Source organism: Sphingomonas oligophenolica, from assembly GCF_039522915.1.
Lineage (GTDB): Bacteria > Pseudomonadota > Alphaproteobacteria > Sphingomonadales > Sphingomonadaceae > Sphingomonas > Sphingomonas oligophenolica.
This window is the reverse complement of record NZ_BAAAEH010000020.1, coordinates 1-50393: the sequence shown is the minus strand read 5'-3', so window position 1 is coordinate 50393 and position 50393 is coordinate 1. Positions and strand designations below refer to the sequence as shown.

Sequence of the window (50393 nt, the reverse complement as noted above, 5' to 3'; positions counted from 1 at the left end):
CATCACCCGCACCGGCAGCAGAAGTTTGCTGCGCGATGATCGCGGTGTTGCCAGTCGAGGTGACATCGCCTGCGTTCACCGTGACGGCGCCGCCGGTCGATAGCGCGAAGATGCCGTTGCCGCTGGTCGCGGTGACCGGGCCGACCGTGGTCACGCTGGTCGAGCCCGACCCGAAGTTCTCCGCGTCGACGCCGAACCGTGCGTCGATCGAGCCGTTGGCGGTCACATCGATATTGCCGGTACCCGCGGCATTGAGAATTGCCGCCACCATGCCGGCATTGCCCGCCTGGATATTGCCGTTGGCGACCTCGGTCACATTGCCGGTCAGCGACTGGCTCTGGACGTCGATCGCATCCTTGCCCGCGGTCAGCGCGGTCACCGCGCCGGTGGTCACGCTGATGCCGGTGCCGAGCGCCGTATCGCGCACCACGATGCCCTCGCCGCCAGCCGAACTGCTCGCGCCCGATATGTTGACCGTGGTCGTGCCCGAACCGTTGTTGAGGATGTTGGCCGCATCGCCGGTGCCGCCGACGAACCCGCCGGTGCCGGTGACGCTGATGTTGCCGGCGCCGCCGGTTCCGCCGACCAGGCTCAGGCCGCGCGTCGCGCCCGTCACCGTCTGGTCGACCACAACGGTCACGGCGTCGTTGCCGGTCGCCTTGATGCCCTCGGCGGCGGTGCCGGTCACCGTGCCATGCGCGGTGACGTTCACTGCCCCGCTACCGAAGTTGTGCGCGTCGATGCCGGTCGTGCCCGAGACATTGCCTGTTGTCACGTCGACATTGCCCGCGCCAGCGACCTTGGTCTGCTGGGCGATGATCGCGGTGTTGCCGGTCGAGGTGACATCGCCTGCGTTCACCGTGACGGCGCCGCCGGTCGATAGCGCAAAGATGCCGTTGCCGCTGGTCGCGGTGACCGGGCCGACCGTGGTCACGCTGGTCGAGCCCGACCCGAAGTTCTCCGCGTCGACGCCGAACCGTGCGTCGATCGAGCCGTTGGCGGTCACATCGATATTGCCGGTGGCAGCCGCCGGGAAGATCGCCGCCACCATGCCGGCGTTACCGGCCTGGACATTACCGTTGGCGACCTCGGTCACATTGCCGGTCAGCGACTGGCTCTGCGCGTCGATCCCGTTCTTGCCCGCGGTCAGCGCGGTCACCGCGCCGGTCGTGACGCTGATACCGTTGCCAATAGCAGTATTGCGAACGATAAAACCGTTGCCGCCGGCGGAACTGCTCGCGCCCGAGATGTTGACGTGGATGCCGCCAGTGCCGTTGTTGAGGATGTTCGCTGCGTCGCCGCTGCCGCCGACGAACCCGCCCGTGCCGGTCACGAATATTTCGCCACCGCCGCCGGTCCCCCCGACCAGCGACAGGCCATTGGTCGCGCCGGTCACCGTGTTGCCTACCGACACGAACACGCCGGCGTTGCCGGTCGCCTTGATGCCTTCGGCGGCCGTGCCAGTGACGGTTCCGTTGGCGATGATGCCGACGTCGCCCGTGCCGAAGTTGTGCGCGTCGATGCCGGTCGTGCCGGAGACATTGCCCGCGATCACGCTGACCGTGCCACTGCCGGCAACCTTGGTCTGCTGGGCGATGATCGCGGTGTTGCCGGTCGAGGTGACATCGCCTGCGTTCACCGTGACGGCGCCGCCGGTCGATAGCGCAAAGATGCCGTTGCCGCTGGTCGCGGTGACCGGACCCACCGTGGTCACGCTGGTCGAGCCGGTGCCGAAGTTCTCGGCATCCACGCCGAACCGCGCATCGATCGACCCGTTGGCGGTCACATCGATATTGCCGGTGGCAGCCGCCGGGAAGATCGCCGCCACCATGCCGGCGTTACCGGCCTGGACATTGCCGTTGGCGACTTCGGTCACATTGCCGGTCAGCGACTGGCTCTGCGCGTCGATCGCGTTCTGGCCCGCGGTCAGCGCGGTCACCGTACCCGTGGTGACGCTGATGCCGGTGCTGGTCGCCACGTCGCGTACAGTGATGCCCGAGCCGGTCGCGGCCGAGACGTTGCCGCTGACGTTGATGTTGACTGAACCGACGCCGCCGGTCTGCACCGCATCGAACGCGTTGCCGCTACCGTTGTTGATGATGCTCCCACCCGTGTAGGTGATCGGGCCGCCGGCCGCCATGACCGACAGGGCGGCGGTGCCGCCGGCGGTCGGCGTGTTACCGGCATCGACGCTGATCGTGCCGCCATTGGTAACGGAGACGCCGCCGGTGCCGGCGTTGGAAATCGCAAGACCATTGCCGCTGACCGTGGTTCCCGGATCAACGGTGACGATGACCGGTGTCGGCAACAAGCCCTGATAATTGCGATCATTGGGAGCGTTGGCGGGGAATGTCGTGTTGGTGGTCACGGTATTGTCGCACTGCACAGTGACGCCGCCGACAATGCAATTCGCCCAGGCTTGTCCCGGCGCCAGCAGGGTCACCCCAGCGGCGGCGGCCGCGATACCGATGGAGGATCGCAGCGCAAGGCGACTCGCCTGCGAGCGCAGGTTCCTCCGGAGCGACGATTTCGTGGAAGCCTGTCCGAGGACCGAAGCCGAGACGCCAGCGGAATTCCGAATGCACACCATAAACTGCCCCTTTAATTGCGGCGAAGTTGGTGCGACCCGGAGCTAAGCGATGCTCTTTATTTTTCTGGCCCTATCTGAGCAACTTCGGCATTTGTCAACCGATTCCAGCTCCCAGCGGATCAATGCGAGTCCATGCTGACGGCGCAAAAAAATGCCCTGCCGCTTGTCTCGATCAGGGCGCGTACGGTACCCGGTTTCGTGGGGCTGCAGCCCTTGAAAAGGCGTTGGGCGGTCTCAGTTGAGCAGGCCATCCGACAGTCGCGGCGGCTACATTCCTGGCTCGTCGGCGAGGATAATTTCAGCACAAGAATCGTGGCTGTCGTCATCCTCGCTTTCTTCGAGTCGATGAACCGTCGCCGCCCCGCAGCTCTCGCGGCGCAGCCGAGTCGGCCTCCTCAAGGTCGCTTAAACGGGGGCGCGGTATCCGCCCCCAGTGCGAGCCGATCACTCGGGCGGCATCCTCGCTGCCTCACCGGTCAGATAGGCCTGGATCGCGACGATCTCCGAGTCGGTCAGGACGTGGAGGTCGCCGCGCGCCACATTCTTCATCAGCCCGAGATCACGGCCGCTCATGCCGACTCCGGTGCGGAGCAGGGTGCGAAAGGCGACCGGATCATAGGCCGCCGCGATCGGCGCTAGCGCCGGCGCGACCTGCTTGCCGTCCTCGGTCGGCTGCGGCTCGTACAGCTTGTGGCAGGCGGCGCAGGAGACGTTGACGAAGTAGCGGCCGACATCCGCCGGACGGGTCGCAGGCGAGACGGTCACGGGGTCGGCGCTCGGCGGAAGCTTGCCGGCGAGGATCAGCGCACGCCCCACCGGCCCGTAGCTGGTCGTTGCGACCACATCGTCCTGCCGTGGTTTCAGGCTCCTGATCCAGGCGATGATCCGCGCCCTGTCTTCATCGGCGAGGAAGCGATGTGCCCTGGTCGGCATGACGAACAGCGTGTTGCCGGCCTTGTTGACGCCGTGCTGGATCGTGCGGTCTAGCTCGGCGTCCGAGTCGCGCGCGGCCACCCGGGCGAGCGCGGGCGGCGCGAGCCGGCCGAGCATCGGATCGTCGACGAGCACATGGCCGCCACCATCGGCGCCGTGGCATCCCCGGCAGCCGGTGATCCGGGCGAGCCGCCCGCCTTCCTCGATCGCGGCTGCGTCATGCGGCACCTTGATCGTCGCGAGCGGCACGTCATGGCCCTGGCGCAATGCCCATTCCGACGCACCGTACAGCACCGCCGGCACGAACAGCACGATGCCGGCCAGCCCGATCGCGACCCGTCCCAATATTCGCATGAACAACTCCCGTATCCTGAAAATGGATCGGGCCCCGTACAGGAACGACAGCGAAACGAGATTGCCGCGCGACTAATTTGCGACGGAGGCGCTACGCTCCTTCGGCGAGATATAATCGGCAACATGCGCGACCGGTAGTTCGGCGCCATCGCGCATCGCGGCGAGAAGCGCGGTGAAATCGGTCTTGCAGCGAAATCCGAGCACCCGCTCCGCAAGGCCGGCGTCATAGACCCGGTCTATCGATTGCGGCAGGTGCCAGCCCCGTCTGGCGTAGAGCGCCGCGGCATCCGGGAAATAGCGTGCGATCACCCCGGGCGCGTCTATCTTGAGCGCCGCTACGTCGCCGGGCACGAACGGTGTCGGCGCCGAGATAATGAAGGTGCCGAAGCCGATCTCCGGCGCCCGCTCGAGCGCGACGAGATGCGCCTCCGCCGCGTCCTCCACCGTCAGCCGGCGGTGGAGCAGCTCGTTCGCCTTCATATTCTCGCCCGACAGGATGAGATGGGTATCGTCATCCTCGGGAAAGAAGCGCGATGTGCGCAGGATCATGATCGGAAGGCCGTGCTCGGCATGGATCAGCCGGCAGACCTGTTCCGCGGCGAGCTTGGTCACGCCATAGATGTTGCGCGGCTCGAGCGATGCCAGCGTCTCGTCGATCCACACCGCAGCATCGCCGCGCCCTTCGCGGATCGCGGTCGAGATCATCAGTGAGGTGGTCGAGGTGAAGACGAACCGGCTCGCCCCCGCCGCGACCGCTGCCTCGAGCAGGTTGAGCGTGCCGCTCAGATTGACGTCGACAAAGGCCTGGTTCGGGTAGCGGACGATATCGGGCTTGTGCAGCGCGCCGCCATGGATCACTGCCTCGATCCCGCGCTCGGCGAAGACGAGATCGATCAGCGCCCGGTCGGCGACCGTGCCGATCATGTCGGTGTGAGCGCCCGGCGCGACGTCGAGCCCGGTCACCCGGTGCCCCGCCGCGCGCAGCCGCGGCGCGAGGAAGCGGCCGAGCCAGCCGCTCGATCCGGTCAGCAGGATGCGCATCGTTCGATTCCCGGCATGGTGAGGGCGGACAGAACGCCCGTCCGTCTAGCGAGCCGCGGGATTAGGGGAAAGTCTCATCCAGCGCCGCCCAGCATTTCGGGCTGACCACGCCGCCAGCCGTCAGGCCATGGGCCTGCTGGATGGCCCGGACCCTTGCCTCGGTATCCGGCCCGCGCGATCCCGGCAAAGTCAGTCACGTCACGGACGATATTGGCCTCGATCACTTTCAGCCGGGCCGCTTTCAGCAACTCGGGCAGCCATGTCAGAGCATAGGCCATCTTCCCCTCCATCGCCTCGCGGCCTTTTGCCGCCACGAGCAAGGACTAAAGCGAGGAAAATGGCGAGGCCGTTTTTGGAATTATATTCGAATCGGCGCAATCCTGCGTGTCCCGGGCTTCAGCGCCGGCGCTCGGGCAGCGTCGCGATCCAGGCCTCGAGCGCGGCCGTATCGCGCAGGTCGCCGGGGAAAGGATGAACCGGATCGAGCGGCACATTCGAGCCGCGCTTGCGGCCGCGATAGACCTTCATCGGGACTGATAGGCGCGCCGCGCCGCTCGGCAGCACATCCTCCCTCACGTCCATGTAGAGCGTGTCGGCGCTTGTCTCCTGACCGATCTGGATCGCGCCGAGTGCGCGCCACAGATCGGCCGCATCGAGGCAGGCCGAGCCGCAACCGGCATCAGTGATGAAATAGACCGGGCCGCGCGGCGGCACCGGCGGGTCGCCTGGAACGACGGGTTCCTCGTCTTCGGCGTCGCGCCACAAGGCCTCGCCTTTGGCATGGGCTGCGGTCATGCCGGTGATGGTGCGGTCGAACCAGGTCAGTGCCTCGGGCGGGAGGATCGCCTTGCGCTGCTCGCGCGTCGTGGCGAGCGAGGTGATATTGGCCTCGGATGCACGCCACTCGACCGAATCCGAATCGATGCCGAGCTTCGCGAAGCGCTGCTCGCCCCACAGCACCGCGGCGATCTGGCGCGACCAGTCTGACGATCCACCATTGTTACCGCGCAGATCGAGCACGATGGCAGGCGCAGCGACCAGTGCGGCGCGATCCGCTTTCATCGCCGCGATCAGCCCCGGCAGCTTGCGGCCGCCCTCCGAGGCCGGATCGCCGTTGAAGTCGGCAAGCCCGAACCAGCGCGTGCCGTCGGCGAGCGTCCGGGCCTCGATCGGCGGGCGCGTCGCCTGACTCGCGGCTGCTAGTCGGGGCCAGAGCGCTTCGGATGCAATCGGCCGCCAGTTCAGCGACACAGTCCGCTGCTTGCCCGAGACTTCGAACACGCAGGTCGTCGGGCGCGTGATGAAGGGGTTGCCGCGATCGACGAACACCTCGCCGCCGCGCCAGACATGGCGCGATCTGAGGAACCAGCGCCCCTCGAAGGCGCCGACATTGTCCGCCGCCAGCCGGTCCGCGTGTCTGCCGTCGCACGAAACGAGACGCGCGCCGAGCGGAAGCGGCGCATCATCGGCGCGCGATACCACGCGCTGCGTGTCGGCCATGTCGAATCCGGTCAGGAAGCCGGGCCACTTCGTGTCGAACTTCGGCGCATCGCCGGTGGTGCCGAATCCCATATGGCCGTCCTCGAAGCCGGCGACATAGGCCTTCATCGCATACCAGTAGCCGGCGAAATCATGCACTGCGCCCGCACGTTTCAGCGCCAGCGCGAGGCCTGCGTCGTTGCGCTTCGCGAAATCCGGGTCGAGCCGGTTGTGCGGGCCGGGATGATTGGCCGCGGCATCGTCGTGAAGCGCCTGCGCATCCTGTTTGAGCGCCGCGGACCAGTCGCGGTCGATCGGGGCGGCGGTGAGGGCGAGCGTGAGGGCGAACAAAGAGATCATGCTCTCCTCCTATCGCATTGCGTGTTAGTAAGGCGATACAGTGCCCGGAATAGCAGGTTTTTTGTTAAGCCACCCACATCCGTCGTGCCGCACCGGCCTAGGGCGCGTTCGGCTTCAGCGCTGCATTCAGGAAAGCGACGCTGTCGGCAAGCACCGGCCCCTTGCGGCGAAACGGTTTGGACAGCGCCTTCACGACATCCTCATGGGACAGCGCGGGATAGACGGTCAGCGTCACCGGCGCGCCGAGCTCCTTGAGTTTCGCCGCAAGATTGATCGCGTTCTTCGGCCGCACCTCGGTGTCGCCGGTCGAGGTGACCAGCAGCATCGGCGGCGCATCGGCACGCGCGAAAGTGATCGGCTGGGTCGCGGCAGGATCGGCGCCTTGCATCGCATCGATCGCGCGGGCCGAGGTATAGGGGTAGAAATCATAGGGGCCGCTCAACCCCACCGCTGCCTTGATGATCTTCGGGTCGACACCTTCGGCCTTCAGCCAGTGCGTATCGAGCGTGAGCATCGCGGCGATATGGGCGCCCGCTGAATGGCCGGCGACCGCGATCCGATGTGGGTCACCGCCGAATTCCGCCACATGGTCACGAGTCCATTTCACTGCCTCGGCGCCGTCCTGCACAAAGGCGGGGAATCGGATGCTCGGCACCTTGCGATAATCGGGCACGACGACAACGAAACCGTGCCGGGCAAAAGCGCGCGCCACAAAGGCATAGGATCGCCGGTCGCCCTTCGCCCAGCCGCCGCCATACCAGAAGATCAGCACAGGTCGCTTGATCGTCGCAGCACCGGCCGGCCGCCACAGGTCGAGCGTCTCGCCGTGCGTGCCGAAAGGGATGGCGCTGCCCGGCCGGCTCGCGCCCACACCCCCGCCGATGGCGCCGTCGAGCAGGCTCAGCAATCCGGGCGGGGAGATGAAAACCAGCATCAATCCGAGGACAAGGATGACAGCGAGCGCAGCCGCGGCGATCGCACGCCGCATCAAGCCTCGTACCGTGCCGTCGTCTTCGCCGCGATCTCATCGGCGGTCACGCCTGGCGCCATCTCGATCAGTCGGAAGGGCGACTGGTGATCGGGCCGCTGGAATACGGCGAGATCGGTGATGATCATGTCGACGACGTTCTTGCCGGTCAGCGGCAGGGTACAGGCAGGGATGAATTTGGCGTCGCCGTTCTTGCTCGTGTGCTCCATCACGACGATGATTTTCTTGACCCCGGCGACCAGGTCCATTGCCCCGCCCATGCCCTTGATCATCTTGCCGGGGATCATCCAGTTCGCGATGTCGCCATTCTCCGCGACCTCCATCGCGCCGAGCACGGTCAGGTCGATATGCCCGCCGCGGATCATCGCGAAGCTCTGGTCCGAACCGAAATAAGCGCTTTGCGGCAGTTCGCTGATCGTCTGCTTGCCGGCGTTGATCAGGTCGGGATCCTCTTCGCCGGCGAAGGGGAAGGGGCCGATGCCGAGCATGCCGTTCTCGGATTGGAGCGTCACCTCCACCCCCGGCGGGATATGGTTCGCGACAAGTGTCGGAATCCCGATGCCGAGATTGACGTAGAAGCCGTCCTGCAGCTCGCGCGCGGCGCGCACCGCCATGTCGTCGCGGGTCCAGGCCATGTGTTATTTCTCCGTGGGCGCGGGCGGTGTCCAGCGCTTGTCTGCAGGAAAGATGTCGTCCAAGCCGCCCTTCAGGCCGCTGCCGTAAACCGGATTGGGTAGTACGAACCAGCCCATGCCCCATTTCGCCGCGATCGGTGCGGCGAGGGTGGCTTGGCGGCGCTCGGTTGGCGATTTGATGGTGTTGAACAGGTCGCTGAAATCGCCGAGCTGATCGCCACCCATCGCGACCACGCAATATTTCGCGGCGATCGTCTGGCGACGGCCATCCTTCTTCGATCCCATCGAATCGTCGCCTGCGAGGAACAGGGTCTCGCCATGCACAGCCGGGCCAAGTCCCGCGCCCTCGATTGCCGCCCGGGTGGCGTCGGCGTTGCCGGCGGAGCGGTTGGTGTTGAACACCACCGTCACGCCCAGCTTGCGGATCGCGTTCAGCGCGTCGGCCGCGCCGGGGGTCGCGACAACCTTGCCCGCGCTCGCCTTCTCCCAGGCCTGCCAGCGCGCCTCGTCATAGGGTTGCGGATTGGCTGCCTCATTATACTCGAAGCCGAGATTGAGCAGCACCGTCTCGTCGACGTCGAACACGGCGGCCTTTGGCCTGGTGCCGCAGGAGACCCATTTCGGCGCGGCCAGCGTCGCATCGGGCGCGAGCACGACGGAGTCGGCCATCGCGCTGCCGGTCTGCGAGCCGACATAGAGGGCGAGCATGTGCCAGGCCTGCGCCGAGATCGCCGCCGCTTCCCCCGAGCCGTAAAGATATTGCATGCCGGGTGGAACGGTGGGGGCAGGGGGCGGAACGGCTGCGACGGGCGACGGAGCGTGCGTCGTGGCGCAGGCGGAGAGAGTAGCTGCGAGCGCGAGCGCCAAAGCGATTCCCCTCCCGCTTGCGGGAGGGGTTAGGGGTGGGCTCCCGGTTTCCTCAGGCGGTCCGTCAGCGGAGAGCGCGAGCCCACCCCCGACCCCTCCCGCAAGCAGGAGGGGGGAAGAAGTAGTGTCCCTCACACTGCAGCCCGCTCACGTACGGTACGGAACTCGATCTTCTTGTCGTAGGGCGCCCCCAGGATCATCCGATTCACATAAATGCCGGGCAGATGGATGCAGTCCGGATCGAGGCTGCCCACCGGCACGATCTCCTCAACCTCGGCGACGCAGACCTTGCCCGCGGTCGCCATCGGCTGGTTGAAGTTGCGCGCGGTCTTGCGGAAGACGAGGTTGCCGCTGGTATCGGCCTTCCAGCCCTTGATGATCGCGAGGTCGGCGCGGATGCCGCGCTCCAGGATATAGTCCTGGCCGTCGAAATTCTTCACTTCCTTGCCCTCGGCAACCAGGGTGCCGACGCCGGTCTTGGTGTAGAAGCCCGGAATGCCGGCGCCGCCCGCGCGGCAGCGTTCGGCCAGCGTGCCCTGGGGGCAGAATTCGACCTCGAGTTCGCCGCTCAGATATTGCCGCTCGAACTCCTTGTTCTCGCCGACATAGGAACTGATCATCTTCTTGACCTGGCGGGTGCGCAGCAGCTTGCCGAGGCCTTCGCCGTCGATCCCGGCATTGTTGCTGGCGATGGTGAGGTCCCTGGTGCCCGCATCGCGGATCGCGTCGATCAGCCGTTCGGGGATGCCGCACAGCCCGAACCCGCCGGCGCAGATCGTCATGCCGTCGAACAGGACGCCGTCGAGCGCCGCTGCTGCATCGGGATAGAGCTTCTTCATGGTCGCGACCTCCGGAACATCCTCTTGGCGCGCTTAAGCCACCGGCGTGCCCGTCGGTCAATCACGCGGGTCTGCATGCAAGCGTGCGTCAAACGCACGCATGGCTGCTAAAGCTGCGTGCCGGCGAGCTTGCCGATCAACGCGGTCGCCCCCATCGCCAGCGCCCCCCAGAAGACGACCCGGAACGCCCCGCGCCACACGCCCGCGCCGCCGGCCTGCGCGCCGATCGCGCCCAGCACCGCCAGCAGGACGAGCGACGCGACGGTCACCGCCTCGACCAGCCGCGCACCGGTGAAGACAAGCGCCATCAGCACCGGCAGGATGGCGCCGACGGCGAAGCTTGCCGCGGAGCTGAGCGCCGCCTGCACCGGCCGCGCGACCATGACCTCGTTGATGCCGAGTTCGTCACGCATATGAGCGCCCAGCGCATCGTGCGCCATCAGCTGATCGGCGACCTGAAGCGCCAGCGCCGGATCGAGCCCGCGGGTGCGATAGATCGCGGCGAGTTCGCGCCGCTCGGACTCAGGGTCTTCCTCGAGCTCGCGCTGTTCGCGGCCACGATCGGCATTCTCGGTGTCCGACTGGGAACTGACCGAGACATATTCGCCCGCCGCCATCGACATCGCGCCCGCCACCAGCCCGGCAATGCCGGTCAGCAGAATCTGCGCCTGACTCGAATTCGCGGCCGCCACGCCGACGATCAGGCTTGCGGTCGAGACGATGCCGTCATTGGCGCCAAGCACCGACGCGCGCATCCAGCCGATGCGCTGGACGAGATGTCTTTCGTGGTGACGGATCATCGCATTCCCCCGATTCGAGGCCCTAGTGATTCAGCGCCAGGCCGGGCCGCGGCCATGGCATGCTCGCGAGCTGTCCGGTAGCGGAAAGCGTGATATATGCGGTCCGCAAATCGTCCCCACCCCAGCAGATATTGGTCGTGAACGGATCGGGCGTCGCCACGAACTCGACCAGTTCCCCCGCCGGCGACACCACGGTGATGCCGCTCTGCCCGATCGTCGCGACACAGATATTGCCGTCGGCGTCGACACCGAGCGAATCGAAATAGCTGTAGCCGCCTGGCGAATAGAGGAAGCGGCCGCCGCCGCCCGATAGCCCGGCGACCTTGGCGACTTCGCCAGGTCCTTCCAGATCGAACGCCCATAATTTGCAGGTATAGGTTTCGGCCACATAGAGCGTGTTGCCATCGGGCGAGAGGCCGATGCCATTGGGATTTTCCAGGGGAAAGATCACCTCGCGGCATTCCGAACCATCGGCCTTCGCGTAGAACACCCCGGTCACGTCGCGCTCCCGCTCGCGGGTCTTGCCATGGTCAGTGAACCAGAAACCGCCATGCGTATCGAAGACAATGTCGTTCGGGCCTCTCAGCGGCGCGTTGGCGGCTTCCGTGTAGAGAGTCTCGACCTTGCCCGTCGCGATGTCGATCCGCTCGATGCGGCCGGTCGTGTAATCGGATGCCGTGCCGTGCGGGATCAGCAGCCCGCCATGCTCGATCCAGCCGAAGCCGCCATTGTTGCAGCAATAGAGCTTGCCGTCGGGGCCGATCGCCAGCCCGTTCGGCCCACCGCCGGGCTCGGCGATGGTCTCCTTCGTGCCGTCGGATGTCACCCGTGTGACCCTGCCCGCGGCGATCTCGACCAGGATGACGCTGCCATCGGGCATCGCGACCGGCCCTTCGGGAAAGCGCAATCCGGTGGCGATGATGGTCAACTCGTTCATGGCGCTCTCCTTCGTTTGCGCCAGCTTGCCGACGCGCCCCGGCGCTGTCGAGCGCCACCGGCATTCATCGGCCGTTCAGGCTATTGACTACAGATGTAATCATGACGATTACGACCGTAGTCACGACGGGGAAGAGATGATGGCCGAACGAATCAGCGATGCCGAACATGCCGTCATGGAGGTGCTCTGGGATGAAGCGCCGCTGAGCGCCCAGGACGTGGCTGAGCGAATCCCGCCCGAGCGCGACTGGTCGGCCAATACGGTCAAGACCCTGCTCGGCCGGTTGCTCGCCAAGAACATCATCGGGCATGAGGAGGACGGCCGCCGTTATCTCTACCGTCCGCTGGTTGCGCGCGGCGATTATGTCGAAGGCGAATCGCGCCGGCTGATGGATCGGTTGTTCGGTGGCAAGCTCACGCCCCTGGTCGCGCACCTCGCCGAGCGCGACGCGCTGACCAACGAGGACATCGCCGAGATCGAGGCGTTGTTGAAAGGCCTCAAGTCATGAACGCGGCCGGCCTTATTCCGTGGGCGATCGAGGCGCTGATCGCCTCCACCGTCCTGATGGTGGCGGTGCTGTGCCTGCGCGGGCTGGTCCGCCGCAGCTTCGGCCCCGATATCGCTTATGCGCTCTGGGCGCTGCCCGCGCTCCGGCTGCTGTTGCCGCCGCTTCCCCAGTCCTGGCGCGAGATCGCAGTCGCGCCAGTGGTCCGCGCGAGCGAACAGATCACGGTTTACGTGATCGAGCCGCTCGGCGGGGATGCCGCCGCGCCTGCTGCCCAACATCCCTCGCTTGGCCCAATCCTGGTCTCGCTATGGGTGGTGGGGGCGGCGGCATTTATCGCCTGGCACACGCTCGCTCATGCCCGTTTCTGCCGGCGCATGCTCGCCCAGACGGCGCGCGAGGCTCGCATCGAAGGCGGCGTCCGGCTGATCGAAACCGAGGCCGCTTCCGGCCCGCTCGCCTTCGGCATCTGGCGGCGTTACGTCGCCTTCCCGCGCGATTTTTCCGAGCGCTACGATGCCGATGAGCGCAATCTCGCCCTTGCCCATGAGCTTGGCCACCATGCGCGGGGCGATCTGATCGCCAACTGGATCGCGCTGGTGGTGCTCGCGCTCCACTGGTTCAATCCAATTGCCTGGCGCGCCTTCCGCGCCTTCCGCGCCGACCAGGAAATCGCCAACGACGCCCGAGTGCTCGCCGGCCAGAATCCGATGATGCGCCACACCTATGCCTGCGCGATCGTCAAGGCCGCTCATGGCGGCGCTGTCTCGGCCGCCTGCCACCTCCACACCATAGAAGATTTGAAGGGGAGACTGAGAATGTTGACCACCAACAAGACATCGCGCCTGCGGCTGTTCAGCGGCAGCGCCGCGCTTGCCCTGCTGACCGTGGGCGGACTTGCCGTCACGGCTTCGGGTACCCAGGCCGCCGAGCGAGTCCGTTCCAGCGTTCAGCAGGCGACCGGGGTGGATATCGCTTCGCTCGATCATCTTGCCCTTCCTGTGGCTGTCGCGGCTGCCGCGCCGGTTGCCGCGTCAGTGCCGGTTGCCGTGCCAGCGCCGGTTGCTGCATCAGCGCCGGTCGCCGCGTCGGCACCCGTGGCGCAAGCCGAAATGCCCGCTCCGCCGCCACCCGCTCCGCCCGCCAGCGCCGTTCCACCGGCTCCACCCGCACCGCCGGAAGCGCTGCCGCCGCTTTCCGACCAGGATAGCGACACCACGACGGTGTCGCCCGACGGCAAGGTCACACACCGCAAGGTCGTCCGGATCGTTCGGCGCGACAAGGATGGGAAGGTCATAACCGAGGATTTCGCGGGTATCCCGCCGATCGCGGAAATCCCCGAAACCAGCTCGCGGAATTGCCCGGGCGACGGCGAGCGCCATCAGATGGTGCTCAATGAGAAGAAGGACGGCAAGCGGGTGATCATCATCTGCACCAACCGGATCGAACGGGTGGCGCGGGAAGGCACGGCGCTTGCCGCGAACGCCAAGGACATCGAACGCAACGCCTATCGCTCGGCGCTTGCCGGGCTGCACAGCGCGCAGGAGCGCATGCGCGCCGACACGAAGATGGGCGAGGACGCACGCAGGGAGGCAATCCAGGCGATCGACCAGTCGATCAAGGAACTCGAGGAGGATCTCGCCAAGGCGAACTGAGGTTTGCGGGTCAGCCCCCTCCCGGTTTCTGGAGGGGGCCGACTATCCTGCCCTTGCCATCGCCTGCCCGACGCGCCATCTGCCCGGGCATGAGCGAGCAAACACCCGGCGTGGCTGAGCAGCTCGAACCGCTTGTCGCTCGAATCCTCGCGCCAAACCCGTCACCCTTCACCAATACCGGTACGCAGACTCATCTTGTCGGCACCGCCGATCTGGCGGTGATCGATCCGGGCCCCGACGACTTGAGCCATGTCGAGGCGATGCTGCGCGCAATCGGCGGCCGGCCGGTGACGGCAATCGTCATCACGCATACTCATCGCGACCATAGCCCCGCCGCGCGCGCGCTCAAGGCAGCAACCGGCGCCCCGATCATCGGCTGCGCGCCGCTTGCACTCGAGGATCTCGGGCCACGCGCTGACGCGTCCTTCGATGCCGACTATACGCCGGACCGCGTGCTTGCCGATGGCGAGTCGATTTCGGGCGAAGACTGGACGCTCACCGCCGTCGCCACGCCTGGCCACACCTCGAACCATCTCTGCTTTGCGCTCCCCGAGGCGAAGGCGCTGTTCTCGGGCGACCATGTCATGGGGTGGTCGACGACGATCGTGTCGCCGCCCGACGGCGACATGGCCGCCTATATGGCGAGCCTCGACAAGCTCATGCAGCGCGACGACCGCATCTATTATCCCGCGCATGGAGAGCCGGTCGAGAATCCCCGCCGCCTCGTCCGGGGCATGATCGGCCATCGCAAGCAGCGCGAGGGGCAGATCATGCGGTTGCTGCGCGACGCCCCCCGCTCGATTCCCACGCTGGTCGCGGCAATGTATGTCGGAATCGACCCGCGGCTTTTTCCCGCCGCGGAACGATCGGTGCTTGCCCATCTGATCGATCTGCGCGACCGGGGAATGGTCGTCGATCGTGGCGACGACTGGAGGGCATTGTAATGCGCTTCGTCGGCAAGTTCGCCGCCGCGCTGCTGCTGATCGGCTTGTTCATCGCGGCCGGTTTCTGGGCGCTTGGCTATTATGTCAGCGGCAAGCTCAAAGGACCTGACCCGGTGACGATCGCGAGCGCCAGCCTGCAGGGGTTGAGGGAGCAGAACCGCCTTTCGGCCTTCGCCGCCCGCTTCGTCGCCGTCTCGACCTCGACTCAGTCGCAATTCGGGCTGAGCACGCGGAAGACGCTGATCATGCCCGGCATGGTCAATTACGAGGTCGACCTCGCCAAGCTCCAGCAAAAGGACGTGACCTGGGATGCAGGCACGCATACGCTCGGCGTCACCCTGCCGCCGATCGAGGTGTCGCAGCCCCAGATCGATCTCACCCAGATGCGCGAATATGGCGATGGCGGCATCCTCTCGACTTTCACTGATGCCGATGCGAAGCTCCAGGAGGCCAATCGCCGCGCGGGCCAGCAGGAACTCGTCCGCCAGGCACATGAGCCGGTGCCGATCAACCTCGCGCGCGACGCAACCCGCCGCGCGGTCGAGCGCAGCTTCGCCATGCCGCTGACGGCGGCGGGGATGGACGTGACGGTGAAGGTACGCTTCGCCGACGAGCCCAAGGACAATAGCGAGATCTGGGACACCACCCGCTCGCTCGATCAGGTCTTGAAGAACAGGAAGTAATCATGGACGCGCGAAACGGCATTGGCGGCACGCTCACGGGATTGGATCTGCGCGCCGAGATCGACCGGCTCCGCACGGAGCGCAATGCGGTCATCCTCGCACATTATTACCAGAAGCCGGAGATCCAGGATCTGGCCGATTTCGTCGGCGACAGCCTCGATCTCAGCCGCAAGGCGCAGGCGACCGACGCCGAGGTCATCGCCTTTTGCGGCGTGCGTTTCATGGCGGAAACGGCGAAGATCCTCAGCCCCGACAAGATCGTCGTGCTGCCCGACATGAATGCCGGCTGCAGCCTGGAGGATAGCTGCCCACCCGAGCAATTCGCTGCCTTCCGCGCCGCGCACCCCGATCACATCGCACTGACCTATATCAATTGCTCGACCGAGGTGAAGGCGCTGAGCGACGTGATCGTCACCAGCTCGTCTGCCGAGAAGATTCTGAGCCAGATCCCGCTCAGCCAGAAGATCATCTTCGGCCCCGACAAGAATCTCGGCGGCTATCTCGCCCGCAAGACCGGCCGCGAGATGCTGCTCTGGCCGGGCGTGTGCATCGTCCATGAGGCGTTCAGCGAGACCGAACTGCTGAAGCTCCAGCTCCAATATCCGGGGGCGCCGATCGCGGCGCACCCGGAATGCCCGCCCTATATCCTCGATCACGCCGATTATGTCGGCTCGACCAGCGGTATTCTCGCCTTTGCCGACACCATGCCAGGCGATACGCTGATCGTCGCGACCGAGCCGCACATCATCCACCAGATGCAGAAGGCCGCGCCGGGCAAGAATTTCATCGGCGCGCCCGGGGCGGACGGCAACTGCAACTGCAATATCTGCCCCTATATGGCGCTCAACACGATGGAAAAGCTCTATGTCGCGCTACGCGACCTCGAGCCGCGCATCGAGATCGAGGAAGAGCTGCGGCTCAAGGCCAAGAAGAGCCTCGACGCGATGATGGCGATGGCATCGGCGACGGTCGGGATGGGCGATCTCGGGCCGCTGAAGGTGACGGGGGACTGATCGGCCGCCTGACGGTTTCGGGAGGGGTGACGGTTGCTGGCGCCTTTTCGCCGTGCCAGAGCGCTGTGCGATCGGGAGGATTCTAGCCTATGTCCAGCCAGCCTTTCACGCTCGAGAATTTCGACCTCGACGCCTTTGTCGCCGCGACCCTCGCCGAGGATCTCGGCGATGCTGGCGACATCACCTCGACCGCAGTCATCCCCGCGGACGCCCGCTTTACCGGGGTGATGGACAGCCGCGACGCGATCGTGGTCGCGGGGCTGCCCATCGCCGAGGCATTCTTCCGCGCACTCGACCCCGAGGTGCGGATCGAACGGCTGGTCGAGGATGGCGACCGCGTGGCGGCAGGCACTGATCTGATGCGGCTCGAAGGCAGCGCGCGCGCGATGCTGACTGCCGAGCGGTCGGCGCTCAACACGGTGCAGCATCTCTCGGGCATCGCCACCTTGACGCGGAGCTATGTCGACAAGCTGCTCGGCACCGGCGCAACTCTGCTCGATACCCGCAAGACGATCCCTGGCCTTCGCGTACTCGAGAAATATGCCACGCGGATGGGCGGCGCGACCAACCATCGCATGGGCCTTTGGGACGGGGCGATGATCAAAGACAATCATGTCGCTATCGCCGGCGGCGTCGGCGAGGCGGTGCGCCGGGCGAAAGAGGCGGGGATCGAGCGGATCATCGTCGAGGTCGATTCGACTGACCAGATCGAGCCGGCGCTCGCCGCGGGCGCCACCCATCTGCTGCTGGACAATATGCCGCCCCCGATGCTGCGCGGCGCGGTCACCCTGGTCGGGGGGCGGGTACCGACCGAGGCTTCGGGCGGCGTCAGGCTCGAGACGATCCGCGCAATCGCCGAAACCGGCGTCACCTATATCAGTGTCGGCCGGCTAACCCAATCAGCGCCGGCGGCCGATATCGGGCTTGATTTTGCGGCGGCAAGCTAGGTCTTGCATGAGAACAAAAGGGGACTAAACTGCGCGGCGAAAACTCGGGTGCATCCGAGTCTCGCGCAGTCATTGAGGGGGGCGCATGAAGAACGCTAAGCTTGTCGGAGTGTTGCTGCTGACATTGCCGGGCATCGCCCAGGCACAGACCTACAAATGCGACATCCCCCGGAACGTGCCGCGTCCGCACCCGGAACGCGCGTCCCAGAGCGAGCCGCAGCGTGTCCTTCCGATCGGCGGCTATACGCTCGCGGTGACCTGGGCACCGCAATATTGCCACACCAACGCGCGCAAGCCGTTCGCGAAGATGGAATGCGGCAGCGGCAACCGCTTCGGCTTCACGCTCCACGGGCTTTGGCCGGACGGCATCGGCAAGGAATGGCCGCAATATTGCACCTCGGCGGCGCTGCTGCCGCAGCCGCTGATCAGGCAGCATCTCTGCTCGACGCCGTCGGCGCAGCTGCTCCAGCATGAATGGGCCAAGCATGGCACCTGCATGGGCACGACCCCGGCCGCTTATTTCGGGCGCTCGACCGGGCTTTATGCGAAACTGCGCTATCCGGACATGGATGGGCTTTCGCGCAAGCCCTTGACCGTGAGTGGCTTCACGACGGCGATGGCGGCGGCCAATCCGGGGCTGCCGGCCAACGCAATCCGCGTGACGGCGAACAAGCAAGGTTGGCTGGACGAGCTCTGGCTCTGCCTCGACAAGAAATTCGCCTATGCGCGCTGCGCGACCGGATCAGGCGGGCTGGACGGGAATGCGTCGCTCAAAATCTGGCGCGGGCCGCGATAGAGCGAACGCCGATAGTGCGTCAGCGCTGATCGATGATCGCTGAGGCCGGGTGCTGCTTGTCGAGATGGCGCTTGATGATCTTCAGGTTGCGCGTGTTGGAGCGGAAGAAATAATCCGGAATCGCGCCCACGATGGGAACGATGCCGAGCAGGAAATCGATCCCGACATTGCCGAACATCCGCGCCATCTGGCTTTTCGACATGCCGAGGTTGCGCGCTTCCCACACCATCCAGGCGCCCATCAGCGCGCCGATCGCATCGCCGCCGACCGGAATCACATCGAGAATCACGTCGAGCCCGATCTTGCGGTTGGTGCCGGGGATCTTGATCAGGCCTTCGAGCAAATGTTCCATCGCCTCGATCCGCTTGCGCACCGATTCAACGTCCCGGCCGGTCAGGCTGGTCACGATCTTGTCGAGCGGGTCGGGGTTGATGCGGGTCGTGCGGTTGGCCATGTCACCTCATCTGGTATCGTTACGCAGGTGATTCAACGGGTGCCACGCCCGCGAGTTCCCCTGCCATTGCGCCAATCGCAGCGAGACGAGCGACCAGCGCAACGGCCGGGCGATCGGAATGTACGATATGTCGGCGGCAAGCGCGATGTCGGCCTCGGCGATATGCTGCGCGCGCGCGGTAGCGTCCGGCGCATCGCGGGCCGCCTCGAGCGCGGCCTGTGCATCGGCGCCGCAAGGCTGGCAGGCGGTCGCGAGATACCAGCGTGCGCTGTCATAGGGGGCGACGGCGTCGATGAGGCGGAGATCGGCGGCGTCGCCGGCGCCGACGCGAACCGCCCCGATGCCGATGCCGCGCAGGCCCGCGGCGACATAGCCATAGACCAGTGTGGCGCCCGGCCCGGGCGGCAGCGCCACGCGCAGCACCAGCGGCCCGCCATGGGCCTTCTGCCATGCGCGCACCCGATCGGCCGGCGAGATGTCCGTGGCGGCGGGCGGAGCCGTCCAGGGAGCGACAGCGGGCGCGGCGGCGGAATCGAGCTGGTCGGGGAGCAACTGCGCGGTCGGGCTCCATAGCGAGGTGAAGGCCGCCACGATCGTCTGGCGGTCGATCGTCCGTGCAATGGCCGCCCGGTTGCCGGCATCGGCCAGAAAGCCGTCCCGGTTCGCGATCGCCAGGCCGAACAGCCCGGCGGCAGGATCGATCTTCTCGTTGATCGGCGCGATGCCCGAGAATTGGAGCAGCGGCCAGTCCGCAAAGGTGCCACCGCTGACGAAATCGGAATCGCGGGCGACGAAGCGCACAATGGCTCGCGATGCGCGTTCGCCGATCAGCCGGATATTCGCCTGAGGCCCCGGCGTCGGCATATCGTCATCGGGAGAGCGTGCCGGGTCGATCGCGGGGCGCAGCATCACGCTGTCATGGTACGTGTCGATGATGCGGAACGGCCCGCTGCCGCCGGGCGGCCGGGTGCGGAACACCGCCATTTCGGGCTGGGCGAACAGCTTGAGCAGATCGGGCCGGGGGTGTTTCAGCCGTACCTCGATCACCTCCGGCGTCATTTCGACGATTTCGTCGATCGCGCTGAGAAAGGGCAGCAACGGGTTGCGCGACCGGCCGTTCATCTGCCGCCGCAATACCGCCACGACCTCTCCGGCGGTGACGGTCTGGCCATTCGCCCATTGAGCGTCGCGCAGGCGGAAGATGTAGCTCATGCCATTGTCGATCACCGTCCAGCGCTCGGCGATGCCGGGCTCGATCTGGCCCGACGCATCGAAGCGGACCAGGCCCTGGGCGGTCGCGTCCATCAGCAGCCGCGACGCCGCATTGACCGGGCCCTGCGAAGGGTCGGCGAGCTTGGGCGCGCCGCCGATCGCGCTCACCACCACCGGCCCGGCGTCGGACCGGCGATCGCAGCCTGCAAGGGCAAGCGCGGCGATTACCAGGGCGGCGGCACTCTTCACCGCTTCACCCGGTATGGCAGGCGGCTGGGATGGATGTTCATCGGGTCATCCTGCCATCCCGCAACGTCCGGCGCCACCAGCTAACGACTGGCATAATGATAGACTGGCAGATCGGCGCCGCGCGGCGTGTTGGATAATTTCGGTAGACTGTATGGAGATCCATGCCGCCCCTCCTGTTTGTGGGTCACAATTCGGCAGCTTGCTCCTCGGTTGCGGGGTCCGGAATCCGGTGGATAATATCCGAATCCCCGAATTCGGACTGATGAAGCACAGATCTGCTAGAGACCGATCATCAGGATCGCTCGATCATATTTAATATCATCGTGTCATTATTGCAAAAGAACATCAAATAGAATTTGATAGATGTTCTTTCTGTAATAACTGCAGAAATATAATTAAATAACATTCAATATATTGAATGAAGTTCGGGTATATTGAAATATATCCAGATTATATATTCTAATGTAGAAGTATAATTGCAGAACGTATTTCAGTAAAAAGCCGTACAAAACCGTATTACCTACGTAAAAAACGTCAATGCCCGCTTTTACTATCGACAGGTGAGCTACTTGGTGTGCATATATCGTAATGGAGATAAACAAGAGCTGCTGAAGAAAGTAAAAATGCCGTGCTTTCCGATCAATCGCAAGTGTTACCCGCTGCCGAGGCGCGGAATGGACTGTTCCCGACCATGGATAGCACGGCGGATCGGGCGATCGAGCGAGGCCCCTTGCGCCTGATACTCGATCGAACCGCGGTGCTGCTGCTCGGCACGATTGTCGGCGGGGCAATCGGCTGGGCGTTCCAGGCCAGCCCCGGTGCCTCGGCCTCCGCCGCCTCAGTGCCCGCGCCGGTGTCGATCGGGGCGCAACAAGCGCCGGGCGCAGGCGAGGCGGCGCTGATGCGGCAATATGCCGGCCCGTTCCAGCAGCTCGAGAAGACGATCGCCGCCGGCGGCCGGGTCCGTGTCGGCGTGTTCGGCGACAGTTTCGGCGACGGGGTGTGGTGGGGCATGGCGCACCAGCTGCCCAGCAAGGCCGGGTTCGACGTCGTCAAGTTCAGCCAGCCCGCCACCGGCTTCACCCGCTACAAGAGCCTGAACCTCGAGACGCGCGCCGCTGAGCAGCTCGGCGACGCGCCGCTCGATATCGCGATCATCTCCTTCGGCGCCAATGATGCGCAAGGGATCATCACGCCTGAGGGCAAATATGCCAAATTCATGGGGCCGCTCTGGCAGCAGGAAGTCGGCGGCCGGATCGACCGGTTCGTTGAGTTGATGCGTCGTCACCACGCCATGGTCTATTGGGTCGGCCTGCCGCGCATGGCCAGGGAATCGTTCGACAGCGAGGCGATGGCGGTCAACGCTTTCTATGCAGCGCGGGTGACGAAGCTCGGCGTTCCGTTCATCGACACGCGGCCGCTCGCCTCGGACGCGCATGGCCAGTTCGCTGCCTATCTGGACGATCCGAAAACGGGAAAGCGCACGCTGATCCGGGCGCCCGACGGAATCCATATGTCGATGGCCGGCTATCTGCGGATCACCCATGGCCTTGCTGACCGGATTCGCACTTATACCGAGGCCGCCCGGACGGTCGCCGGCACCGCACCGTCGGCGGCAACCGCGTCGTGAGACTGGCCTTGCTGATGCTGACCGCGCTTTCGATGCCCGTCGAGGCGACGACGACCTGTAGCGGCGGGCTTTGCAATGCGGAGGCGCTCAGACCCTGGTTCGCGAAGCTCGCGCTTGCCGGCCGGGCCCGCGGCAAGCCGCCGCTCCATATCCTGCAGATCGGCGATAGCCACACCGCCGGCGATGCAGTGACGGGCGGCTGGCGAACCCTGCTTCAGGAAAGGACGGGATCCGGCGGCCACGGCGTGCTGGCGCCGGGCCGGCCCTATGACGGCTATATCACCCAGGGGGTGACCGTATCGATGTCCCCCGGCTGGTCGGTCGGCGCGACCTTCGGCAAGGATGCGCATGAGCCGCGCCCGCGATTGGGCCTGTCGGGCTTCAGCCTGACATCGACGGCAGGTGGCGCCAGCATGGCGCTGCGCGCCGAACCGGCCATGGCGTTCGACCGTTTCACACTGTGCGCGATCGGCGGGGTCGACAGGGGCGGGGTGGCGGTCCGGTTCGACGGGGTGGACCGGGGGCGGATCGATTTCAGCGCACCTGCCGGGCAGCCGGCCTGCCGGACGATCCGCGCCGATGGGCTGAGCCTGTCGGTCGAGATCATGGCCGAGCGACCGGGCCTGACGATCACCTCCTGGGCGACCTTCAGCGATGATGGCGGGGTCGCCCTGTCCAACCTCGGCGTGGTGGGATCGCAACTCGCACATTTCGCGCGGACTGACGATGCGGTGGTGGCCGAGGAGCTGAAAGCCTATCGCCCCGACCTCATTGTCCTCGCTTTCGGCACCAATGAGGGCTTCGCGCCGCATTTCGATGCAGTCGCCTATGAGGCGATCCTGCGGCTGCAGGTCGCGCGGCTGCGGCGGCTGTCTGGCGATGTGCCGATTCTGCTGCTCGGTGCGCCGGACTCCCTCAGTCGACAGCCGGCCCTGCGTGCCAATGCAGCGGGTGTCGTGATCGAGTGCGAAACCGTGCCCGGTACCGACGCGCATCCGGCATTGTTCGCGCCCCCGGCGCTGGCGATGGTGCGCGCGATACAGCGCCGCATCGCTGACGATCTCGGGCTGGCTTTCTGGGACTGGCAAATGCGGATGGGCGGGCCCTGTGCCGCGCGCGGCTGGGTCAAGCGCGACGTGCCGCTGATGCGCGGCGACTATGTCCATTTCAACAAGGCAGGCGGGCTGGAGATCGCGCGTGCGCTTCAGGCTGACCTCGACAGGGGGGCCGCGCTCGCGGAATAGGCCATGTTGTTTCCGACGCTCACTTTCGGCGTGTTCTTCTTGATCACCTTTGCCGTCGTCTGGTCGGTGCGTTCCAACGAATGGCGCAAGATCCTGTTGCTGGTGGCGAGCTGGGTCTTTTACGGCGCCTGGGACTGGCGGTTCGTGCCGCTGTTGATCTTCTCCGCGCTGATGAACTGGGCAGTGGCGCAAGGCCTTGCGAGCGAACGCTTCGTCGACCGGCGCAAGCTGTTGCTGCTCGGCGGGGTGGCGATCAACCTCCTCGTCCTCGGTTTCTTCAAATATTTCGACTTCTTCACTGAGCAGGTCGGCGCCACGCTTGCCGCGATCGGCTTCGAACGCGACCTGCCGGTGCTGCGCGTCATCCTGCCGATCGGCATTTCCTTCTTTACCTTCCAGGGCATCAGCTATGTCGTCGATGTCTATCGGGCGCGTGTCCCGTCGGCGCGGCTGCTCGACATCCTGTTGCTGATGTCCTTCTTCCCGCATCTCGTCGCCGGGCCGATCGTACGCGCCGCCGATCTCGTGCCGCAATTCCAGGCCCGGCCGAAGCTCGATCGCTCGATGGTCTCGATGGCGCTGCTGCTGATCGTCTGGGGATTGTTCAAGAAGACGGTCATCGTCTCGGAACTGGCGGTCAATTTCGTCGATCCGGTGTTTGCCGATCCGGCATCGCATTCATCGTTCGACCTCCTATTCGCCGCCTATGGCTATGCGGTGCAGATCTATTGCGATTTCTCGGCCTATACCGACATGGCGATCGGGCTGGCTGCTTTGCTCGGCTATCGCTTCCCGCGCAATTTCAACCAGCCTTATCGGGCGCGGTCGCTGCAGGAATTCTGGCGGCGCTGGCACATGACCTTGTCCGGGTGGCTGCGTGACTATCTCTATATCGAGGCGCTCGGCGGCAGCCGGGGCGGCAAGCTCGCCACCTATCGCAATCTGATGCTCACCATGCTGCTCGGCGGCCTGTGGCACGGCGCGAACTGGACCTTCGTCATCTGGGGTGGCCTGCACGGCGGCGCGCTCGCGGTCGAGCGGTTCTGGGCTGACCGGGCGCCGAAAAGCTGGCCGCCATTGCCGGGCTGGGCGAAGCTGCTACTGACCTTTCACGTCGTCGTTCTGGGCTGGATCTTCTTCCGCGCGCCGAGCTTCGCCGATGCGATGACCTATCTCGGCGGCATCGTCCATCCGTTCGCGGGCCCTACAGGCTTCACCGCCTCGCCGCTGGTCGTCCTTCTCGTCATGCTCGGGCTCGCGATCCATGCCGGGCCGCAACGCTGGATGACCGAGGCGGCGATCCGGGTTCGCAGCATGCCCGCGCCGCTGGTCGGCTTCGGCCTGGCCGCAACGATCCTGCTGATAGACGCCATGCGCTTCGAGGGCGTGGCCCCCTTCATCTACTACCGGTTCTAGGGGAGATTGCATGTCCGCAGCACAGGAATTCCCGGTCGATCTGCCCGGTGGTCCGGTCGGTCAGGACCATGGCCTTCGCTGGACCCTCATGGTGTTGGGTGTGGCAACGGCGTCGCTCGCGCTGACCAACGCCGTCTCGATCGAAAGCTGGGGCGCCGATCTGCCGCCGAGCCCTGGCGTGGCACGGGTCGTGGACGATGCCGGCCGGTGGCGCGCCACCACCGACAGTGCCGGGCTGAGCGCGCCCCGCGAGACGCTGCATCGCGCGTGGAAGCGGCTCGAAGAGGCACGCTGGCCGGGTCAGCCGAGCGATGAGCTTGCTGCGAGATAGGAGGAGCGCCGCGGCAGCCGGGCCGCCGCGGGCGGAGGCCTCACTTCCTCGCGGGTAGCTTCGAAAGATCGACCTGGATGTCCGACAATACCCTGTCGGTGATCATGTCAGGCGCATATTGCTGGATTCCCTTCAGGGTCATCGAGCGCGCCATGTCGATCTGATCCTTGGTCGAAAATCCGGGCATGTGCTTGTCGAGCACCGCCTTGGCGGCCGGATCGTCGAGCAGCGTCCCGATATCCGTATCCTCGACGCTATAGCCGGTCGCGGCCGGCGCTGCGGCAGGCGCCGCGGCCGACGTCGGCGTCGCCTGTGCGAACGCCGGGGCAGGTGCAATCGGGAGGAGAAGGGCGGCAACGGCAAAGGCACGCATCGAAAAAACCTTTCAAGCAGCAGCCCGATCGAAGCGCCGGGCTCTCACATGTCGGTCGGGACAAACGGCGCCTTGCCGCACGGGACGGGCGGACGTTGATCCGCTTTTCGCGCTCCCCTCACCATATGCCCTGCCATAAAGCCATGGGGGCTTCGCGGCAAGAAATTAATTCATTATTTGAATTATGATGCACTTCGAATTCGAGCGCCAGCGCGCATCCTCGCCGGGCATCGCGTTGCTGCAGGCCAGGGCGGGCGGCGCAGATCAAGCCCGTGGTCCATGAGCATGAGGTGATCGCTCCGGCGCTGCGCACCCGCGACCCGGCAAAGGCCCGCGTGGCGATGCGGGCGCACCTGGCGGCAGTCCTCGACTATCTCCTGTTCGCGACCGAGGAAGCCGCGATCGAGGAAGCGCGAGACGCGGTCGAAATCACCCGCAGGCGCTTTGCCGCAGGGCGCATGGTCTGAACCACCTTCCCTGACCCCCGCCCATCGTCGTGGCGCTGTTTGGCGCCGGCTAGGTGCGCAGCGTGAGCCGGGTCGTTACGAAAAGGCAAGACGACCCTGCGATCGTGACGGGTTGGAGAGGATCGGATGACGATGAATCGACGCGCCGTTCTGATGGCCGCCGGGGCGACCGCCGCGGTTTCGCTGCTGAAGATAGACGAGGTGCAGGCGAAGACGGCACCAACCTTCCCCAAGGGGTTCGTCTGGGGGACGGCGAGCGCCGGGCATCAGGTCGAGGGCAATAATATAAACAGCGACATCTGGCTGCTCGAAAATGTGAAGCCAACCATGTTCGCAGCGCGGTCGGGGGATGCGACGAACAGCCTGGAATTGTGGCGCACCGACCTCGATCTGGTCAAAAGCTTCGGGCTCAACAGTTTCCGCTTCTCGCTCGAATGGGCACGGATCGAGCCGGAAAAGGGGTTTTTCTCGGCCGCGATGCTCGATCATTACAAGGCGATCGTCGATGGCTGTCGCGCGCGCGGGCTGATGCCCATGGTCAGTTTCAACCATTTCACCACGCCGCGCTGGTTCGCCGCGCAAGGCGGCTGGACCAGCCCCGAGGCGGCCGACCTGTTCGCGCGCTTCTGCGACAAGGCGGCGCGGCATCTCGCGGGCGGGATCGGCTATGCGACGACGCTCAACGAGCCCAACACGATATGCATCATCGGTGAGGTCTTCCCGCCCCAGTTTCTGGGCTTCCTGCGCTCCATGAACGAAGCGGCTGCCCTGGCCTGCCGATCGCCGAAATTCTCGAACGCGATGATCCCGGACCCGGCCGATCTCGGCACGATGCTGCCCAACCTCATTGCCGGCCACAAGGCCGGCAAGGCAGCGATCAAGGCAGTGCGAGGCGACCTGCCGGTGGGCGTGACACTGGCCATCTCCGACGATCAGGCGGCCGGCGCGAACAGCCTGCGCGATGCCCGGCGCAAGGCCTTTTACGGCGCCTGGCTCGAGGTCGCCAAGCAGGATGATTTTCTCGGCGTGCAGAATTACGAACGCGCGGTCTGGGGCGACACGGGCACCATGCCGCCGCCGAAGGGCGCCACGCTCAATGAATCGCATCGCGAAGTCTATGCTCCGTCGCTCGCGGGCGCGGTGCGCTATGCGCATTCAGTGGCGGGCGTCCCGATCATGATTACCGAGCACGGCGTCTCCACCAGCGACGATGCGGTCCGCGCGACCTTCATCCGGGAAAGCCTTGTCGAACTGCACAAGGCGATGGCGGAGGGCGTGCCGGTGAAGGGCTATGTCCACTGGTCGTTGCTCGACAGCTTCGAGTGGATATTCGGCTACGGCCTCCATCTCGGCCTGTACGCGGTCGATCGCACGACCTTCAGGCGCACGCCGAAACCGAGCCTGGCCGTGCTTGGCCAGATTGCGAAGCGCAACGCGCTTTGATCGGCCGCGACAAGGGGGCGCGGGTGCGCCTAAGGGCCTTCAGACGGCCCGTTCGCGCGCCAGTCGTGCAGGATCCGTGCGCATAGCAGCAGTTCCTCGCGCGAATAATCCTTGAGCCGATCGAGCACGAGCGCGGCAAGCTGCGCCTTGGCGCGGCGACGGGCATCCTTGCCGGTGGGTGTCAATGCCAGCGCGGTTCGCCGGCGATCCTGCGGATTCTTGACTGAGGTGATCAGGCCGGCTTCCGTCAGCCGCGCCAGTTCGGCCGAGATCAGGCTACGGCCGATCCTGAAGACATTGGTGATGTCCAGCGGGTAGATATGGCCATTGTCGATCAGCCCCAGGATCCATGCGCCGCGCGGGCCGAGCGAGAATTCTTCAGTGATGTTGCGGGTCGCTTCCTGCATCGGCCTTGAGGCGAAGGACATGCCCTCGCACAGGAAGCCGATCTCGTCCCAGCTCAGGGCCGGTTCTTTGGGTTTCGCGCTCATCGGTGGCGTGAAGTCTACTGCGCACCGGGCGCTGTCAAGCAATTGGACCCGCAATAGCTTCAGAGTCGCGCGCCGCCCGCGATCCACCAGGCTGCGGCCGCGGCGACCAGGATCGCGACGGCCAGCCTCCACACGGCAACACGGGCGACCGCGCGGGGCTCCCCGTCAGGGATCGGCTGGGTTCCGACAATCATGGCCCAGACAAGATTTCGGCGCCGGACCAGCAGGTAGAACAGGATCGCCAGCATATGCAGCACGACGAGACCCTGCAGGACGGTAAAGCTGATATGATGGATTGCCGCCGCCAGGCGGCCCTGATCGAAATCGACGAGATAGGAAAGCGGCCCGGATTCGATCCCGTCGACATCGACTGCGAGCAGCCCCGACAGGGTCTGCGTCGCCAGCACGAGCAACAACGCGACGACGCTCCAGCCGCCGAGCGGATTATGCCCGATCAGTGCGGGGCGGCGCGCGCGTTCGCCGGACCGCAGATAGGACCATATAGCCCGCGGGCCCTTCACGAACTGGGCGAACCGAGCGGTCCCGGTGCCGAACACACCCCAGAGGATCCGGAAGATCAGCAGGCCGCAGACAGCGAGGCCGGAAAGCTGGTGCCAGTCCATATGGTCGGTTTCGGCGCTCCACCAGGAAAAGCCGAGCAGGGCCACGAGCAGCCAGTGGAATGCCCGGGTCGGGACATCCCACACATATTGTCGCAAAACCGTCGCCACGCCTCAGGCCCTGGCCGCGAAGGAATCGCACAGGCTGGTCGCGGCAACCGAGCCGCCGCTGAGCAACTGGCATTTGCCGCAACCGGCCGCGGCGCCGGTGAAGAAGGTGCAGAGGCTGCAATGCTTCTTCGGGTCGGGCGAATGGAGCCTGAAGCCGATCGAGCGCCGCATGCCCTTCTGACTCGCGGGGAGCGTATCGAGATCGACGCAGATCGCCGGCGCCTCCTCGGCATGGGCAACCGCGGCCAGACCGACGACGAGCAAGGGCGCGCCGGCGGCCAAGGCAATCAGCCCGCGCCGCGACAACGCGACGTCAAAAGGCGAAACGGGCTCATCCATGCGGCGTGCTCCCCACGAGCTCGTAGCTGTAGCCATCCGGATCCTTGATCATGAGGACGGAAGGGGCCCCCTTGTTCCAATGCACATCCCCCACCGGATAGCCGGCGGCCTTCATCCGGTTCGCGACCCCGGCCAGATCCGGCACGCGCATCACGATCTTCTGAACGCCATTGCCGAGCTCGATCGGTGGTGATGTGCCCGGCGTCGCGTCGTGCATCAGGATGAGGGCGAGCTTTCCCGCCTTGCCGTCTGCGCACAGCATGACCTCGGTCAGCGGGCCATGACGCAGGGTTGTGGCCGGCACCAGGCCAAGTGCGATGCCGTAAAAGACAATCGACCGGTCGATATCGGCGACCCGCAGCCCGGGCGCCATCAGGCTGGCCTGTACCGGGGTGGCGGACGCAGCGCTCTGCGCCTGTGCGGGACACGGCGTCGCGGCAAAAAGGAGCGCCGCGGCCCAGATCGGGCGGATCATACCAGTATTTCCGAGATCGACTTGTTCGTCTCCATGCTGGCGGCACCCCATTTGTCGACCGATACGCCCATCACCTGCTGCAGCGTGAGGCCGACGCGCGACACCGGCGTGCCCTCGCCGGCGATATGCAGGCCGGTCTTGATTCGCCCGCCGGCGCTGCCCGCGGTCATCATGGGGATGTTGTCGATGGTATGGAATTTGGCGAATTCGGTCTCGCTGTGCGCGAACACCAGGCTGTTGTCGAGCAAGGTGCCGTCGCCCTCCCTGATCGAGTCCATGGCGCCGACGAAATAGGCCCAGGCCTCCATGATCTTGTCGACGAAGAAGGTCACGTGCGGCTGATAGCCCAGCCGGTTGTCGAGCGGTTCCTCATGGGTCAACTGGTGATGGGTGATCGTGCTCCCGATCCGGGTCAGCGACGAGGCGCCATTGTTGAAGTTCATGTTGAACACGCGGGTATTGTCGCATGCCATCGCCATGACGAGCATGTCGGTCATCAGTTGATGGTTGGTGACGACATTCTCGATCTCGGCATTGATTTCGCGCTCGGGGGGGCGGCGCGGAATCACGCATCCCTGCATCGGCTCGGGCTTGGTCAGCTCGACATCGAGCTGCTTCTCGAGCTGGCGGAGAGACGTGAAATACTGGTCGAGGTGCTGCTTGTCCGAGGCGCCGAGCCGGGCCTCGAACGCCTTGCGCTGGTCAGTGATGCCGGAGAGCACGCTGCGCCGCGCCATCACCTGCGGATCGGGAACAAAGGTCGCGCTGTTGGGATCGCGGAAGCCGGGGCCGAACAGGCGCGTGTATAGAGCGGCGGGCGACGTCTCGGAAGGATTGAGATTGCCGTTGCCCCGGCCGCTCAGCGAGTTGCGCGGATCGCCCGTCGACGAAATTTCAAGCGAGCGGAAGCGGGTCTTGGTGCCGATCTGGTCGCCGATCAGAACGTCGAACGACGGCCCTGGCAGATTGCCTTCGCCCATCGCTGCCATGCCGGTGCGGATGCCGACACCGCCACTGGTATGCGGCAGGTTCGGTTTGCCATCGAGCGGGATGTTGAAGTCACTGAAGACATTGATTCGCTTCTGGAAGGCCTTGATCGGCGCGAGCTCCGGCTTGAGATCGTAATCGGCGCCGACCTTGTCGGGGAAAAACTGGTTGGGATTGACCCCGAGGCCCCAGAACCAGGTGCCGAAGCGGATCGGCAAGGGCGCGCCGGTGGCTGCCATCGCCTGGCCGTTCACATCGAGGAAAATGTCGAGCAGCGGCAAGCCGACGGCGATCGCGGCGCCTTGCATCACGCCCTTGAGCGCGGTTCTGCGAGTCAGGGTCATTGGCTTGCTCCTGAAGGGACGCCGCTGGCGGCGACCTGGGGTTTCGGTTCGGGCGCTCGGCGCACCTGGTAGGCGCTGGGCAAGGTGGCGAGGCGCAGCATCAGTGCCGGCAGGCGATAACCGTCAGCGGCGAAGCCCTTTTCCAGGGCAGCCAGCGCATCGCCTTCCTCATCGGTCGAGCGGCCGATCGTATATTCGAGCGCGCGGTTGGCGACGCATTCGGTTGCCGCCGGGTTGTTCGCGATCGCCTTGCCGAGCCCGGACGCGCCATTGAAGGCCGCACCTTCCAGCGTGCCGGAGGCGTCGATCGCAGCGTCGTTTTCCGTCGCGCGAAACGCGCCGATGCCGTCGAAATGCTCGAGCGGAAGGCCGAGCGGATCAGTGATCTTGTGGCAGGAAGAGCAGGCCGGATCGGTCGCATGGGCCGAGAGGCGGGCGCGGGCCGTGCGAAGGAGCTTGTTGGTCGTGTCCTGGACCACCGTGAAGTTGACGTTGCCGGGCGGGTCCGGAACCGGCTCGCACAACAGCCGCTCGCGGATTGCCCGGCCCCGGATCGTGGGCGAGCTGCGCCCGGAATGCGCGTAGAGCGCGAGGAATCCGGCCTGGCCAAGCAGCCCGGCGCGATCGTCATCGGCCGCGAACTCGTGCAGTTCCCAGCCCGACCGCGCCCGCACCGGGACATTATAGACTGGGCCGAGCGCGCGGGTCATGAAGGTACGGCGCGTCGTGAACAGCTCGCGATAATCGCCGTCGCGGGTCACCAGCTGGTCGACGATGGTGCGCAGCAATTGCTCAGGCAGTGCCTTGGCGACTCCCTGGTTGAAGCGCGGATAGACGATCGGGTCCTTGGCGATCTCGTCGAACTTCTCGAACATCAGCATGTCGGCAAAGAAGGCGCGCACGCCCGCTTCGAGGCGCGGCGACTTGACCATCGCCTGCGCGATCGCGGCGAGCTGAGCCGGGTCCTGCAGCCGGCCCTGCCCGGCGGCGGATAGCAGCGCATCGTCTGGCGTGGTGTTCCACAGCAGGAAGCTCAGGCGCGCGGCGCTCGAATAGCCGTCGAGACGCAGGTCGCCGGGCCGCGCCGGATCGGGCTCGGCACTTTCGATCACGTAGAGGAAATTGGGCGAGACAAGCATTGCGGCGAGCGCAAGCTGGAGGCCCGAATAGAAATCCCCGCCGCGCGCCGTGGCTGCCTTCGCCATCTGCACATAGGCCGCCTGCTCGGCCAGGGTCAGCGGACGGCGGAACAGATACCGCCCGATCGGCGCGAGCGTGGCCTGAGCACAGCCATCGTCCGGCTGGCCGGTGCTCTTCGGTGTGCATGGCACGAAGGTCGCGCGGTGTGCATCGTCGAACACGGTCGCGGCGATCCCGCGCGCCATGGCGTCGAACTGCTCGAGCCCCGCAGGCGAGATCGAGGCGCTGCTCGCGCCGGTCGCGATCAGCTGATGGGTGGGCCGAACGATCGGCTCGAACCGTCCTGCCGGGTTGATGTCAGGGCCGAAGATGTCGGCGATGGCATTGCGATATTGCGCTTCGGTCAGGCGCCGCATGCCGACGATCTGCGCGACGGGTTCATCGGGCGCCGCGCGCGTCGCCTTGGTCGAGGCGATGCCGCGCTGGCTGTCAGCGGCGCAGCCGAATGCGATGAGCGGTAGGGCGAGGGCTAGGGCCAGATAGGGGCGAGGCTTGCCCATCTCAGTTTCCCGCCATCGTCGTTGCCGGGCGGTCAGTGACGAACGCCGGCACCGCAGACACGTCGAGCGCCGCGGAGATTGCGGTGCATTGTCCGGTTTTCGGATCGCGCATGCCGTCCGCCATTTTCTCGAGCGTCTTGAGCTCGGCCGAGCAGTCGATTCCCGCGACGGTCGCGGCGCCGATTCCGCCGAGCGTCGTCATTTCGATCACGTTGCGCACCGGCTGATAGCCGCCGAACAGGCCCTTCACTGAACCATCGGGCTGGAAGGCGAGCCTGAAGCGGCCCTGCCTGAACTGCCATTCCAGATTCTCGCCCCTGATCCCGCCATGGCCGACCTTCCTGGTGAGGTGGACATCGTGCGGATCGGTCGTCAGGACGCCGTTGACGATGCGCCCGTGCAGCACGTTGCGCCAGCGCGGGTTGTCGCTGACCGAATAGCTCGCCCCGGTGATGAAGTTGCGCTGCGAATCGAGGATCGGCCGGTCGCCGGTGGTGGCGAACACGATTTCGACATCGTCGTCATTGACCAGGCTGTCCACGCCCCGCAGCAACAGCACCATGCTGTGCTCGCCGGTTGCCAGGAAATTATTGTAGCCCCTGACGACGTCGCCGGCGCTCCCGTCAACGCCGCGGTAGCTGCGGCTGCATCCCAGGGCGCGATAGGCCTGGTTGTCGATGCCGCGCTCACCTGCGGGGCTGACGAAATTGTCGTGGGAACAGCCGCCCGCGCCCGCACCATTTGCCTTGCCGTCGAGATCGAGGCCGGGCGCGACCTTGCCCTGGATTGTCTTCAGCATCGGGTGATCGAAGAGCTCGGGGTTGGCGCAGACATTGGTGTTGTCGGGGCCGACCGCATAGGCCTTCCAGCGCCTGGTCAGCTCGGGCTCGTTGGGCTTCAGGAGCAGCCGGGCGCGTTCGAGCGCGGGCAGCGACTGAAGGTAATTCTCCTGCACCGTGTTCGCGAGCCCGTCAGGGCAATCGTCCTTGCCCTGATAGATGGCAGGCGCAAAGGCCGTGAGGACATAGCCCATCTCGCCATTGGCCGGCGGAGCGGGCAGGGCGCTTGCGATCGGTGTCGATGCCCGTTTCGGGTCGGCCGCAGGGGCCGATCCGCCGGCAATGGCAAGCGCACCGACCAGGGCGGCCAGCTTGAGCGGACGCTCCGCCCTGGCCGTCAAGCCGCGTGTCGCTGTGTCCCCGGGAACGCCCTTGCCTCGCATAACCTCGCCTCATTAATTCTGATTATGAACTATCTTCTCACCTTGTCGGGCGAAGATCAAGTTCAAAATATGAACTAATTCTGCGATCGTGAAATGCTGCTGCGCCTAGGGCTGAAGGATGATGCCTTGCGACGGCGCATGACCGGGAATGTTTTCCTGGCTGACATAAACGGGCTTGCCGCGATAAACCCATCGCGCCTGATCGCCGTCCCGCCGGACGGTCCAGTCGCCCATGTCGCGCGCCGCCATGCCCGCAGGGAAGGGTGACCATGTCGCACAAGCCGCGTCGCAAGCCCCCGCGGAGACGAACAGCGCATGCCCGCCTGTATCGCTCAGGATATAATGGGCATCGACATAGCGCGCCGTCACGCCGGCGGGTGCGGCAAGCCGGGGCGCGGGCGGAATATGGGCGATGATCGACCACATGTCTTCATAGCCGTCGCCCGCCATGTCGCCGGGCGCCAGGTCGGCGTTATAGGTGAAGACGAGGTCGTTGCTGTATGACCATTGCGGGCCTTGCGTGGCGCGTTCGACTTTCCAGCGCCCCACCGGCTTCGCGTCCGCCGGTGCCGCCAGCGGCGTCCAGATTTTGGCGCAGGGGCCGATACAATAGCCGAGCGTGGTGCCGGCGCGCGCGCGTACCGTGCGTGAGCTCAGTGCATAGAGCGTCTTGCCTTTGGCATCTGCATAATAGGGGCCGGCCTTGCCGGTCCTGACTGAAACCGTCGCTGGGTAGGCGCTCGCTTCAGTCATACTGTCCTGAGCGGCCTGCATGGTGGATTGGGCGATCAGCGGCGCCGGTGCCAGCAGTGCGATCGCCAATGACAATGTCTTCATCACGCCACTCCTCGTCGGTTGCCGGTGACTCCCGATCTTCAATGCTTGTCGTCGACGCGGTAGATTCGGTGACAGGCGGCGCAGGCCTCGCCGAGCTGCTTTGCCTGGACGCGCATGGCTGCTGCATTGCCGGTCGCCGTGACCCTCATGAAGGCGGCGGCCTGCGCCGCGAAGGCGTCCTGCGCTGCCTTGAACTGGGCAGGTTGCGTCCAGATTGCGGCCTTCGCCTTGGTGTTGACGCGTGCCTGCGGGCCGCTCCCGGCCGGGAACCAGCCATATTGGTATCTGGCCGCGTCGCGGATCTGGCGCGCGGAAATCTGGAGGATCATGGTCTGGGGGGTGTTCGATTTGAGCTCGTCATTGACGTTCTTGAACGCCGCGCCGAGCTGGCGAAGCCCCGCGACGCGCGTGTCCACAGCGTCCTGCGCCGCTGCGAGCAGCGGTGTGGCGATGAGCGTTGCCAGCGCGCCTGCGATCATGATTCTGCGCATCCCTGGCATCTCCGTCTCCTGAAGCCGTCTTCATTTTCAAACCGCTGCAAACGGCCGCAGCGCGAATATAGTTCAAAAGATGAACCAGTCAACCGCGGGTCATTGCGCGCCGCTCCCGCGATATTTGCCTCGCGCCGCGCCGCGCCATCCCCGCCACGCGCGCGAGACGCTAGAGCCGCTTGTCCGGCCGATCATGGGAGAGCCGAAATGGAGAGTGGTCGATGACCGATGTCGTAAATGCTGACTGCGGGATCCGGCAATTGCACGGGCGCTTCATGGATGCGGTCTGGCGCCAGGATCCGGCCAGTTTTGCTGATTGCTTCGCGACGGTCGGCGTATGGAAAATCGCTGGCAGGCACATGCAGGGCCGTGAGGAGATTGCTCAGGCCTGTGTGACCATGCTGGGGCGCTGCGAGCGCATCCAGCTCATCACCTTGCCCGCGATGATCGATCTGGTTGAGGGCGGCGCCATCGGGCGGCTGCACATGATCGAGTTCGCCAAGATGAACGACGGCAGTTCGGCGATGACGATCGGCATTTATCACGATCGCTATGTTGAGCAGGATGGCCTGTGGCGCTACGCGTGGCGACACTGGAGCATGCAGTATCGCGGCCCGGCCGATCTGTCGGCAGCCTTTGTCGACAGCCCGGACTATGGCGCGTTTCCGGGTGCGCCGGGTCCGGACGAACCAACCTATGTCAGGCCGGCCTGAGCCGCGTCGCGGCTTCCCTCGACATATCGCCGGAGCGAAATCGCTGCGGGAGGCCGTTCTGCTGATGGCGCGCGCGCGAAAATGGCGGAGAAGCGTGTACTTCGAGGGGAGCGGGGGGCGTGGCAGGCGAGGCTGGCGGTGACCCGAGGCGCTCCTCGGCGACATTGCAAATGAACATCATTGTTGATTATTAGTGTGACGGTTAAAAACAGAATTCAGGAGTAGGCTATGGGCTGCGAGCCAACGCGGACGGTTGCGGCCGACGACATCGATATCCCGGCGCTGCGCGAGAAATATCGTCATGAGCGCGACAGGCGCCTGCAGCCCGCAGGCCAAACCCAATATGTCCGCCCGACCGGCGGCGCGGTCGAGAATTTCGCTGCCGACCCCCACAAGCCGATCGAGCCACGCGAGCCGATTTCGGAAGAGATCGACGTCGCCATCCTCGGCGCCGGCTGGGGCGGCATCATGGCCGCCTATCAGTTGACCAAGGCCGGGGTGACCAACTTCCGCAACATCGACAGCGCCGGCGATTTCGGCGGCGTCTGGTACTGGAACCGCTATCCCGGCATCCAGTGCGACAATGACGCCTATTGCTATCTGCCGTTGCTCGAGGAGACCGGGTTCCTGCCTTCCAAGAAATTCTCCGACGGCAGTGAAATCTATCAGTATTGCAAGCAGATCGCCGGCCAGTTCGGCTTCGCCGACAAGGCGCTGTTCCACACTCTCGCCAATGAGCTGCGCTGGGATGACGAGATCAAGCGCTGGCGGGTCGCCACCAATCGCGGCGACGAGATCCGCGCGCGTTTCGTCATCATCGCCGCCGGCGTGCTCAACATGCCCAAGCTGCCGGCGATCGCCGGGCTCGACACGTTCAAGGGCAAGATCTTCCACACGTCGCGCTGGGATTACGACTATACCGGCGGCAGCTACGAGAACCCGGTGCTCGACAAGCTCGCCGACAAGCGCGTTGCGATCGTCGGGACGGGTGCGACCGCGATCCAGGCAGTCCCGCATCTCGCGAAATACGCGAAGCACCTGTACGTGGTCCAGCGCACGCCTTCGAGCGTCGATGAGCGGCCCAATCCGCCGACCGACCCCGAATGGGCAGCGTCGCTCAAGCCCGGATGGCAGGCCGAGCGCCAGGCCAATTTCCACCGCGCCGCGATGGAAGCCCTTGGCCCCGGCGATCCCGACCTGATCTGCGACATCTGGACCGAGGTTGCCCGCAACCTGGCGGCAGAACTCGAAGCCGAAGGCTGGCCTGTGCTCACGCCCGAGGAGTTCATGGCGCGGCGCGAGAGCATGGATTACCGGGTCATGGACCGGCTGCGCCGCCGCGTCGAAGCCTTGGTCGACGATCCGAAGACCGCCGAGGCGCTCAAGCCCTATTACCGCTTCCTCTGCAAGCGCCCGCTTTCGAGCGACGATTTCTACCCGACCTTCAACCGGCCCAATGTCGATCTGATCGACGTATCGGAAACCAAGGGGCTTCAGAGCCTCACCGAAAAGGGCTTCATTGCCAACGGCAAGGAATATGAGGTCGACTGCGTCATCTTCGCCAGCGGATTCGAGGTGACCAGCGATCTCGAACGGCGCTGGGGCATGGACGTCGTCGAAGGCCGTGACGGCACGTCGATCTACGACAATTGGCGCGAGGGGCCCAGGACCCTGCACGGCACCATGACTCATGGTTTCCCGAACCAGTTCTACATGGGCTATATCCAGGGTGGCCTCAACGCCACGGTGACCCGGCAATTGGGCGGCCAGGGCGAGCATATCGCCCATATCATCGCCGAGACGCTGCGGCGCGGCGCTGCCTCGGTCGAGCCGAGCGCCGAGGCGCAGGCCGACTATGTCCGCACCTTCGAAGCGATCGAGATCGACCTCTCGCAATTCCAGCGCGAGTGCCCGCCGAGCTACTTCAACAATGAAGGCGAGGGGAATCCCAAATGGGCGCTGTTCCGCGGCTACGGCCATGGCTGGACGGCGTTCGAGGCCCTGCTCAGCGAATGGCGCGCCGAAGGCGACATGAAGGGGCTGATTGTCTCGTCATGATCGCCGGGGCGTTTGGGTGGGGCCGGGGCGCTGAGATAGGGTCGTCCTGCGCGCGATCCGGCTCGGCGCAGGCGCGCCTGCGTGTCGGGTTCGGCCTGGAATGCTGGAGGACGTCATGAACAAGCCGTCGGGAATCGCCGTTGAGGACCTGGCGAAGCCGCTTACCTACCCGGTCGAAGCGTTCCTTTCGCGCGACTATGCCGAGGCCGAGAAGGAGAAGCTCTGGCCGAGGGTCTGGCAGCTCGTCGAGCGCGTCGAGGATTTCAGGGAAGTCGGCGACTTCGTCACCTACAATATCGCCGACGATTCGATCATCGTCCTCAAGACGGGCGACGGGACGTTCAACGCCTTCCACAATGTCTGCCCGCATCGCGGCCGCCAGCTGATCAACGTGCCTGACGGGGTCCACAGCGTGCGCGGCAACCGCCGCACTTTCATTTGCGGCTTCCACGGCTGGACCTTCGATACCGAGGGCAACAACACCTATATCCTCGACAAGGAGGATTGGCAGGGCGCGCTGACGCCCGAGCTGACCTGCCTCAGCAAGATCAGGGTAGAGAGCTGGGGCGGCTGGGTATGGATCAACATGGATGCCTCCGCCGAGCCGCTGCCCGAGTATCTCGGCCGCGCGGGCGAAGTCCTGTCGCATTTCGAGCTCGACCGCATGTCGTACAAGTGGCGGCAATGGGCAATCTATCCGTGCAACTGGAAGACCGCGATCGAGGCGTTCATGGAGCCCTACCATGTCGCCGGGACGCACACCCAGCTGCTCGATTACGGTGATTATTACGCTTACAGCGCCGCGCACGATCGCCACAGCGTCAGCGGGTTCGACCAGAAGGGTCTTGCCGCCAAGATGGCGCAGGGGGGATCGGTGTCCCGGGCGGGCAAGGGTGAGGACGCCCGCATCTCGACCTATGAACTGGCACGCGAGAATTTCGAGACGCTGAACTTCACCGGTTCGACCGATACGCTGGTCAATGCCGCCAAACGCCTGGTCGACGAACTGCCCGAGGGCACGCCGGCCAGCGAGGTGATTGCGCACTGGATGAAGTCAGCCAAGGCCGATGACGCCGCGCGCGGCGTCGCCTGGCCGGAAATTCCGCCCGAGATCATGGCCGAGGCGGGGCTGGCGTGGAGCCTCTTCCCCAATCTCACCATCCTGCAGGGGGTGACCTTCGCGCTCTGCTACAGGACGCGGCCCTATGGCAACGATCCCGACAAGTGCATTTTCGAGGCCTATGCGCTGGAGCGCTATCCGGAGGGCGATGCGCCCGAGACGGCATGGATCGAGGCTGCGCCGACGGCCGAGCAATGGGGGGCCATCCTCGCGCAGGATTTCGCGAACATGGAGTGGGTGCAGAGGGGCATGAAGTCGCGCGGCTTCCGCGGCCCGCTCCCCAATCCGCACCAGGAACGCAAGATCACCAATTTCCACCGCAATCTGGCCCAGTTCATGGGCACGGGCGAACCGAGGTTACTGAAATGAGCTATGACGATCCGAAGCCCGCAACGGCAACCTCAGACCTCAAGCTGAAGGCGGGCGGCACGCCGGTCTACAAGCGCATCCTCGACCTGTTCGAGGCTGAGGGGATCAAGACCCTTTTCGGCATTCCCGATCCGAACTTCGTCCATCTCTGCCTCGAGGCCGAGGCGCGCGGCTGGACCGTCGTCTCGCCGCACCATGAAGCCGCCGCCGGTTTCATGGCCGAGGCAGCGTCGCGCATCACCGGCAAGCCTGCCCTCTGCTTCGGCACGCTCGGGCCCGGCCTGGCGAACATGATGCCCGCCATCCAGTGCTGCAAGGTCGAGAATTCGCCGGTCATCTTCCTCGGCGGCCAGCGCGCCCGCGTCACCGAGCGCCGCGTGCGGCGGGGGCGGATCCAGTTCGTCCGCCAGGAGCCGATGATCGAGGACTCCGTCAAATATTCGGGCGCGATCGAATATGCCGACCAGACCGACGAAGTGATCCGCGAGGCGATCCGGGTCGCGATGTCGGGCACGCCCGGGCCGACCTATGTCGAATATCCGAGCCATATCATCCTCGAGGAACTCGACGTCCCGCCGGTGCTGCCGCCGCACCGCTATCGCCTCACCAATCAGGGCGCCGATGGCGACCGGATCGCCGAGGCGGCCAAGCTGATCCTCGAAGCGAAGAACCCGATCCTGCTGGTCGGCCATGCGGTGCACACCACCAAATCGGGTGCTGCCGTCCGCGAACTGGCCGAGCTGATGAACTGCCCGGTCATCCAGACATCGGGCGGCACCTCCTATATCGAGGGCATCGAGGACCGCACCTTCCAGTACGTCTTCTCCGACGCGTCGATCGAGGCGGTCGAGGCATCGGACTGCGTCGTCGCGTTGGCCACCGAACTGGGCGAGCCGGTCCATTTCGGCCGCTGGCGGCATTGGCATGCCGGCGAGGCGACCCGCAAATGGATCTATGTCCAGCAGGACCCGACCGCGATCGGCGTCAACCGCCCGATCGACGTGCCGCTGGTCGGCGACGTCCGCGCGGTCGTGCCGCAGCTCAGCCGCGCGCTCGGCAAGGGGCGACCCGCGGGCCCTGATCTCGCCAAGTTCATGAAGGACGGCCAGGCCGAGCTCGACCAGCTCGCCGTGGAGACATTGAGCAAGAGCGACGGCACCGGCGACGTGCCGATCCACACCTCGCGCTTCATCGTCGAGGCGACCAGGGCCTTCCCCAAGGACGGGATCATGATCCGCGACGGCGGCGCCTCGGTGATCTTCGGCTGGACCTATAACCAGTGCAAGCCGAACGACGTGATCTGGAACCAGAATTACGGGCATATCGGCACCGGCCTGCCTTATGCCACCGGCGCGATGCTCGCCGACCAGGCCGAGACGGGCAAGTCACGCCCGGGCATGCTGGTGACGTCGGATTCGTCCTTCCTGTTCCACATCGCCGAGCTCGAGGTCGCGGTGCGCCGCAACCTGCCCCTGGTCTGTGTGGTGGCGGTCGATTTCCAATGGGGGCTCGAAGTCGGCGTCTACAAACGCACCTTCGGCCCCGGCACCGCCGAGACCGGCACGCACTGGAGCAACAAGGTGCGCTTCGACAAGATCGCCGAAGGCCTTGGCGCCAATGGCGATTATGTGACGCGGGCTGACGAGATCGGCCCTGCGATCGAGCGCGCCTATGCGCGCATCGCCGAAGGCGGCGGCCCGACGGTCATCCATGTGCCGATCGACCCCAAGGCGAATTCGGAAGAGATGCCGAAATACGACAAGTTCCGCACCTGGTACGCCGAAGGCACGCAGTAACTGACGAAAGCCCCTCCCCTTCAGGGGAGGGGCTAAAAAAGACGGAGAGACTCATGCGCGACTATCTGAAATTCTACATTGACGGCGCGTGGGTCGACCCGATCGAAGCGAAGACCGCGGATGTCATCAACCCTGCGACCGAGGCGGTTGCCGGCCGGATTTCGCTCGGCTCGGCTGCCGATGTCGACAAGGCAGTCGCCGCAGCGCGTATGGCTTTCGCGAGCTGGTCCCAGACCACGCGCGAGCAGCGGCTCGACCTGCTCGGCGCCATCCAGGCCGAATATGCGAAGCGCCAGACCGAACTCGGCGACGCGATCATCGAGGAGATGGGCGCGCCGTCGTCGCTCGCGCACGGCTTCCATGTCGGCCTCGGCGCCGGCCATCTCCAGACTGCGATCGAAGTGCTGCGCGACTTCAAGTTCGACGAACCGCACGGCGCGACGGTGATCGCCAGGGAGCCGATCGGCGTCTGCGCCCTGATCACGCCGTGGAACTGGCCGATGAACCAGACCTGCGTGAAGATCTTCCCGGCGCTCGCCACCGGCTGCACCATGATCCTGAAGCCGCCCCAGCTCGCGCCCTTCTCGGCGCAGATCCTGGCCGAGATCCTCCACGCGGCCGGGGTCCCGGCGGGCGTGTTCAACATGATCCAGGGCAGCGGGAGCGTCATCGGCACCGCGCTCTCGACCCATGAGGATGTCGACATGGTCTCCTTCACCGGCTCGGAGCCGGTCGGCGTCCAGATCCAGAAGGATGCGGCGGCGACGGTCAAGCGCGTCGCGCTCGAGCTCGGCGGCAAGAGCCCGTTCATCGTGCTCGACGACGATGCGCTCGCGGCCAATGTCGCCGGCGCGACGGCGGGCATGATGGGCAATTCGGGCCAGACCTGCAGCGCCGGCTCGCGCCTGCTCGTCCCCGCCGCGCGGATGGAGGAAGCCATCGCCGCCGCGCGCACCGCGGCCGACGGCGTGACGGTGGGCGATCCCAGGGGCAATGTCGCGATGGGCCCGGTCGTCTCGAGGGCGCAGTATGATGTCATCCAGTCCTATATCCAGAAGGGCCTCGACGAAGGCGCGAAGCTCATTGCCGGCGGCCTCGGCCGCCCGGACGGGCTCGACAAGGGCTGGTTCGTCAGGCCGACCGTGTTTGTCGGTACCAACGACATGGTCATCGCCCGCGAGGAGATTTTCGGGCCGGTGCTGGTGATCATCGGCTATCAGGATGTCGATCACGCCGTCGAGATCGCGAACGACACCAGCTTCGGCCTTGCCGGCTATGCCAACGGCAGCGACCTCGACCAGTGCCGCGCGGTCGCACGGCGGATGCGGACCGGCTGGATCAGCATCAATGGCGGCTTCGATTTCCACGCGCCGTTCGGCGGCTACAAGCGCAGCGGCAATGGCCGGGAATGGGGCGAATATGGTTTCCACGAATATCTCGAGGTGAAGTCGCTGCTTGGGTACGGCGCCGCTTGAGAAGCAAGCCTCACGCCCTTTTGTGCTCCCGCGAAGGCGGGAGCCCAGACTGGGTCCCCGCCTTCGCGGGGACACATCAGGACGCTGGCGACTGAGAGGACCCCTGATGGCAACGCAACCCAGCCGCTACACCGCCCCAATCGCGACGACCCTCGCCGAAGGCTGGACCCTCACCCGCCTCACCCCGCCAAGCCGCCTCTTCGGCGCCAACGGCCTCGCCACCGGCCCCGATGGCCGTATCTACGTCGCCCAGGTCCCGGGCAGCCAGGTCAGCGCGATCGATGTCGATACCGGCATGATCGAGACGATCAGTGCGATGGGCGGCGACATCGTCGCGCCCGACGATCTGGTGTTCGACGACCGGGGCAATCTCTATCTCACCGAGATCACCGAGGGCCGGGTCTGCATGCGCACCCCCGACGGCCAGGTCCGCATGATCCAGGGCGACATGCCGGTCGCCAATCCGATCACCTGGCACCAGGGCAGGCTGATCGCCGGCGAATGCCGGGTCGGCGCGCGGATCATGGAGCTCGATCTCAACGGCGGCGCACCCCGCGTGATCCTCGACAATGTGCCGATGGCCAATGCCTTCCAGGTCGGCCCCGACGGCAAGCTCTATTTCCCGGTGATGGGCACCAACGAGATCTGGCGCGTCGATCTCGCCGGCGGCGCGTCCGAAGTCGTCGCAGGCGATCTCGGCGTGCCCGACTCAGTCAAGTTCGACAGCAAGGGACGGATCGTCACCACCCAGGTCGCGAGCGGCCAGGTGCTTCGGCTCGATCTCGTCAGCGGCAGGCGCGAAATCCTCGCCGACCTCGGCCCCGGCCTCGACAATGTCACCTTCATCGGCGACCGGATTTTCGTCTCGAGCATCCCCGGCGAGATCACCGAGATCCTCAGCCCCGGCAGGATCCGCCCGATCGTCCCGCGCTCGCTTCAATGGCCGCTCGGCCTCGCGGTCGGCGCCAACGGCGCGATCTTCGTCGCTGATGGCGTGTTCGGCTACACCCTCCGCCCCGGCGGCGCGCTCGAGCTTGCGGGCATGATCTTCTATCCCGGCTGCCCCGGCTACATGCGCGGCGTCGCGGCGGGGGCGCAGGCCGGCGAATGGATCATCACCACCGGTCTCGGCGCGGTCGCCCGCTATCGCCCCGCCGCCGGCGAAAGCGACTTCCTCGCTACCGGCTATGACCAGCTCATGGGCGTCGCGGTCGCGCCGGGCGGCGCGGTGGTCTTCGCTGAATATGGCACCGGCCGGGTGCTGTCGGCGGAGAATGGCGACGTCACCGAACTCGCCGCCGGGCTCGACAAGCCGATGGGCGTTGCGATCGGCAGCGACGGGGCGGTTTATGTCGCCGAGGCCGGCGCCGGCCGGATCGTGAAGCTCGCGGGCGGCAAGGCCGAGCCAGTGCTCGAAGGCCTGCGGCGCCCCGAAGGCCTCGCGATCGCCGGCGGGCGCCTCGTGACGGTCGATACCCTCGCCAAGCAACTCGTCGCCTGCAATCTCTCCGGCGGCGGGCGCGAGATGCTCGCCAGCGGCCTGGCGGTCGGCGCGCCGGCTGGCGTCACCGCCAAGTTCCTCGGCCCGATCGGCGATATGGCGGGCCCGATGATCAATTTCAGCGCTGTGACCGCTGGACCTGACGGCACGCTCTACGTGTCGGCAGATGCGGAAGGCAGCGTGCTCTCACTTCGCTCCGAGTAGGTCCTTTTCGCCTGGGATTCGCTTTCTGCTCGCCTGAAGCTTTAATTGCGACCTCGCTCCGATCCGGATAGGCTTGTCTCGTGGTAAGACTGGGATTCGATGTGACGCACGATTGGCTTATCTACGTGTTCGTAATCCCGACCCTGCTGGCCGTTTTCTGGGCGCGCGATTTTTTCTCATTAGAAAGCCCTCGGAAGAAGATCGCGATCGGATTTGCGACTCTTTGTTTGTCACTTATTATCATCGTAACGACGCCGAAATTGCTTCCAAGGTTGTTATCAACCGACACAGGCTTTTCGCTTGAGCAAGCCGCCCTAATGGCCTCGAGTTCCATAGGAGGCGGCGGGGTGGTCTTGTCGATTATACTCATTGTGGGGGGGCTCATTCAGGGGTTCCAGAGATGGGCTTATTATCGGCGCAATCCCCATCTCAGGCAGTTGCGGTCGATGGGTTCACCGCCTGACTCAAATACGTAGCCTTCAACCCGCTTGCGTCCCTCCGCCAACTGCCGCGACAGCATCCGGGCATCCCAAGCAGCGGACGATATCGGTGAAAGCGCATTAATTGCGCGAGGCTGGCGCGCGTCGGCTACCCGCAAAACATCAAGCCCATCGTCACCAGGATTGCCGCCCGCTACCTTTCCGTGAACCAACACCCGCGAGGATTTCTGGGCGAAACCTGGCGGGGACCTGCATCGGTCGGGATGCCGTCGATCCGCCTCGTTGCTCGATTCAACCCGGAGGAAAATCATTGCAGTGTAGCCGGGTTGGCTCCTCACCCCGGGGTCCGGACTCGCTCTTTCTCATGACCGTGCAGGCGAGCATTCGCGCCATGTCGACGCTTTCCCTGTTATCGCGGGCAGCTTCGCTGTTAATCGCAGGATGTTTCCCTGTTATGCCCAACAGTTTCGCTGTTCTGAATAACAGGGAAAAGACTGGTAAGTTATTGATATAGTTATGTAAATACTGGAGAAAGCGCCACGGGAACGCCGAAAATAAAAATCTTTCCCTGTTCTTTCCCTGTTATTAGCCCGGAACAGCGTAAATCCGGCTCTCAGCCCCCGCTCATCTGCGCTGAAACCGTCCGCCCCGCCGCCACCAGCGCGTCGCCCAGCGCCTCCAGGCCGCGCTTCTTGATCGCGCTGCCGATGCCGATCGCAACCAGCGCATGGCTCGGCTTGCCCGGCGCTTTCCACACCGGGGCGGCGAGCACGGCGACGCCGGCGATGTAATTTCCGTCATCGACCGCGAAGCCCTGCGCGCGGGTTTCGGCGACCTGTTCCCGCCACGCCTCGAAGCTCGGCGGTTCGTCCCAGCGCAGCGTCCTGAATCGCCGGGCGAGTTCGGCCTCGGGATAGTCGCCGAACGCAGCGATGCACCGCCCCGTGGCACTGATCAGCGCGGGGAAGCGGCTGCCGACCTGGGTGCTGAGCTGGAAATTGTTGCCCGAACGCGAGACGGCGACCGCGATGATATGGTCGAGCCCGACGATCTGCACGCCGAGCATCGTCACGCCGAAATCCCCGGCGATACGATCGAGCACCGGCTGGATCAGGTCGGGGAACTGGTTCCGCCGCAGCCATTGCCGCGCCAATGTCAGCACGCCGGCATCGAGCGCATAGCGTTTCGTGTCCGGATCGAAGGCAATCAATTCCTCCTCGGCCAACGCGCGGAGCACATAGAGGCAGGTGCTCGGCACCAGGCCCAATTCGCGCGCAATCGCCTGCACGCCGAGGGGGGTGTCGCTCTTGCCGAGGAGGCGCAGGATTGCCGCCGCCCGTGCAATCGCGGGAGCCTTGCTCGGGGAAGCGGGGGATTCCACCATCTCGTCTCCTTGCATCGCCAGGGCGATGCTTCATCGTTCAATATACAGAACAGCATTCGATATATGCAACAGTTTTACAGCATGACATAGAATTTGGCGGGCGAGGGGCTGATCGAAGAGTCGCTCCCGCGATGCGAAAAGACTGGTGCGCGATGAAGCTGACCGATTTCACAGACTATGCCGATGCGATCGCGCACGCGGACACCAACGCGCCCTGGGCGCTGTTCGACGGCGACCGCGACCGGTTCAACATCGCGCATGAATGCATCACCCGCCACGCCGACGGCAGCGGCCGCCCAGCCGTCCGTCTCGCCCATGCGGATGGTCGCGACGAAATCCTCAGCTTCGACCAGATCTCCGCCGGCGCCGCCCAGTTCGCGCACTGGCTCGACGCGAACGGCATCGCCCCCGGCGACCGCATCGCCTTCATGCTCGAGCCGTCCTTGCCCTTCTATGTCTGCCTGTTCGGCGCGATGCAGTCGGGCGCGATCAGCGTGCCGCTCTTCACCTTGTTCGGGCTCGATGGGCTTCGGCTCCGCATCGACGATTGCAAGCCCAAGCTGCTGATCACGAACCGCGAAAAGGCCGAGCTCGCCCGCCAGATCGAAGGCGTCACCGTCATTGTCGCCGATGACGGGCTGCTCGATGAGATCGCCACTTTCCCGGCCAGCTATGCGCCGCAGACCAAGGCGACCGATCTCGCCGTCTTCCAATACACCTCGGGCACCACCCGCGAGCTGCCCGAAGCGGTCAAGCACACCCACCGCGCGCTCGTCACGCTGATGTTCGCCGCGCTCTACGGCACCGGCATTCGCCCCGGCGACGATTTCTTCTGCCCGTCATCGCCTGCCTGGGGCCATGGCCTGTGGCACGGCACGCTGGCGCCGCTCGCGCTCGGCGTCTCGACCGGCACCTTTGTCGGCCGCTTCGACGCGGTCCGTCTCATGAAGGCGCTGCAGGATTACCGCATCACCAACATGTCGGCGGCCGCCACCCACTATCGGATGATGAAGAACAGCGGCCGGGCAGGGGACTTCACCTTCGCGATCCGCAAGCTCTCCTACACCGGCGAGCCGATCGATCCCGCCACGCTCGACTTCATCGAAGAGACCTTCCACGTCCCCGCCTGCAGCATGTACGGCACCACCGAGATCGGCGTCGTGCTGGTCAATTTCCCGGGCGCCGAGGATTTCGCGGTCAAGCCCGGCTCGCTCGGCAAGCCAGTCCCCGGCCAGCGCCTCCAGGTCCAGAATCCCGATGGCTCGCCGACCGAACCCGGCGTCGTCGGGGAGCTGATGCTCTGGCGCCGCGACCGCTGGGAGACGACCAAGGATTTGGCCAGGATCGACGAGGACGGCTATTTCTATCACTGCGGGCGCGCCGACGACGTCATCATCTCGGCCGGCTGGACGATGAGCGCGGTCGAGATCGAAAACACCCTGCTCAAGCACGCCGACGTGCAGGAATGCGCCGTGATCGGCGCGCCCGACGCGACGCGCGGCCTGGTCGTGAAGGCGTTCGTCGTTTCGTCCCGCGCGCCGAGCGATGCCTTCGTCACCGAGCTGCAGAATTTCACGCGCGAGCGGCTCGCCCAGCATGAATTTCCGCGCCTCGTCGAATTCGTCGCCGAGCTTCCCAAAACGCCTGCGGGGAAGGTTCACCGCAAGATCCTGCGCGACCGCGAAGCAGCGGCCGCCCTCGCCCTCACCAACTGAATCCAGGAGAAGATTGATATGGCTACCGTCCTCGAAAAACCCGAACAGCGCTTTCCCAAGATCACCGAGGAAGGCCTCGACGATCTGCGCAAGCGCATCGGCGTCAAGATCGAAAACACGATCGAGCCGTGGAACTACGAAGCCACGCGCGACGCGATCCGTCACTATGCGCACGGCATCGGCGACGATAACCCGCTGTGGACCGATCCGGCTTATGCCGAGAAGACCAAGTACGGCACGCTGGTCGCGCTGCCGAGCTTCCTGTTCACCACCAGCCGGATCATCTCGGGCTATTGCGGCGGCCTGTCAGGCGTTCATGCCATGTGGGCGGGTGCCGACTGGACCTGGCACAAGCCGGTCCTGCGCAACGACACGATCCGCACCGAGGCCTATCTGAAGGATCTGGTCGAGCATCAGACCAAGTTCGCCGGCCGCAGCTTCCAGCAGATCTATCATGTCGATTTCTTCAACCAGGGCGGCGACAAGGTTGCCGAGGCCGACAGCTGGGTGTTCCGCACCGATCGCGACGAAGCGCGCGAGCGCGGCACGAAATACACCGAGGCGCGCGGCCGGGTCGAGCAATATACCGAGGAAGAGCTCGCCGAATTCACCCGCCTCTACCAGGCCGAGGAAATCCGCGGCAGCAATCCGCGCTACTGGGAAGACGTCAATGTCGGCGATCAGCTCCCGCGCATGATGAAGGGCCCGATGACGGTCACCGGCTTCATCTGCTACGCGCAAGGGTGGGGTGGCCTCTATATCCGCGCCAACAAGCTCGCCAACCAGATGCAGCAGGCGCATCCCGGCCTCGGCATCCGCAACCGCTTCAACGTGCCGGATTGCCCCGAGCGGGTTCACTGGGACGAAGCCTTCGCGCTCGAAGTCGGCGCACCGGGCGCCTATGATTATGGGCCCGAGCGTTGCTCATGGCTGACTCACCATGTCACCAACTGGATCGGTGACGACGGTTTCCTGGTGAAGTCGAAGTGCCAGATCCGCCGCCACAATCCGGATGGCGACGCGCTCTATATCGACGGCTCGGTGATCCGGAAGTTCGAAGAGAACGGCAGGAAATTTGTCGAGATCCAGCAGCAGGCGACCACCCATCGCGGCGAGAACTCGGCCTTCGGCACCTCGATCGCCGAACTGCCCAGCCGCGGCGACAGGTAAGCGGTCAGCGTTCCGGCCCGTTTCCTATTGGGGCGGGCCGGTTTAGCTTGAGGCGATGACGCCTTTCCAGCATGTACCCCCCTTGCTTCCCCGGCGAAGGCCGGGGCCCAGTTGGGGGACGTCCGTGATAGGCCGAATCGATCATTTTCACTGTTCCCCGACTGACTCACCGCCGGGCAGTGACCTCGCATGACCGATAACACTCCTCCTACCTGGCCCGGCCCGCTCAAGGGCATTCGCGTGCTCGATTTCACCCGTGTGCTCGCAGGCCCCGCCGCCGCGCAGGCGCTGGCCGATCTCGGCGCCGAGGTGATCAAGATCGAGCCGCCCGGCACCGGCGACGAAACTCGCACCTTCCCGCCGCACCGCGACGGGGAGAGCCATTATTTCCTCAGCGTCAATCGCGGCAAGAAAAGCATCGTCATTGACCTCAAGACCGAGGCGGGGCTGAAGCTGGCGCGCGATCTCGCCGCGAAATGCGATATCCTGGTCGAGAATTACCGGCCCGGCGTGATGGATCGGCTCGGGCTCGGCTATGAAACGCTCTCTGCGATCAACCCGGGCCTGATCTATTGCGCGATCTCGGGCTTCGGCATGACCGGGCCCCTGCGCGACCGGCCGAGCTTCGATATCGTGCTCCAGGCGATGTCGGGCGCGCTCAGCGTCAATGGTGAGCCCGGCGCGCTGCCGACCAAGCTCGGCATTCCGCTCGGCGATCTGATCGGCGGCATCAACGGTCCGATCGCCATCCTGGCCGCGCTTCACGAACGTCACGCCACCGGGCGCGGCCGGTTGATCGACATCAGCCTGATGGACGGGCTGGTCGGCATGCTCGGCTATCTCGCCCAGCTCGCCTTCTTCACCGGCGAGGATCCGACGCCGCAGGGCTCGCAGCATTCCAATCTGGTGCCCTATGGCATCTTCCCGGCCAAGGATGGCTCGATCGTCGTCGCCTGCCTGACCAACGGTTTCTGGGTCCGGATCTGCGAAGCGCTCGGCATGCCCGAGAACATCGCCGACCCCCGCTTTGCGACGATCGAGCAGCGCCGCGACAACCGCGCTGCGGTCAACGATCTGCTGACGGCCTTTACCCGGGAACGCACCGTCGCTGACCTGGTCGCGATCTTCGCCGCTCACCAGGTGCCGCACGCACCGATCCTGGGGGTGAAGGAAGCGCTGGCCCAGCCCCAGGCCGTGGCGCGCGAGATGGTCGTCGAGGTCGATCACAAGACCCTCGGCAAGATCCCCATCGTCAACCGCTCGATCCGCTATGTCGGCGCGCCGCAGCCCGTCCCGGAGGCGCCGCCGGTGCTCGGCGAAGATACCAGCGACATCCTCGCCAACGTCCTCGGCATGACCGCCGACGAGATCGAGGCGCTGCGGGCCGCGAACGTCGTCGCCTGACGGGGACCGATTCAATCTCTCTGAAAAGAGTGCGAGAGAGGGATTATGGACGACCATGAATTCCCGCAAACGCTCGCGGTCCATAGGACCTCACACCCCAGTCGTCTGCCGGACTTGTTCCGGCATCCATGCTTCCGCAAGCGCTTCAGGCGTTGCGTAGGTGGCACCATGGACCCCGGAACAAGTCCCACTGCTGTCCGGGATTTTATCTGTAGGGGTTGGTGCACGGCAGACAAATCCTG

General features: G+C 65.3%; 46 protein-coding genes. 22 read left to right on the top strand and 24 right to left on the bottom strand.

Features of this window, described 5'->3' with window-relative positions:
* The 11 genes from ABD050_RS10695 to ABD050_RS10645 form a co-directional block, all read right to left on the bottom strand.
* Positions 1-2443: beta strand repeat-containing protein (locus tag ABD050_RS10695; protein ID WP_343889311.1), on the bottom strand; the 2443-nt coding region annotated here is incomplete at its 3' end.
* A 591-nt stretch (positions 2444-3034) separates the two neighbouring features.
* A complete protein-coding gene (locus ABD050_RS10690; protein WP_343889310.1) occupies positions 3035-3877 on the bottom strand; it encodes a c-type cytochrome in 843 nt (280 codons plus the stop codon).
* A gap of 72 nt (positions 3878-3949) precedes the next feature.
* Positions 3950-4918, bottom strand: coding sequence for an NAD-dependent epimerase/dehydratase family protein (locus ABD050_RS10685; protein ID WP_343889309.1), 969 nt, complete (start codon positions 4916-4918; stop codon positions 3950-3952).
* Positions 4919-4979: 61 nt separating this feature from the next.
* Positions 4980-5105, bottom strand: coding sequence for a peptidoglycan-binding domain-containing protein (locus ABD050_RS29025; protein ID WP_425542436.1), 126 nt, complete (start codon positions 5103-5105; stop codon positions 4980-4982).
* A gap of 209 nt (positions 5106-5314) precedes the next feature.
* Positions 5315-6757 (bottom strand): S41 family peptidase, encoded by a 1443-nt coding sequence (locus ABD050_RS10675; RefSeq protein ID WP_343889306.1) that lies wholly within the window; start codon positions 6755-6757, stop codon positions 5315-5317.
* 97 nt (positions 6758-6854) lie between these two features.
* On the bottom strand, positions 6855-7745 hold the full coding sequence (locus ABD050_RS10670; protein WP_343889305.1) for an alpha/beta hydrolase: 891 nt from the start codon (positions 7743-7745) through the stop codon (positions 6855-6857).
* A complete protein-coding gene (locus ABD050_RS10665) occupies positions 7745-8380 on the bottom strand; it encodes a 3-oxoacid CoA-transferase subunit B (RefSeq protein WP_343889304.1) in 636 nt (211 codons plus the stop codon). Before ABD050_RS10665 ends, ABD050_RS10670 begins: the two co-directional genes overlap by 1 nt.
* 3 nt (positions 8381-8383) lie before the next feature.
* Positions 8384-9145: a 5'-nucleotidase, lipoprotein e(P4) family gene (locus tag ABD050_RS10660; protein ID WP_343889303.1), complete on the bottom strand. Its 762-nt coding sequence runs from the start codon at positions 9143-9145 to the stop codon at positions 8384-8386.
* Positions 9146-9378: 233 nt separating this feature from the next.
* Positions 9379-10086, bottom strand: a complete 708-nt coding sequence (locus ABD050_RS10655) for a CoA transferase subunit A (RefSeq protein WP_343889302.1) — start codon at positions 10084-10086, stop codon at positions 9379-9381.
* Between the two features lie 107 nt (positions 10087-10193).
* Positions 10194-10886 (bottom strand): VIT1/CCC1 transporter family protein, encoded by a 693-nt coding sequence (locus ABD050_RS10650; protein WP_343889301.1) that lies wholly within the window; start codon positions 10884-10886, stop codon positions 10194-10196.
* 22 nt (positions 10887-10908) lie between these two features.
* Positions 10909-11823, bottom strand: coding sequence for an SMP-30/gluconolactonase/LRE family protein (locus ABD050_RS10645; RefSeq protein ID WP_343889300.1), 915 nt, complete (start codon positions 11821-11823; stop codon positions 10909-10911).
* A 139-nt stretch (positions 11824-11962) separates the two neighbouring features.
* On the opposite strand from ABD050_RS10645, the gene ABD050_RS10640 reads away from it, so the two are divergent.
* The 7 genes from ABD050_RS10640 (at position 11963) to ABD050_RS10610 (ending at position 18366) form a co-directional block, all read left to right on the top strand.
* Entirely contained in the window at positions 11963-12331 is a 369-nt protein-coding gene (locus ABD050_RS10640; RefSeq protein WP_343889299.1) for a BlaI/MecI/CopY family transcriptional regulator, read from the top strand.
* Complete coding sequence (locus tag ABD050_RS10635; RefSeq protein WP_343889298.1) at positions 12328-13983, top strand: M56 family metallopeptidase; 1656 nt, start codon at positions 12328-12330, stop codon at positions 13981-13983. Before ABD050_RS10640 ends, ABD050_RS10635 begins: the two co-directional genes overlap by 4 nt.
* Positions 13984-14072: 89 nt before the next feature.
* The gene (locus ABD050_RS10630; RefSeq protein WP_343889296.1) at positions 14073-14927 is read left to right on the top strand and encodes an MBL fold metallo-hydrolase; all 855 of its coding nucleotides are present in this window, start codon (positions 14073-14075) and stop codon (positions 14925-14927) included.
* A complete protein-coding gene (locus ABD050_RS10625) occupies positions 14927-15610 on the top strand; it encodes a DUF4230 domain-containing protein (protein ID WP_343889295.1) in 684 nt (227 codons plus the stop codon). Before ABD050_RS10630 ends, ABD050_RS10625 begins: the two co-directional genes overlap by 1 nt.
* Before the next feature lie 2 nt (positions 15611-15612).
* Positions 15613-16623 carry a quinolinate synthase NadA gene (nadA, locus tag ABD050_RS10620; protein WP_343889294.1) on the top strand — a complete coding sequence of 337 codons (1011 nt, stop codon included), beginning with the start codon at positions 15613-15615 and terminating at the stop codon, positions 16621-16623.
* Between the two features lie 89 nt (positions 16624-16712).
* Positions 16713-17570: a carboxylating nicotinate-nucleotide diphosphorylase gene (gene nadC / locus ABD050_RS10615; RefSeq protein ID WP_343889293.1), complete on the top strand. Its 858-nt coding sequence runs from the start codon at positions 16713-16715 to the stop codon at positions 17568-17570.
* Positions 17571-17655: 85 nt separating this feature from the next.
* Entirely contained in the window at positions 17656-18366 is a 711-nt protein-coding gene (locus ABD050_RS10610) for a ribonuclease T2 family protein (RefSeq protein WP_343889292.1), read from the top strand.
* Between the two features lie 19 nt (positions 18367-18385).
* On the opposite strand, the gene ABD050_RS10605 is transcribed toward ABD050_RS10610, so the two are convergent.
* Both ABD050_RS10605 and ABD050_RS10600 read right to left on the bottom strand, forming a co-directional pair.
* Positions 18386-18820 (bottom strand): DUF4112 domain-containing protein, encoded by a 435-nt coding sequence (locus tag ABD050_RS10605; protein WP_343889291.1) that lies wholly within the window; start codon positions 18818-18820, stop codon positions 18386-18388.
* A gap of 6 nt (positions 18821-18826) precedes the next feature.
* On the bottom strand, positions 18827-20281 hold the full coding sequence (locus tag ABD050_RS10600) for an ABC transporter substrate-binding protein (protein WP_343889290.1): 1455 nt from the start codon (positions 20279-20281) through the stop codon (positions 18827-18829).
* A 691-nt stretch (positions 20282-20972) separates the two neighbouring features.
* Between ABD050_RS10600 and ABD050_RS10595 the strand changes: the two genes are divergently transcribed.
* Genes ABD050_RS10595 through ABD050_RS10580 form a run of 4 tightly spaced genes read left to right on the top strand, consistent with a single transcriptional unit; the run spans position 20973 to position 24902 of the window.
* Positions 20973-21911: an SGNH/GDSL hydrolase family protein gene (locus ABD050_RS10595; RefSeq protein WP_343889289.1), complete on the top strand. Its 939-nt coding sequence runs from the start codon at positions 20973-20975 to the stop codon at positions 21909-21911.
* Positions 21908-23155 carry a GDSL-type esterase/lipase family protein gene (locus ABD050_RS10590; protein WP_343889288.1) on the top strand — a complete coding sequence of 416 codons (1248 nt, stop codon included), beginning with the start codon at positions 21908-21910 and terminating at the stop codon, positions 23153-23155. Before ABD050_RS10595 ends, ABD050_RS10590 begins: the two co-directional genes overlap by 4 nt.
* A 3-nt stretch (positions 23156-23158) precedes the next feature.
* Positions 23159-24571, top strand: a complete 1413-nt coding sequence (locus ABD050_RS10585) for an MBOAT family O-acyltransferase (protein ID WP_343889287.1) — start codon at positions 23159-23161, stop codon at positions 24569-24571.
* Positions 24572-24581: 10 nt separating this feature from the next.
* Positions 24582-24902, top strand: a complete 321-nt coding sequence (locus ABD050_RS10580; protein WP_343889285.1) for a hypothetical protein — start codon at positions 24582-24584, stop codon at positions 24900-24902.
* Positions 24903-24942: 40 nt separating this feature from the next.
* On the opposite strand, the gene ABD050_RS10575 is transcribed toward ABD050_RS10580, so the two are convergent.
* A complete protein-coding gene (locus ABD050_RS10575; protein ID WP_343889284.1) occupies positions 24943-25275 on the bottom strand; it encodes a hypothetical protein in 333 nt (110 codons plus the stop codon).
* Positions 25276-25547: 272 nt separating this feature from the next.
* On the opposite strand from ABD050_RS10575, the gene ABD050_RS10570 reads away from it, so the two are divergent.
* Together ABD050_RS10570 and ABD050_RS10565 are read left to right on the top strand one after the other, a co-directional pair.
* Positions 25548-25742 (top strand): FCD domain-containing protein, encoded by a 195-nt coding sequence (locus ABD050_RS10570; protein WP_343889282.1) that lies wholly within the window; start codon positions 25548-25550, stop codon positions 25740-25742.
* A 126-nt stretch (positions 25743-25868) separates the two neighbouring features.
* Entirely contained in the window at positions 25869-27185 is a 1317-nt protein-coding gene (locus tag ABD050_RS10565; protein ID WP_343889281.1) for a family 1 glycosylhydrolase, read from the top strand.
* 29 nt (positions 27186-27214) lie between these two features.
* Here ABD050_RS10565 and ABD050_RS10560 read toward each other — a convergent pair whose 3' ends face one another.
* The 9 genes from ABD050_RS10560 to ABD050_RS10520 form a co-directional block, all read right to left on the bottom strand.
* A complete protein-coding gene (locus ABD050_RS10560) occupies positions 27215-27676 on the bottom strand; it encodes a MarR family winged helix-turn-helix transcriptional regulator (RefSeq protein ID WP_343889280.1) in 462 nt (153 codons plus the stop codon).
* A 59-nt stretch (positions 27677-27735) separates the two neighbouring features.
* A complete protein-coding gene (locus ABD050_RS10555; protein ID WP_343889279.1) occupies positions 27736-28407 on the bottom strand; it encodes a cytochrome b/b6 domain-containing protein in 672 nt (223 codons plus the stop codon).
* A 3-nt stretch (positions 28408-28410) separates the two neighbouring features.
* Entirely contained in the window at positions 28411-28746 is a 336-nt protein-coding gene (locus ABD050_RS10550; protein WP_343889278.1) for a high-potential iron-sulfur protein, read from the bottom strand.
* Positions 28739-29221, bottom strand: coding sequence for a VOC family protein (locus ABD050_RS10545; RefSeq protein ID WP_343889277.1), 483 nt, complete (start codon positions 29219-29221; stop codon positions 28739-28741). Before ABD050_RS10545 ends, ABD050_RS10550 begins: the two co-directional genes overlap by 8 nt.
* On the bottom strand, positions 29218-30552 hold the full coding sequence (locus tag ABD050_RS10540; RefSeq protein WP_343889276.1) for a DUF1552 domain-containing protein: 1335 nt from the start codon (positions 30550-30552) through the stop codon (positions 29218-29220). The genes ABD050_RS10545 and ABD050_RS10540 overlap by 4 nt, the downstream gene beginning before the upstream one ends.
* Positions 30549-32252 carry a DUF1592 domain-containing protein gene (locus tag ABD050_RS10535; RefSeq protein WP_343889275.1) on the bottom strand — a complete coding sequence of 568 codons (1704 nt, stop codon included), beginning with the start codon at positions 32250-32252 and terminating at the stop codon, positions 30549-30551. The genes ABD050_RS10540 and ABD050_RS10535 overlap by 4 nt, the downstream gene beginning before the upstream one ends.
* 1 nt (position 32253) lies before the next feature.
* The gene (locus tag ABD050_RS10530; RefSeq protein WP_343889274.1) at positions 32254-33474 is read right to left on the bottom strand and encodes an RNA-binding protein; all 1221 of its coding nucleotides are present in this window, start codon (positions 33472-33474) and stop codon (positions 32254-32256) included.
* A 105-nt stretch (positions 33475-33579) separates the two neighbouring features.
* Positions 33580-34311 carry a COG4315 family predicted lipoprotein gene (locus tag ABD050_RS10525; protein ID WP_343889273.1) on the bottom strand — a complete coding sequence of 244 codons (732 nt, stop codon included), beginning with the start codon at positions 34309-34311 and terminating at the stop codon, positions 33580-33582.
* Between the two features lie 38 nt (positions 34312-34349).
* Positions 34350-34802, bottom strand: a complete 453-nt coding sequence (locus tag ABD050_RS10520; protein ID WP_343889272.1) for a c-type cytochrome — start codon at positions 34800-34802, stop codon at positions 34350-34352.
* A 221-nt stretch (positions 34803-35023) separates the two neighbouring features.
* On the opposite strand from ABD050_RS10520, the gene ABD050_RS10515 reads away from it, so the two are divergent.
* From ABD050_RS10515 to ABD050_RS10490, 6 genes are all read left to right on the top strand, one after another.
* Positions 35024-35515: a nuclear transport factor 2 family protein gene (locus ABD050_RS10515; protein WP_343889271.1), complete on the top strand. Its 492-nt coding sequence runs from the start codon at positions 35024-35026 to the stop codon at positions 35513-35515.
* A gap of 228 nt (positions 35516-35743) precedes the next feature.
* Complete coding sequence (locus tag ABD050_RS10510) at positions 35744-37573, top strand: flavin-containing monooxygenase (RefSeq protein ID WP_343889270.1); 1830 nt, start codon at positions 35744-35746, stop codon at positions 37571-37573.
* A 115-nt stretch (positions 37574-37688) separates the two neighbouring features.
* Complete coding sequence (locus ABD050_RS10505) at positions 37689-39062, top strand: aromatic ring-hydroxylating oxygenase subunit alpha (RefSeq protein WP_343889269.1); 1374 nt, start codon at positions 37689-37691, stop codon at positions 39060-39062.
* The gene (locus ABD050_RS10500) at positions 39059-40858 is read left to right on the top strand and encodes a thiamine pyrophosphate-binding protein (protein ID WP_343889268.1); all 1800 of its coding nucleotides are present in this window, start codon (positions 39059-39061) and stop codon (positions 40856-40858) included. The genes ABD050_RS10505 and ABD050_RS10500 overlap by 4 nt, the downstream gene beginning before the upstream one ends.
* A 53-nt stretch (positions 40859-40911) precedes the next feature.
* Positions 40912-42333: an aldehyde dehydrogenase family protein gene (locus ABD050_RS10495; RefSeq protein WP_343889267.1), complete on the top strand. Its 1422-nt coding sequence runs from the start codon at positions 40912-40914 to the stop codon at positions 42331-42333.
* A 106-nt stretch (positions 42334-42439) separates the two neighbouring features.
* Entirely contained in the window at positions 42440-44038 is a 1599-nt protein-coding gene (locus tag ABD050_RS10490; protein ID WP_343889266.1) for a gluconolaconase, read from the top strand.
* A gap of 1053 nt (positions 44039-45091) precedes the next feature.
* On the opposite strand, the gene ABD050_RS10485 is transcribed toward ABD050_RS10490, so the two are convergent.
* Positions 45092-45862, bottom strand: a complete 771-nt coding sequence (locus tag ABD050_RS10485; RefSeq protein WP_343889265.1) for an IclR family transcriptional regulator — start codon at positions 45860-45862, stop codon at positions 45092-45094.
* Positions 45863-45993: 131 nt separating this feature from the next.
* On the opposite strand from ABD050_RS10485, the gene ABD050_RS10480 reads away from it, so the two are divergent.
* The 3 genes from ABD050_RS10480 to ABD050_RS10470 all read left to right on the top strand — a co-directional run bounded on the left by ABD050_RS10480 (position 45994) and on the right by ABD050_RS10470 (position 50151).
* Positions 45994-47577: an acetate--CoA ligase gene (locus ABD050_RS10480; protein ID WP_343889264.1), complete on the top strand. Its 1584-nt coding sequence runs from the start codon at positions 45994-45996 to the stop codon at positions 47575-47577.
* Positions 47578-47595: 18 nt separating this feature from the next.
* A complete protein-coding gene (locus ABD050_RS10475) occupies positions 47596-48747 on the top strand; it encodes an FAS1-like dehydratase domain-containing protein (RefSeq protein WP_343889263.1) in 1152 nt (383 codons plus the stop codon).
* A gap of 189 nt (positions 48748-48936) precedes the next feature.
* Positions 48937-50151, top strand: a complete 1215-nt coding sequence (locus ABD050_RS10470; RefSeq protein WP_343889262.1) for a CaiB/BaiF CoA transferase family protein — start codon at positions 48937-48939, stop codon at positions 50149-50151.
* The last annotated feature ends 242 nt before the right edge of the window (positions 50152-50393 follow it).

Coding starts and splice junctions, on each gene's coding strand:
- ABD050_RS10690 (WP_343889310.1), bottom strand. CDS start 3,877: ATGCGAATATTGGGACGGGTCGCGATCGGGCTGGCCGGCATCGTGCTG.
- ABD050_RS10685 (WP_343889309.1), bottom strand. CDS start 4,918: ATGCGCATCCTGCTGACCGGATCGAGCGGCTGGCTCGGCCGCTTCCTC.
- ABD050_RS10675 (WP_343889306.1), bottom strand. CDS start 6,757: ATGATCTCTTTGTTCGCCCTCACGCTCGCCCTCACCGCCGCCCCGATC.
- ABD050_RS10670 (WP_343889305.1), bottom strand. CDS start 7,745: ATGCGGCGTGCGATCGCCGCGGCTGCGCTCGCTGTCATCCTTGTCCTC.
- ABD050_RS10665 (WP_343889304.1), bottom strand. CDS start 8,380: ATGGCCTGGACCCGCGACGACATGGCGGTGCGCGCCGCGCGCGAGCTG.
- ABD050_RS10660 (WP_343889303.1), bottom strand. CDS start 9,145: ATGCAATATCTTTACGGCTCGGGGGAAGCGGCGGCGATCTCGGCGCAG.
- ABD050_RS10655 (WP_343889302.1), bottom strand. CDS start 10,086: ATGAAGAAGCTCTATCCCGATGCAGCAGCGGCGCTCGACGGCGTCCTG.
- ABD050_RS10650 (WP_343889301.1), bottom strand. CDS start 10,886: ATGATCCGTCACCACGAAAGACATCTCGTCCAGCGCATCGGCTGGATG.
- ABD050_RS10645 (WP_343889300.1), bottom strand. CDS start 11,823: ATGAACGAGTTGACCATCATCGCCACCGGATTGCGCTTTCCCGAAGGG.
- ABD050_RS10640 (WP_343889299.1), top strand. CDS start 11,963: ATGGCCGAACGAATCAGCGATGCCGAACATGCCGTCATGGAGGTGCTC.
- ABD050_RS10635 (WP_343889298.1), top strand. CDS start 12,328: ATGAACGCGGCCGGCCTTATTCCGTGGGCGATCGAGGCGCTGATCGCC.
- ABD050_RS10630 (WP_343889296.1), top strand. CDS start 14,073: ATGAGCGAGCAAACACCCGGCGTGGCTGAGCAGCTCGAACCGCTTGTC.
- ABD050_RS10625 (WP_343889295.1), top strand. CDS start 14,927: ATGCGCTTCGTCGGCAAGTTCGCCGCCGCGCTGCTGCTGATCGGCTTG.
- nadA (WP_343889294.1), top strand. CDS start 15,613: ATGGACGCGCGAAACGGCATTGGCGGCACGCTCACGGGATTGGATCTG.
- nadC (WP_343889293.1), top strand. CDS start 16,713: ATGTCCAGCCAGCCTTTCACGCTCGAGAATTTCGACCTCGACGCCTTT.
- ABD050_RS10610 (WP_343889292.1), top strand. CDS start 17,656: ATGAAGAACGCTAAGCTTGTCGGAGTGTTGCTGCTGACATTGCCGGGC.
- ABD050_RS10605 (WP_343889291.1), bottom strand. CDS start 18,820: ATGGCCAACCGCACGACCCGCATCAACCCCGACCCGCTCGACAAGATC.
- ABD050_RS10595 (WP_343889289.1), top strand. CDS start 20,973: ATGGATAGCACGGCGGATCGGGCGATCGAGCGAGGCCCCTTGCGCCTG.
- ABD050_RS10585 (WP_343889287.1), top strand. CDS start 23,159: ATGTTGTTTCCGACGCTCACTTTCGGCGTGTTCTTCTTGATCACCTTT.
- ABD050_RS10580 (WP_343889285.1), top strand. CDS start 24,582: ATGTCCGCAGCACAGGAATTCCCGGTCGATCTGCCCGGTGGTCCGGTC.
- ABD050_RS10575 (WP_343889284.1), bottom strand. CDS start 25,275: ATGCGTGCCTTTGCCGTTGCCGCCCTTCTCCTCCCGATTGCACCTGCC.
- ABD050_RS10565 (WP_343889281.1), top strand. CDS start 25,869: ATGACGATGAATCGACGCGCCGTTCTGATGGCCGCCGGGGCGACCGCC.
- ABD050_RS10560 (WP_343889280.1), bottom strand. CDS start 27,676: ATGAGCGCGAAACCCAAAGAACCGGCCCTGAGCTGGGACGAGATCGGC.
- ABD050_RS10550 (WP_343889278.1), bottom strand. CDS start 28,746: ATGGATGAGCCCGTTTCGCCTTTTGACGTCGCGTTGTCGCGGCGCGGG.
- ABD050_RS10545 (WP_343889277.1), bottom strand. CDS start 29,221: ATGATCCGCCCGATCTGGGCCGCGGCGCTCCTTTTTGCCGCGACGCCG.
- ABD050_RS10540 (WP_343889276.1), bottom strand. CDS start 30,552: ATGACCCTGACTCGCAGAACCGCGCTCAAGGGCGTGATGCAAGGCGCC.
- ABD050_RS10535 (WP_343889275.1), bottom strand. CDS start 32,252: ATGGGCAAGCCTCGCCCCTATCTGGCCCTAGCCCTCGCCCTACCGCTC.
- ABD050_RS10530 (WP_343889274.1), bottom strand. CDS start 33,474: ATGCGAGGCAAGGGCGTTCCCGGGGACACAGCGACACGCGGCTTGACG.
- ABD050_RS10525 (WP_343889273.1), bottom strand. CDS start 34,311: ATGAAGACATTGTCATTGGCGATCGCACTGCTGGCACCGGCGCCGCTG.
- ABD050_RS10520 (WP_343889272.1), bottom strand. CDS start 34,802: ATGCGCAGAATCATGATCGCAGGCGCGCTGGCAACGCTCATCGCCACA.
- ABD050_RS10515 (WP_343889271.1), top strand. CDS start 35,024: ATGACCGATGTCGTAAATGCTGACTGCGGGATCCGGCAATTGCACGGG.
- ABD050_RS10510 (WP_343889270.1), top strand. CDS start 35,744: ATGGGCTGCGAGCCAACGCGGACGGTTGCGGCCGACGACATCGATATC.
- ABD050_RS10505 (WP_343889269.1), top strand. CDS start 37,689: ATGAACAAGCCGTCGGGAATCGCCGTTGAGGACCTGGCGAAGCCGCTT.
- ABD050_RS10500 (WP_343889268.1), top strand. CDS start 39,059: ATGAGCTATGACGATCCGAAGCCCGCAACGGCAACCTCAGACCTCAAG.
- ABD050_RS10495 (WP_343889267.1), top strand. CDS start 40,912: ATGCGCGACTATCTGAAATTCTACATTGACGGCGCGTGGGTCGACCCG.
- ABD050_RS10490 (WP_343889266.1), top strand. CDS start 42,440: ATGGCAACGCAACCCAGCCGCTACACCGCCCCAATCGCGACGACCCTC.
- ABD050_RS10485 (WP_343889265.1), bottom strand. CDS start 45,862: ATGGTGGAATCCCCCGCTTCCCCGAGCAAGGCTCCCGCGATTGCACGG.
- ABD050_RS10480 (WP_343889264.1), top strand. CDS start 45,994: ATGCGAAAAGACTGGTGCGCGATGAAGCTGACCGATTTCACAGACTAT.
- ABD050_RS10475 (WP_343889263.1), top strand. CDS start 47,596: ATGGCTACCGTCCTCGAAAAACCCGAACAGCGCTTTCCCAAGATCACC.
- ABD050_RS10470 (WP_343889262.1), top strand. CDS start 48,937: ATGACCGATAACACTCCTCCTACCTGGCCCGGCCCGCTCAAGGGCATT.